This is a genomic window from Gordonia sp. i37 (assembly GCF_002043085.1).
In the GTDB taxonomy this organism is placed as follows: Bacteria; Actinomycetota; Actinomycetes; order Mycobacteriales; family Mycobacteriaceae; genus Gordonia; species Gordonia polyisoprenivorans.
Genome location: NZ_MVPX01000514.1, coordinates 1 through 43,711, shown reverse-complemented (window position 1 = coordinate 43,711; position 43,711 = coordinate 1). Strand labels below are relative to the sequence as shown.

36 protein-coding genes are annotated in these 43,711 nt (G+C 67.0%); 21 read left to right on the top strand and 15 right to left on the bottom strand.

Features of this window, described 5'->3' with window-relative positions; all coding sequences use genetic code 11:
* Positions 1-69: 69 nt before the first annotated feature.
* Positions 70-1,353 (bottom strand): phosphopyruvate hydratase, encoded by a 1,284-nt coding sequence (gene eno / locus B1964_RS25575; RefSeq protein WP_014359347.1) that lies wholly within the window; start codon positions 1,351-1,353, stop codon positions 70-72.
* A gap of 121 nt (positions 1,354-1,474) precedes the next feature.
* The gene (locus tag B1964_RS25570) at positions 1,475-2,236 is read right to left on the bottom strand and encodes a lytic murein transglycosylase (protein WP_079931814.1); all 762 of its coding nucleotides are present in this window, start codon (positions 2,234-2,236) and stop codon (positions 1,475-1,477) included.
* A gap of 411 nt (positions 2,237-2,647) precedes the next feature.
* On the opposite strand from B1964_RS25570, the gene efeU reads away from it, so the two are divergent.
* The 4 genes from efeU (at position 2,648) to B1964_RS25550 (ending at position 8,448) form a co-directional block, all read left to right on the top strand.
* A complete protein-coding gene (gene efeU / locus B1964_RS25565; RefSeq protein WP_079931807.1) occupies positions 2,648-4,393 on the top strand; it encodes an iron uptake transporter permease EfeU in 1,746 nt (581 codons plus the stop codon).
* Positions 4,390-5,580 carry an iron uptake system protein EfeO gene (efeO, locus tag B1964_RS25560; protein ID WP_172398968.1) on the top strand — a complete coding sequence of 397 codons (1,191 nt, stop codon included), beginning with the start codon at positions 4,390-4,392 and terminating at the stop codon, positions 5,578-5,580. The genes efeU and efeO overlap by 4 nt, the downstream gene beginning before the upstream one ends.
* Before the next feature lie 43 nt (positions 5,581-5,623).
* Positions 5,624-6,919, top strand: coding sequence for an iron uptake transporter deferrochelatase/peroxidase subunit (gene efeB / locus B1964_RS25555; RefSeq protein ID WP_079931805.1), 1,296 nt, complete (start codon positions 5,624-5,626; stop codon positions 6,917-6,919).
* A 104-nt stretch (positions 6,920-7,023) separates the two neighbouring features.
* Positions 7,024-8,448, top strand: coding sequence for a serine hydrolase (locus tag B1964_RS25550; RefSeq protein ID WP_079931804.1), 1,425 nt, complete (start codon positions 7,024-7,026; stop codon positions 8,446-8,448).
* 18 nt (positions 8,449-8,466) lie between these two features.
* Here the strand turns inward: B1964_RS25550 and cysC are convergent, their stop codons facing one another.
* From cysC to B1964_RS25505, 9 genes are all read right to left on the bottom strand, one after another.
* The gene (gene cysC, locus B1964_RS25545) at positions 8,467-10,356 is read right to left on the bottom strand and encodes an adenylyl-sulfate kinase (RefSeq protein ID WP_079931803.1); all 1,890 of its coding nucleotides are present in this window, start codon (positions 10,354-10,356) and stop codon (positions 8,467-8,469) included.
* Positions 10,356-11,321, bottom strand: a complete 966-nt coding sequence (gene cysD / locus B1964_RS25540; protein ID WP_006370926.1) for a sulfate adenylyltransferase subunit CysD — start codon at positions 11,319-11,321, stop codon at positions 10,356-10,358. The genes cysC and cysD overlap by 1 nt, the downstream gene beginning before the upstream one ends.
* Positions 11,318-12,118: a Stf0 family sulfotransferase gene (locus B1964_RS25535; RefSeq protein ID WP_079931802.1), complete on the bottom strand. Its 801-nt coding sequence runs from the start codon at positions 12,116-12,118 to the stop codon at positions 11,318-11,320. Before B1964_RS25535 ends, cysD begins: the two co-directional genes overlap by 4 nt.
* A gap of 95 nt (positions 12,119-12,213) precedes the next feature.
* A complete protein-coding gene (locus tag B1964_RS25530) occupies positions 12,214-13,725 on the bottom strand; it encodes a sulfatase (protein ID WP_172398967.1) in 1,512 nt (503 codons plus the stop codon).
* A gap of 42 nt (positions 13,726-13,767) precedes the next feature.
* Entirely contained in the window at positions 13,768-14,841 is a 1,074-nt protein-coding gene (locus B1964_RS25525; RefSeq protein ID WP_079931801.1) for a quercetin 2,3-dioxygenase, read from the bottom strand.
* Positions 14,838-15,839, bottom strand: a complete 1,002-nt coding sequence (locus tag B1964_RS25520; protein WP_253194194.1) for an alpha/beta hydrolase — start codon at positions 15,837-15,839, stop codon at positions 14,838-14,840. Before B1964_RS25520 ends, B1964_RS25525 begins: the two co-directional genes overlap by 4 nt.
* A gap of 69 nt (positions 15,840-15,908) precedes the next feature.
* Positions 15,909-16,796: a LysR substrate-binding domain-containing protein gene (locus B1964_RS25515; protein ID WP_079931799.1), complete on the bottom strand. Its 888-nt coding sequence runs from the start codon at positions 16,794-16,796 to the stop codon at positions 15,909-15,911.
* A gap of 25 nt (positions 16,797-16,821) precedes the next feature.
* Complete coding sequence (locus tag B1964_RS25510) at positions 16,822-18,078, bottom strand: MFS transporter (RefSeq protein WP_079931798.1); 1,257 nt, start codon at positions 18,076-18,078, stop codon at positions 16,822-16,824.
* Positions 18,075-18,713 carry a GntR family transcriptional regulator gene (locus B1964_RS25505; RefSeq protein ID WP_079931797.1) on the bottom strand — a complete coding sequence of 213 codons (639 nt, stop codon included), beginning with the start codon at positions 18,711-18,713 and terminating at the stop codon, positions 18,075-18,077. The genes B1964_RS25510 and B1964_RS25505 overlap by 4 nt, the downstream gene beginning before the upstream one ends.
* A gap of 118 nt (positions 18,714-18,831) precedes the next feature.
* On the opposite strand from B1964_RS25505, the gene B1964_RS25500 reads away from it, so the two are divergent.
* From B1964_RS25500 to B1964_RS25455, 10 genes are all read left to right on the top strand, one after another.
* The gene (locus B1964_RS25500) at positions 18,832-19,662 is read left to right on the top strand and encodes an FCD domain-containing protein (RefSeq protein WP_079931796.1); all 831 of its coding nucleotides are present in this window, start codon (positions 18,832-18,834) and stop codon (positions 19,660-19,662) included.
* Positions 19,663-19,883: 221 nt separating this feature from the next.
* Positions 19,884-20,402, top strand: coding sequence for a flavin reductase family protein (locus B1964_RS25495; protein WP_079931795.1), 519 nt, complete (start codon positions 19,884-19,886; stop codon positions 20,400-20,402).
* A gap of 67 nt (positions 20,403-20,469) precedes the next feature.
* Positions 20,470-21,723: an acyl-CoA dehydrogenase family protein gene (locus B1964_RS25490; RefSeq protein WP_253194193.1), complete on the top strand. Its 1,254-nt coding sequence runs from the start codon at positions 20,470-20,472 to the stop codon at positions 21,721-21,723.
* A 44-nt stretch (positions 21,724-21,767) separates the two neighbouring features.
* Positions 21,768-22,637: a fumarylacetoacetate hydrolase family protein gene (locus tag B1964_RS25485; protein WP_079931794.1), complete on the top strand. Its 870-nt coding sequence runs from the start codon at positions 21,768-21,770 to the stop codon at positions 22,635-22,637.
* A gap of 6 nt (positions 22,638-22,643) precedes the next feature.
* On the top strand, positions 22,644-23,567 hold the full coding sequence (locus B1964_RS25480) for a VOC family protein (protein ID WP_079931793.1): 924 nt from the start codon (positions 22,644-22,646) through the stop codon (positions 23,565-23,567).
* Positions 23,568-23,625: 58 nt separating this feature from the next.
* Positions 23,626-25,626: an acetoacetate--CoA ligase gene (locus tag B1964_RS25475; RefSeq protein WP_079931792.1), complete on the top strand. Its 2,001-nt coding sequence runs from the start codon at positions 23,626-23,628 to the stop codon at positions 25,624-25,626.
* Positions 25,619-26,620: an amidohydrolase family protein gene (locus B1964_RS25470; protein WP_079931811.1), complete on the top strand. Its 1,002-nt coding sequence runs from the start codon at positions 25,619-25,621 to the stop codon at positions 26,618-26,620. The genes B1964_RS25475 and B1964_RS25470 overlap by 8 nt, the downstream gene beginning before the upstream one ends.
* A 270-nt stretch (positions 26,621-26,890) precedes the next feature.
* Positions 26,891-28,036, top strand: a complete 1,146-nt coding sequence (locus tag B1964_RS25465) for a TIGR03364 family FAD-dependent oxidoreductase (RefSeq protein ID WP_079931791.1) — start codon at positions 26,891-26,893, stop codon at positions 28,034-28,036.
* 35 nt (positions 28,037-28,071) lie between these two features.
* Positions 28,072-28,755: a phosphonatase-like hydrolase gene (locus B1964_RS25460; RefSeq protein WP_079931810.1), complete on the top strand. Its 684-nt coding sequence runs from the start codon at positions 28,072-28,074 to the stop codon at positions 28,753-28,755.
* A 109-nt stretch (positions 28,756-28,864) separates the two neighbouring features.
* Positions 28,865-29,590, top strand: a complete 726-nt coding sequence (locus tag B1964_RS25455; RefSeq protein WP_253194192.1) for a GntR family transcriptional regulator — start codon at positions 28,865-28,867, stop codon at positions 29,588-29,590.
* A gap of 19 nt (positions 29,591-29,609) precedes the next feature.
* Here B1964_RS25455 and B1964_RS25450 read toward each other — a convergent pair whose 3' ends face one another.
* On the bottom strand, positions 29,610-30,845 hold the full coding sequence (locus B1964_RS25450) for a MazG family protein (RefSeq protein ID WP_253194191.1): 1,236 nt from the start codon (positions 30,843-30,845) through the stop codon (positions 29,610-29,612).
* A 226-nt stretch (positions 30,846-31,071) separates the two neighbouring features.
* Between B1964_RS25450 and B1964_RS25445 the strand changes: the two genes are divergently transcribed.
* Complete coding sequence (locus B1964_RS25445) at positions 31,072-32,199, top strand: M48 family metallopeptidase (RefSeq protein ID WP_079931789.1); 1,128 nt, start codon at positions 31,072-31,074, stop codon at positions 32,197-32,199.
* 12 nt (positions 32,200-32,211) lie between these two features.
* On the opposite strand, the gene mfd is transcribed toward B1964_RS25445, so the two are convergent.
* Positions 32,212-35,787, bottom strand: a complete 3,576-nt coding sequence (mfd, locus tag B1964_RS25440) for a transcription-repair coupling factor (protein WP_079931788.1) — start codon at positions 35,785-35,787, stop codon at positions 32,212-32,214.
* A 96-nt stretch (positions 35,788-35,883) separates the two neighbouring features.
* Between mfd and B1964_RS25435 the strand changes: the two genes are divergently transcribed.
* Positions 35,884-36,672, top strand: coding sequence for a class III extradiol ring-cleavage dioxygenase (locus tag B1964_RS25435; RefSeq protein ID WP_172398966.1), 789 nt, complete (start codon positions 35,884-35,886; stop codon positions 36,670-36,672).
* 13 nt (positions 36,673-36,685) lie between these two features.
* Here the strand turns inward: B1964_RS25435 and B1964_RS25430 are convergent, their stop codons facing one another.
* Entirely contained in the window at positions 36,686-37,381 is a 696-nt protein-coding gene (locus tag B1964_RS25430; protein ID WP_079931786.1) for a TetR/AcrR family transcriptional regulator, read from the bottom strand.
* Between the two features lie 282 nt (positions 37,382-37,663).
* Here B1964_RS25430 and B1964_RS25425 point away from each other — a divergent pair, with 282 nt between their 5' ends.
* Genes B1964_RS25425 through B1964_RS25410 form a run of 4 tightly spaced genes read left to right on the top strand, consistent with a single transcriptional unit; the run spans position 37,664 to position 41,416 of the window.
* Entirely contained in the window at positions 37,664-38,308 is a 645-nt protein-coding gene (locus tag B1964_RS25425) for an ABC transporter permease (RefSeq protein WP_026920281.1), read from the top strand.
* Positions 38,305-39,612 (top strand): ABC transporter ATP-binding protein, encoded by a 1,308-nt coding sequence (locus tag B1964_RS25420; RefSeq protein ID WP_079931785.1) that lies wholly within the window; start codon positions 38,305-38,307, stop codon positions 39,610-39,612. Before B1964_RS25425 ends, B1964_RS25420 begins: the two co-directional genes overlap by 4 nt.
* 53 nt (positions 39,613-39,665) lie before the next feature.
* A complete protein-coding gene (locus B1964_RS25415; RefSeq protein WP_253194195.1) occupies positions 39,666-40,412 on the top strand; it encodes an ABC transporter permease in 747 nt (248 codons plus the stop codon).
* Positions 40,412-41,416 (top strand): glycine betaine ABC transporter substrate-binding protein, encoded by a 1,005-nt coding sequence (locus tag B1964_RS25410; RefSeq protein WP_079931783.1) that lies wholly within the window; start codon positions 40,412-40,414, stop codon positions 41,414-41,416. Before B1964_RS25415 ends, B1964_RS25410 begins: the two co-directional genes overlap by 1 nt.
* A gap of 63 nt (positions 41,417-41,479) precedes the next feature.
* Here the strand turns inward: B1964_RS25410 and B1964_RS25405 are convergent, their stop codons facing one another.
* On the bottom strand, positions 41,480-42,157 hold the full coding sequence (locus B1964_RS25405) for a TetR/AcrR family transcriptional regulator (RefSeq protein ID WP_079931808.1): 678 nt from the start codon (positions 42,155-42,157) through the stop codon (positions 41,480-41,482).
* A 99-nt stretch (positions 42,158-42,256) separates the two neighbouring features.
* On the opposite strand from B1964_RS25405, the gene B1964_RS25400 reads away from it, so the two are divergent.
* The coding region (locus B1964_RS25400) for an MFS transporter (RefSeq protein ID WP_079931782.1) at positions 42,257-43,711 on the top strand (1,455 nt) is incomplete at its 3' end.

The window sequence follows — 43,711 nt, the reverse complement described above, 5'->3', positions numbered from 1 at the left end:
CCCCCCCGCCGACGCCCGTCGCGCTCGGAGTTGAAACGCCCATCGGCATCGGCCATGGGCCCTAGCTAATCACGAACCGAACGAGAACCGTGGGAAGGCAAGGTCTCCGGCGTAGCGTGCCGCGTCGCCGAGGCCCTCTTCGATACGCAGCAGCTGGTTGTACTTGGCGACACGCTCGCTACGGGCCGGTGCACCGGTCTTGATCTGGCCGCAGCCGCAGGCGACGGCGAGATCGGCGATGGTGGTGTCCTCGGTCTCACCGGACCGGTGGCTCATCATCGTCTTGTAGCTGTTGTTGTGCGCCAGCGTGACGGCATCGAGGGTTTCGGTGAGGCTGCCGATCTGGTTCACCTTGACCAACAGTGCGTTGGCGATGCCCTTGGAGATGCCCTCTTCGAGCCGCTCGGGGTTGGTGACGAACAGATCGTCGCCGACGAGCTGCACGCGGTCACCGATGGCCTCGGTGAGCTTGGCCCAACCGTCCCAGTCGTCCTCGGCCAGACCGTCCTCGATGGAGACGATCGGGAAGTCGGTGATGAGCTTCTCGTAGAACGGCACCATCTCGTCGGACGAGAAGTCCTTGCCCTCGAGCTTGTACACACCGTCCGAGAAGAACTCGGTCGACGCGGCGTCGAGCGCAATCACCACATCACGGCCGAAACCGTAGCCGGCCTTCTCGACGGCCTCGCCGATGACCGCGATCGCGGCCTCGGTGTTGGGCAGATCGGGAGCGAAACCACCCTCGTCGCCGAGCGCGGTGTTCAAACCCTGCTTGTGCAGGACCGACTTGAGCGCGTGGTACACCTCGGCGCCGCAGCGCAGCGCCTCCTTGAAGGTCGGGGCACCGACCGGCGCGATCATGAATTCCTGGAAATCGATGCCGTTGTCGGCGTGCTCACCGCCGTTGATGATGTTCATCATCGGCACGGGCAGGATGTGCGCGTTGGGACCGCCGACGTAGCGGAACAGCGGCAGCCCGGCCGATTCGGCAGCGCCCTTGGCCACCGCGAGCGAGACACCGAGGATGGCGTTGGCCCCGAGCCGGCCCTTGTCCGGAGTGCCGTCGCAGTCGAGGAGCGCCTGGTCGACGAGGCGCTGTTCCTCGGCGTCGATACCGATGACCGCGGGGGCCAACTCACCGAGAACGCTCTCGACGGCCTTGGTGACGCCCTTGCCGTTGTAGCGATCGCCACCGTCGCGCAGCTCCACCGCCTCGTGTTCGCCGGTCGATGCACCCGACGGAACCGCGGCCCGGGTGAAGGTGCCGTCGTCGAGCAGCACCTCGACCTCGACAGTGGGATTACCGCGCGAGTCGAGAATTTCACGAGCGCCCACCTGTTCGATGATTGCCACGCTGCGCCCCTTTCGATGGACGGGTCGGCGTCTTCTTGAGCGCCGACGGGTACGCGACAAAGCCTAGGGCATGGGAATGGAATCTTCCGCGAGAGTCACCCGGGCGGAACTGACCCCGGCGTCAGTAGCGGACGTTGACCGAGTAGGCGTTGGCGTGATTGCGGACGTCGATGACGTAGGCCATCGAGTTGTTGTAGACCTTGACCGCCTTCTCCCAGCCGGCCGCGGTGGTCAGGTCCCCGCCGGAGGAGACGCACAGGTAGCGGGCCGCCGAGAGCGCCGCATCGTCGATGTTGTCCGGGTCGGCCTTGCCGTCACCGTTGGCGTCGACGCCATAACGCTCCCAGGTCTGCGGGATGAATTGGAAGGGCCCCATCGCACGGTCGTGGGTGGGGTCACCGTCGAGCCGGCCGTGGTCGGTGTCGGGGATCTCCATGTTGCCGCGGGTGCCGTCGAGCGGCACTCCCCGAATCGGTGGCGACACATCACCATTGGCGGCGACATGCGCTCCCCGGTAGGTGCCGTGTTTGCTTTCCACACCGGCGATGCCGGCGAGGGTCGTCCACGCGAGCCCGCACTCGGGATGCTGTTGGCGTTGGATCTCGGCGGCGTTGCCGTACGCCTCGAGAGAGATCAACGGAATGCCGGTGCCCTCGGCGATGGGGCGAGCCCAGCCGGCCATGGCGTCGGCGGTCCGGCCCGGCTGGTCGATGTCGATGTAGGGCTGCTGAGCGCCGGGCGCGGGCGGAATGCCCTCGGGAATGTCGGGTCGGTTCAGTGAACCGATGTCGAGACAACTCGTCAGGGTCATCGATCCGACGACCGCAGCGATCGCGACAACGATCAGCGCGCGATACCGACGCACGCCCCTACCCGCTAGCACCCTGACTACCTCTCCTGCGTGTGGACCACGCGTGTTGCCCTTCGTCGTCGGCCCCTCGATGACCACACGAACAGCGATGACCGCACGAACGACACAGGGTTGCACATCATCGACGCCGGACTCCACTCGTCGACGCGTCGGAGCCCGACATTGTTCTCAACTCCACCCAAGCGCGTCCGGTTCCCGAGGAAAGGGCATACTATCGTCGGTTAGCCTCACCAACACTGCGTCGCACGGCGCGGAACCCGGTGTGCACTGGAGAAGAAAGCCGCATATGGAGCTGGTGGCGGGCACGGCGCCCTCGCAGTTCACGGTCGACGACCGTGATGTCGCCACCCGCCCAGAGGCCACGGAATCGGGCATTCCCGGCTTTGTGCCGGGTCGTCCGCATCGCCCGAAGCGGGGGCAACAATGCTCGCAACCCTGATCATCGGCCTGCGCGAAGGCCTCGAAGCGGCCCTGATCGTCGGCATCATCGCCGCATTCCTGCGCCGCCAGCAGCGCAGCGACGCCCTGCGCTGGATGTGGATCGGCGTGATCGTGGCGGTCCTCATCTGCGTCGGTGTGGCGATCGGGTTGGAGGTGCTTTCCCGCGATCTGCCCCAACAGCAGCAGGAAGCGTTGGAGACGGTGATCGGCGCCATCGCGGTCGCGATGGTCACCTACATGATCGTCTGGATGCGTGAGCATTCCCGAGACCTCAAGGGGGACTTGGAATCCGCCGCATCCGATGCGATGGCCAACGGGTCGGCGTTCGCCTTCGTGCTGATGGCGTTCCTGGCGGTGCTGCGCGAAGGGCTCGAGACCGCCGTCTTCCTCGTGGCGGCGTTCAATGCCAGCGGCAACGCGGTGCCCTCGGCGGCCGGCGCGATCCTCGGTATCGCCATCGCGGTGGCACTGGGATACGGCATCTACCGCGGTGGGGTCCACATCAACCTCGCCCGCTTCTTCAAGATCACCGGCTTGTTGTTGGTGCTCGTCGCCGCCGGACTGGTGATGACGGCCCTGCACACCGCCCACGAGGCCGGATGGCTCGACGTCGGACAACAGCAGGTCGTCGACCTGAGCTGGCTGGTGCGGCCCGGCTCGGTGCAGTCCTCGCTGCTGACCGGCGTGCTCGGGCTACAACCCAAACCTGTCCTCATCGAGATCCTCGGCTGGCTGATCTACGTGCTGGTGGTCGGCACGATCGTCCTGTGGCCGGCCGGGCGCGCATTCCCGCGGCGACTCGCCGCGATCGTCGCGGGCGCCTGCGCCGCGATGCTGGCGATCGCCGCGCTCGTGGTGTTGCTCACCGCACCGGCCACGCCCGCCCTGCCGTCGTCGACGCTGGCGACACGAGCCACCGGGGCCCCGACCACCAGCGGCATCCTGTCCGGCACGACGGTGCAGGTACCCGCGGACGTCTCGGTGTCGGTGTCGAAGGCCGGCGCCGACTCCGCGACCGGTGTGCTGTCCAGCGGCGCCGTCACGACCCCCCTCGAACGACTGTCCGGGGGTGAGACGACCACCTTCGGCAGCCTGTCCGCGCCGACCTTCGACCAGGTCGTCACCCCGAACCTGCCGATCACCGCCTTGGTACCGGGCGCTCCGACGCGGGTGAGCGTCGCCCAGATCGTTACCGGCAACGGCGGACGTCTGCCGGTGGGTCTGGACACCCGACGGTTCGGCGAGTCGGCACCGGTGGTCTACGTCGTCAGCGCCACGGTCACCGTCTCGGTCGATCCGTATTTCGACCGTCCGCTCGCCGCCGATGTGCGCTACGCGATCACCGCGACGGCCACCCCGGAACAGGGTTCTGCGGTCGTGCTCGGCAAGGTCGCCACGTTCGAGACCGGGCATCAGCCCACCGCCGCCGACCTCACCGCACTCGGGGCCGCGAATGATCAGCGCAATCGCCATCATTCGCGCGGTGTGACGGTTCCGCTGACCCTCGCCGTCATCGCCGCGGTACTGGTGGTGGTCGCAGCATTACTCGCGATGGCGTCGCGCCGTCGACCGACCCCATCGACCCGACCAACCCCATCGACACCGCCGGCCCCGGTGTCCGGTGGCGGTGACCCGGCCACATCGGAGCCCTCGGGACCCGACGTGACCCCGGATGTGGACCCGGCCGCCGTGGTGGCGCCGCCCGAGAAAAAGGAGAGAACCCGATGAGGGCTTCCAGACTGGTCGCCGTGTCGGCGACCGCCGTGGCCATCGTAGGTGTGGCCGCCTGCAGCAGCAGCGACGACGGCGATTCGTCGAGTGCGACGAAGACCGTCACCGTCGAGATGACCAACGACGGCTGCAAGGTCACCCCCGACAAGGTCGACGCCGGGCCGATCACCTTCGAGATCAAGAACACCAACGCGGCAGCGGTCAGCGAGGTCGAGCTGTTGCAGGACGGCAAGATCCTCGCCGAACGCGAGAACATCGCGCCGGGTATGGCGGCAACGTCGTTCTCGCACAAGCTCGATGGTGGCACCTATGAGCTGTACTGCCCGGGCGCGACCAACGAGAAGACCACCTTCACCGTCACCGGTACGGCCACCAAGGCCACCGGTAGCGTCGCCGACCAGCTCAACGCGGCCGCGGCCGAGTACAAGCAGTACGTCATCACCCAGGTGAACAGTCTGACCACCGCGACCCAAACCCTCGTAGACGCGGTCAACGTCGGTGATGTCGCCGCCGCCAAGGACGCCTACATCAAGGCCCGCCCGTACTACGAGCGCATCGAGCCGATCGCCGGATCCTTCTGTGCCAACGGCGCTTCGGACTGCTCAACCGACAACGCGGTGAACCTCGACGTCGCCATCGACGCCCGCCCGGACGCCCTGGGGCCCGGTGACACCTGGCAGGGCTTCCACGTCATCGAGAAGCAACTGTGGGAAGCCGGCAACCTCGACGGGATGAAGCCGGTGGCGGCCACCCTCCTGACGAACGTCAAGGATCTGCAGCGCCTGGTCAACGAGCCCTCGTTCACCGTCAAGCCCGCCGACATCATCAACGGTGCCGGTGACCTCCTCGACGAGGTGTCCACCAGCAAGCTGACCGGCGAGGAAGAGGCCTACTCGCATATCGACTTCGTCGACATGCAGGCCAACATCGAGGGCAGCCAGCAGGCGTTCGCCATCGTCAAGCCCGCCCTCAACGAGATCGATCCGCAGTTGACGACGACGATCCAGCAGGCCTTCGACCGAGTCGACTCGCTGATCGACAGCTTCCGGGATCCGAACGGGCCCGGCGGATTCAAGCCGTTCAACGACGTGACCGAACAGCAGAAGCGGGACATGGCCGCGGCCATCATCGCGGTCAAGGACCCGCTGTCGCAGGCCGGCGGAAAGATCGCCGCCGCCAGCTGACGGCACCGTCCTCGCACCGCATCACAGGAGAATTCGACACCCCATGAGCACCACCGCCACGCCAGAACCCACACCGCAGAAACGGGGCCGGGTGAACCGACGAGGGTTCCTCACCGGCGCCGGTATCGCCGGTGCCGGACTGGCTGTCGGTGGTGCCGCGGGCGCGGGGATCACCTACGCCGCCACCGGCGACGAGCGCAGCGATCCGGCCACCGAGACCGTCGAGTTCTACGGCGAGCACCAGGCCGGAATCACCACACGCCAACAGAATTCACTCGTGTTCGCCGCGTTCGATCTCAAGCCGACGACGGTCGCGCAGGTCGAGACGATGATGGCGCGCTGGGCTGCGGCGGCCAGCCTGCTCGCCGAGGGCAAACCGGTCGGTCCCGTGGAGTCCCGGCCGATGGCACCTCCCGCCGACACCGGAGAGGCGTTCGACCTCGGCCCCAACCGTCTCACCATCACCGTGGGATTCGGGCCGAGTTTCTTCGACGACCGGCTCGGCCTGGCCGCCAAGATGCCCGAGGCCCTCCGGCCGCTGGGCCAATTGGCCGTCGACACCACCATCGACCCGTCCATCAGCGGCGGCGACATCTGCGTGCAGGCCTGCTCCGAGGACCCACAGGTGGCCTTCCACGCCGTGCGCAACCTCGCCCGCATCGGGCGCAGCGTGGTCACCCTCCGGTGGCTGCAGGAAGGGTTCGGGCGCGCATCGGCGACCAGCACCGACCAGGTGACGCCACGAAACCTGTTGGGCTTCAAGGACGGAACGGCCAACATCAAGGCCGAGGAGCCGGCCGTCGCCGACAAGTGGGTGTGGGTCGGCGACGAGACCGACCAACCGTGGATGAAGGGCGGCAGTTACCTCGTCACCCGCAAGATCCGCATGCACATCGAGGCCTGGGATTCCGACGACATCTCCGATCAGGAGCGGATCTTCGGGCGCACCAAGGATTCCGGCGCACCACTGTCGGGCGGCGATGAGTTCACCGATCTGAACTTCACGGTCAAGGGAACCAACGGCCGCACCAAGATCGACCGTTTCTCCCACGTGCGCCTGGCCCACCCCGACAACAACGGCGGCGCCCAACTCCTGCGCCGCGGATACAACTTCACCGACGGAATCGACATCCGCACCGGCACCCTGTCGGCCGGTCTGTTCTTCATCGCCTACCAGAAGAACGCCCACGAGCAGTTCGCCCGCATCCAGAACAACCTGGCCCAGGACGCCCTCAACGAGTACATCTCCCCGATCTCCAGTTCGCTGTTCGCGATCCCGCCGGGACTCACCGAGATCGGTGACTGGTACGGCAAGAAGATGTTCGGGTATCAGGGCTGAGCCCGCGCCTTCTTCCCCTACCACCTCGGCTTGCCTGTTCGGCCACGGTCGGCGCATACCCTGTGCCAGACTGCGGTATCGGTGCAGTCGGGTTCAGGGGTGAGATGGTGTCCGAAACGCGGGTCTCGGGACAGTTCTTCGTGAGTGCGCTTGTCGTGGTGCTCACGGTGGTGGCCTCGGTGACCGCAGCGGTGGGCATCGGTTCTCCGGCAGCGGCAGAACCACCACCATTGGCCTCGTGTGCGCAGCCCGCCGGAGCACAACCGACCGTGATGGCACCCGAGCGTCTCGGAGTGGACAAGGCCGGTCTCGACGACGCCATCGCCTTCGCCACGTCCCGGATGCGCACGCACATCCAGGTCTTCCGCAACGACTGTCTCATCGGTGCTGGACCGTTGAATGCGACCACCGGCGATGTGCCGTGGAATCTGTTCAGTTCCACCAAGAGTGTGATCTCGATGCTCGCCGGGATCGCCTACACACAGCACAGACTTGACCTGAATGCATCGATCGCGCGGTATCTCCCGCCGGGCGAGGCCGATGCCGCGCATGCACGGATCACCGTCGCCGATCTCCTCACCCAGACTTCCGGCCTGTCGCAGTCGATCCTCAGTGAGGCGGTCACCGCAGGCCTCGACGTGGATCCGAACATCGCGAAACAGGCTCTTGCGCTGCCAGTCACCCACCGCCCGGGGACCTTCTTCGAGTACACCCAGCACGGTCCGGATCTTCTCGCCTACGTCGTGCAACGAGCCGTCGGCGAAGACCTTCAGCAATTCGCTCAGCGAAATCTGTTCGATCCGTTGGGGATCGATGCCCACGACTATTACTGGGCACGTGACCGGTCCGGGAACACCTACGGTTACGCGTTTCTGTTCATGCCACCGGCCGACTATGCCAGGCTCGGACTGTTGATGGCCGGTGACGGGGTATGGCGATCCCGGCGCATCATCGATTCCGACTACATCACGCGGTTGCGGACGCCCTCGCCGACGAATCACTGTTACGGGTATCTGTTCTGGGTCAACAGTTCTCCGTGTACCGGGCCTTCCTTCCCGTCCCGTCAGACGGTCGATCAGGCCCCATTGGCCGGGTTGCCTTCCGATGCCTACGCGATGGTCGGGTTCCTGCAGCAGAACAATTTCATCGTCGCCAGTCTGGGACTGATGGTGAGCTGGAACGGCTTCCTCGGCGACGTATCCCCCGATCCGGCCACCGACCTCAGCGCCAGCCCGATCAGCGAGCTCTATCACACCTTCTTCCGGAAGCTGGTCGCCGCCTTCCGCTCTCCGCGCCTGCCCGACCCCGGTCCCTACCGACCCGCGATGAACCTGAATCTCGACCCGATGCAGTTCGCCGACCCCGACATCACCCTCGGCGCACTCGGTGTCGGCCCGGACGCCCCGCGCGACTGCACCGTACTGTCGTGCGGCAACACCCCGCTGCGTGCGCCGCTGTCGGGCAATCCGGGTTGCTTCGCAATCACCTGCCTGCCGCTCACCGCACAGGCACCGCACCGGGTGGGCTGAGCGCGATCTCGGTCGACGTCACTCGTCGATGATGCCGCGTTCGACCAGCAGTGCGAGCACCCGACCGGCGAGTTCCTCGATGTCGGCACCGGTGGTGTCGAAACGCAGGTCCGGCGATCGCGGCTTCTCATAGGGAGCGTCGATCCCGGTGAGACCCTTGAGTTCACCGCGCCGCGCCCGGGCGTAGAGACCCTTGGGGTCGCGTCGTTCGCACTCGGTGACCGGCGTCGACACGTGTACCTCGATGAAGTCGAGCTCGGCGGCGCGATGCAATTCGCGGGCGATCTCCCGATCGGAGTGCAGCGGCGAGACCATCGACGCGATCGCGATGACCCCGGCGTCGGCGAACAGACGCGCGAGATGCCCGACACGCCTGATGTTCTCGGCACGGTCGCCGGGTGAGAAACCGAGGTCGTCGGAGATGCCGTGCCGGATGTTGTCGCCGTCGACGAGATAGGCCACCCGCGCCCGGTTCACCAGTTCGCGTTCGAGCGCCACCGCCACCGTCGACTTGCCCGACGCGGGTAATCCGGTCAGCCACACCGTCGCCCCACGTTGTCCGGTCTTGGCCCACCGTTCGGATCGCTGCAGCGAACTCGGATGCCACTTGATGTCATTGCGCGTCGCCTTGCCCGGAATGACCTCCCGTGCCTCGAGGATCGTGCCGGCCGCCACGGTGTCGTTGGAGGCCTCGTCGATGAGGATGAACGCGCCGGTGTCGCGGTTCTGGGCGTAGGTGTCGGCCACGACGACCGATGAGGTCCGTAGCGTCACGGTACCGATGTCGTTGAGCCCCAACTCCGTTGGTCCGACGACCTCGAGCAGCGACTCGGGGTCGAGGCGTCGTTCCAGTGACTGCACGGTGGCGCGCACCGTGGTGGCTCCCTGTTTGAGAGCGACGCGATCCCCGGCGTGCAGTGGCGCCGACGACAGCCAGCACAGTGTCGCCGACAGTTCCCGGGCCGAGACCGGTAGGTGCGCGTCGGGCGCGCCGCTGATGATGACATCGCCACGGCCGACATCGATCTCGTCGGCCAGCTGCACCGACACCGACAGGCCCGCGACCGCGACGGGCCGCTGGGGGTCGAGGGTGTCCACCGACGTCACGGTGCTGACCGACCCGGACGGCAGCACGGTGATGGGATCACCGGGCGCAAGGGTGCCCGCAGCCACGCGGCCGGTGTAGGTGCGCTTTCCGTCGGGCCCGGGGCGCGACACCCACTGCACCGGCAACCGGAGTTCCCGCGGCTGCGGCGACGGTGCCGCCAGCTCCACCGCCTCGAGATACTCCAGCAGCGTGGGTCCGGCGTACCACGGCGTGTTGGCCGACCGGTGCACGACATTGTCGCCGAGGGTGGCGGCCACCGGGATCGCCGTGATCTCGCCGATCCCCAATTGCACTGCGAGTTCGGTCAATTCGTCCTGCAGCTCGCCGAAGCGATGCTGTGAGTACTCGACCAGGTCGATCTTGTTCACCGCGGCGATCACATGCGGTACCCCGACCAGGGTCGCAATCCGGGCGTGGCGGCGGGTCTGGCGTTGGACGCCGTGACGAGCGTCGACGAGCAGCACGGCCACATGGGCATTGGACGCCCCGGTGAAGGTGTTGCGGGTGTAGCGCTCGTGGCCGGGGGTGTCGGCGAGAACGTAACTGCGTGTGTCGCTGGCGAAGAACCGGTAGGCGACGTCGATGGTGATGCCCTGTTCCCGTTCGGCGCGCAGACCGTCGGACAATGCGGCCAGGTCGACGTCGCCGTCGGAGGAGGTGACCCCCGCCAGATGATCGGTGGGCAGGCTGCCGGTGTCGTGCAGCAACCGTCCGATCAATGTGGACTTGCCGTCGTCGACGCTGCCCGCGGTCGCCAGCCGCAGGATCTGGCGGCGCGCAGCGGAGATCGCGGTGCTCATCAGAAGTATCCCTCTCGCTTGCGGTCCTCCATCGCCGCCGACGACGTCCGGTCGTCGGCACGGGTCTCACCCCGCTCGGAGACGGTCGCCTCGCTGATCTCGGCGATGATCTCGGGAATGGTGGTGGCCCTCGACCGCACCGCACCGGTGATGGTGAGGTCACCGACGGTGCGGTATCGCACCCATTCGGTCCGCACGTCGTCGGCTGTGGGCGGCTGCGAAAACGGCGACACCGCAAGCAGAATGCCGTCCCGGTCGAAGACCTCGCGCTGCGCTGCGTAGTAGATCGACGGCAGGTCGAGCCCCTCGAGTTCGATGTAGCGCCAGATGTCGGTCTCGGTCCAGTTCGACAACGGGAACACCCGGACCGATTCGCCCCGCCGGATGCGACCGTTGTACAGCGACCAGGGTTCGGGACGCTGGGCCCGCGGATCCCATTGTCCGAACTCGTCGCGGAAGCTGAACACCCGTTCCTTGGCACGGGCGCGGTCCTCGTCGCGGCGGGCACCGCCGAACGCCGCGTCGAATCCCCCTTCTTCCAAGGCGTCCAGCAGGACCCGGGTCTGCAGCCGGTTGCGTGATCCCGACGGGTCGGTCGATTCGGCGATGCGCCCGGCGGCGATCGCGTCGGGTACCGACGCCACGATGAGTTTGATGCCTGCGGGGTTGTCGGCGCTCGCGGCCACGCGCCGATCCCGGAACTCGATGACCTCGTCGAAGTTGTGGCCGGTGTCGACGTGCAGGATCGGGAACGGCAAAGGGTGCGGCCGAAAAGCCTTCTCGGCCAGCCGAAGGAGTACGATCGAATCCTTGCCGCCGGAGAACAGCAGTACCGGCCGCTCGAGTTCGGCGACCACCTCGCGGATGATGTGCACCGCCTCGGACTCCAGGATGCGCAGTGCGGCAACATGATCGAATTCGGCGGTGGCCACGTTCTCGGGGGTAGCGTTATCGGGAGAAGTCATAGCGGATATCCGTTCCTTTCCGCATCACGGCGGTAGCGCTGCGCCCATTCCTTGGACCTCGCGTTGGACTGCGGTGCGATCGGAGGGGGCGGAGCCAGATCGGGATCGAGACCCAGCGCAGCGAGCACGGCGGCGGTCGTGCCCTGGGGATCCTTGACCAGCTCGCCGAATTCGATGTCGATCGGCGTGATGCCCTCGTCGGCGAACCAGCGGCGCCACTGCCGCTCCTGATCGGCGAGGATCGTCGCGAGATGCGCGATCCCCTCGGCGTTGTACTGTGCGCGTTCATCACGCGCGGGGTCGAAGTGCGGACCGTGCCCGTCGCGCCAGACGCGCGTCTGTACCGCCCGCCACATCGACACCGCTTGCGGCACAACGTCATCGCGGAACACGTGGACGAACAGCGGATCGGCCCCGAGGAGTTCGCGCAGAGCGGTCCGCAACGATCCCGAGCCGACCCGGGTCCGCGCGATGAGCAGCGGTGTCTGATTCCACATCAGTTTGCCGCCCCAGACCCCGTTGGCGCTGCGACCGGCGGCCAGGACATCGGCCTGCCACCGGGTGAAGTCGCGGGTGTCCACGGCACCGACGTCGATCTCGTCGAGCAGGTCGAGTATCGCCGAATCCCGCACTCCGGCAAACCATTCACGGGGCTGCGGCGATTCCGAGGACGAGGCGAAGTACTGGAAGAACTCCTCGGGCGTTCCGGCCACCCCGGTGGCCGCGAGTGACTCGACGAGCAAGGTACTACCGCTACGCTGGCTCGCACACACCAGGTAGCTCTGCGGGTGGGGCATCGGCTCAGTCTAACCACGCCGAAACCGAGCGCAACCTGGGCTTTTAGCCTCAATACGCGGGTAATTGTTGACTTTTCGCGATCGGGGTGAAGCGCTCAGCGGGGTGTGCGATCGGCGGTGGACGCGCGCACCGCATCGCCCTCACCGGAGGTGATGTCGCCGTCGAGCTCACGGCGCGCACCGAGCGGACGCCGCGAGGGCAAGGCCTCTTCCTCCGGTGCGGTGTCGAGGGCTTTCGCGTGGAAGGCCGCCATGAATCGCTCGGCGATGGCGGTGCCCTCGGGTTCGGTGGGGAGCTCGTCACCGGTACTCGTGCGCCACCGGGCAAGACGGTCGGCGAGATCGGCGCGGATCTGCGCGTAGGCGGGATCCTCGGCGACGTTGTTGCGCTCATCCGGATCGGAATCGAGGTCGTAGAGCTCGACACGGGGCCGGTCGCGTTCGGTCACCGCCGGATCGATCGAGCGCGCCGAGGCGCTGTCGGCGATGTCGAGGGGCAACAGCAGCTCGGGTCGGTGCGCGTAGTTCTCGATGTAGCTGTGGTGCTTGGTGCGGACGGCGCGGATCGGATCGAACGCGTCGTGATAGGTCTTTTCGGTGTAGACCTCGTCGCGGCAGACCTCGTCGCGGACCGACCGACCCGCTCGGACGAGTTGCGCGGCGTGCGAGTCACCGTCGACATCGGCGGGCACGCCGAGTCCGAGCAGATCGAGGATCGTCGGGGTGAGGTCGACCCCGGAGAACAGGCCGTCGTAGACCTGCGGTGACATCACACGCGCCGCCGGCGGCCGGATGATCAGCGCGATCCCGGTGCCCTGGGCGTAGAGCGTCGACTTCGCGCGGGGAAACGCCAGGCCGTGGTCTGTGACGAAGACGATCCACGTGTTCTCGGTGAGCCCGAGATCGGCGACCGTCTCGAGCAACCGGCCGACCGCGGCGTCGGCCTTGGTGATGCTGCCGTGCAGTCCTGCCAGGTCCTCACGCACATCGGTGGTGTCGGGAAGGAATCCGGGGACGTCGATGCCGGAGGTGTCGGCGGGCGGATACTCGTCCTCGGGGTAGGGGCGATGGGTCTCGAAGAACCCCGCGGTCAGCAGGAACGGCTGCTGCGGTGCGGTACGGACGTGGTGGCCCAACCACCACTGCGACTCGGCGACGACGTAATCGCAACGCGAGTCGGACACGTCGACCGAGTCGAAGCCGATGCTCGTCGGGTCGGTGCTCTCGTGTTGCATGCCGAACAGGACCGTCCGGTAGCCCGCCTCACCCAGGATCTGCGGCAGCGTGCGCACCCCCTCGCGGTAGGCGAACCCGTGATGGGCCAACCCGACGAGCCCGTTGCGGTGCGGATATTGCCCGGTGAACAGCGATCCGCGTGCCGGTGAGCACAGCGGCGCGGTCGCGTGCGCATCGGCGAAGCGAATACCCGAGGCCGCCAGCCGGTCCAGATGCGGGCTCTCGACGCCGTCGGCGCCGTAGCAACTCAGGTGACGGCCGAGATCGTGCCAATGCACCAGGATCACGTTCTCGCGGGCCGGTTCTCCTGCCGTCCGATCCGGCGCGCTCCGATCCGGCTCCGCGCTGTCGTGCACATCGTCAATGGGCATCGTCCCATGATGCACGCAGCACTGTTCTGCCGTCGCAAACGGTCAGAGATCGAGTCCACGTGTCCGCGTCGGTGGCGGACCGACGAACTCGAGGTCGAGGTCGGCCATGGCCGCGTCGAGCTTGCCCATCATGTGCTCCGGGTTGATCAGTCCCTCGGTGTGGACGAGGTCGTCGGTGGCCTCGCCGGTGACGTCGAAGAAGTTCTCGAACACGTCGGAGGTCAGGATGCCCAGCATCCGGGTGGTGTGCGCGTCGAAGGCGAAGCTGTGGATGGTGCCTGCCGGTGCGTGCAGGTAATCCCCGGCGGTGAGCAGGGTTTCGACGCCGTTGACGTACAGCCATACCCGGCCGGAGAGGACGAAGAAGTTCTCCGTGTGGTGGCGATGGAAGTGCTGCGGGATGTACGGCGACCGGCCACCGAGGGTGAGCACGGAGAAGTACCGGCCTCCGGTGTTGGCACCGCGCGCCTGATAGGAGTTGAGGGAGTCCGGCCAGGCGCGCCGATCCCCGGTGAGTGCCCGTAGGAAATATGCTTGCGCCCCCGACGGCAGCGCGTCGTCCCACTCGTCGGACACCGCCGCGAGCGCCTCGTTGTGAGCGCGTGCACCGACCGACGAGAAGAGTTCTGTCAGCGGCGTTTTGACACCTGAATGCGCATCGGCGGAGTAGATGTGGGAGTCCAACCCCGCGCCACTGCCGGCGAGGGCGTCCAACGCACCACCCGGAGCGGAAAAGAACAGGATGCGCGAGCAGTGACCGAGCATGCGGTAGGCGACCGGTGTTCCCGGCGGTACGTGGATGGAGTCACCGGGCGCGAGAACACGGCTCCGCCCCGGGAGCCAGAACTGCACCGAGCCCTCGAAGACGTGATACGAGCGTTGATGGTTCGGCAGGACGTGGAATGCGGCGCCGGCGCCTCGCGGGCCGAGAATGAATGCGGCGTCGAACAATCCGCCGGTGTCGGCCGTTCGCGCGATGACCGTCCAGAGCTGGTTGTCGATCTCGTAGCGCAGCCCCTCCCCACTCGCGAGGCGATACGGGACGGCTTCACCGGGGAGGGCATCGATGATCGGGGCGCGATCATGCATGGCATCCGGGTCGATGGTGGTGGTCATGACTTCTCTCCTGAGGTGTGGGCGGGTCGGGACAGGGCCGACGACGGCGAGACCGACGCGTCGGGGTGCAGATGACGAACGAAGAAGCCGGCGATGTCGTCGAAGCCGAAGTCTGTGCGGCACTGGGTCTCCCGTCCGTCACGGGCGGAGTGCAGCAGAGCGGGAGCGGTACCCTCCGCAGCGAGCCTGCCCTCGTCCATCGCCGGCGGACCCGGCACGTCGGATCGTCGGGGCGGGTTCAGGAAGCCGTGCCGGTAGCCGTCGACGAGGTAGAGGTCCGCCTCCGCCCCGGCGTCGGCGAGCGCGCGGAACAACAGGCGGCTGTGGTCGTCGCCGACGAGGACATCGGCGGTACCGTGCGAGATCTGGAAGGGTGGGGCGTCGCGGCGGACGTGATACAGCGGACTCGCCGCGCGGGCGGCCTCGGGGAGGTCGGCGGGGTCGCCACCGAGGAGCCGTCCTTCGGGAGTCAGAGCCGGTGTGGAGCCGCCGGGCAGTGGCTGTCCGGGTGCCACGTCACCGGCGACCAGCGTTGCCGGACCATAGGATTCGGCAACAGCGGACACCCGGGCATCGACGTCGGCGTCCTCGCCGGGCAGTCGCGCGCGATGCGCGTGGAGTCCCACGAGCGCAGCGAGGTGGCCGCCGGCCGAGGCACCCCACACCCCGATGCGTTCGGGGTCGATGCCGTATTCGTCTGCGCGAGTGCGCAGATGGTCGATCGCAGCACGGACGTCGTGGAGTTGCGCCGGGAATCGGGCGTCACCGCTGAGTCGATAGTCGATGCTTGCCATCACGAATCCGGCTGCGGCGAAATGACGGTGCAGGTCCGGACACAGTGTGCGGTCGCCGGTGAACCATCCGCCACCGTGCACGAAGACGATGGCCGGATGGGGCCCGGGGTCTGACGGGCCGACGAGATCGAGGAGCAGGTCACCCGACGGCCGGGTGCGGTAGACGACGTCGCGCTGCACGGCGTCGGACGGGGAGGAACTCACCGTGCCAGTGTCACCGCGGGAATGTGATCTGGTCCACATGGAATCGCCTCACGATCATGAGGCCAGGCCTCATGATCGAGTGTCGGCGACGATCTGCTCGGCGATGGCGGCGAAAGCATCGACGAGGGCACTCTGCTTGGCACGCAGGTGACACAGGTAAGTCGTGACCGGCGCCAGGTCGATGATCGGGACGTACCGCAGACCCGGTCGCGCATGGGTCACCGTGGCCGACGACCCGCAGATGTTGACTCCCACCCCGGCGCTGCACAGCTGCAGGACCTCGTCGAAATGCGTTGCCAGCGGCAGTATCTCGAGATGTCGACCGCTCGGACGCGGATCGACGAACCAACTCTGCGGTTCGCCGCCACCACGCATCCCGATGAAGGTCTCGCCGTCGGTCACGGCCAGCGTCACCGCATCCCGCCCGGCGAGACGATGCCCCTTGTTGACGACGAGCACTCGATCCTCGGACCACAGTGATCGCACCACGACCCCTGCCGGCTCGACGGGCGGCTGATCGGCGATCATCAACGAGACGTCGACCTCTCCCGAACGCAGCGCGGTGAGTGCATCGGTGAGCGGCAGGCCGTGGATCTGCCAGGTCGTGTCCGGGTGGCGCTCGACGGCCGTCGCGAGCAGGCGGTTGCTCATCTCGCTCGACGCCGCGATCCCGATGCGCAGCACCGACGCGGTGCCCGAACTGTCGGCCCAGGCGATCACGGTGTCCATCGCGGCGACGGCGTCACGGGCGAGCGGGACGAGGGCGGCGCCGTCGGCGGTGAGCTCGACCTGGCGCGAGGTGCGGCGGAACAGTGTGACGCCGGTCCGGCGTTCGAGTTGCTGGATCTGCTGGCTCAGCGAGGGTGCCGAGATGTGCAGGCGCTGCGCGGCGCGCGTGAAATGCAGTTCCTCGGCCACCGCGAGGAAGTAGCGCAGGTGCACGATGGTAAGATCCACTTCCCGAAGTCCTCCTCGCCGCGGCTCACCCCAGTGTGGCAGGCAGATGCTTGCGTGATCCGCCGATCACCACCAGCAGCGACACGAGGAGCAGTGCGGCCAGGATGAGCAGCAACTCGACGGTGGTGAACGGCGGCGTCAGCGCGGCCAACAGGGTCGGGACCGCGAAACCGGTATAGGCCACCGCATAGAAGACGCCGGTGAGTTTGGCGAGTTCGTGTGCGGGCGCGATCCGTTGGACCTCCAACAACCCCGACACCAGCCCGATGCCGAAGCCGCAGCCGAGCACCACACTTGCGGCCACCCCGACGAGCAGATCGTCGGTGGTCACCGCGACCAGCATGACCGCCATCCCGACGACGAGGATCACCAGTGCGACGATGAGTCCGCGAGCACTCGACTGCGAGTCGATGCGGCGCGCCAGCGGTTGGATGGCGGCACCGGCACCGAGCGCGATGACGCTGAGCAGCGTGGCGTACGCCAGCCCGAAGCCACCCGCGGCGTCGGCCAGCAGCACCGGCTGGTAGCCGTAGGAGAGCCCGCAGGCGACGAAAAGCCAGGGGCCACAGATCATCACGACACGCACGAAGCGCCGGTGACGCGCGGAGGTGACCCGCAGCCGGGCCGATATCGGTGCCGGCGCCTGGGGTCGCACCGTCTCCGGTGCGCGGCCGATCAGCACCAGGAACGGCGCCGACACCGCGATGTGCAGGATGAACGGCAGGATCTGCGGAATCGGTCCCCATTGGGCGATACACCCGGCGATCAACGCACCCGATGCCGAGCCCAGGGTGAACGCCAGTGACGCCCGAGGAGCGCCGGCGCCGCGGTCGGCGGCCGGATCGAACGGCGGCGTCGACAATTCCTTGAGCCAGCTCGTGCCCACCGACATCGCCGTCCCGACCGACATGCCGGCCAACAGCCGACCCGCGATGATCGGGAACTGGCCGAGCTCGTCGAACGCCAACAGCGCGCTGCCCGCCACACCGAAGGCGACGCCCGCGATCATCGGCAACCGGCGGCCCAGGTGATCCGACACCGCTCCGGCGATGATCAGTGCGGGAGCCAATCCCGCGACGTAGACCCCGAGGAACAGGGTCACCGTCGCCGACGAGTAGTGCTCGACGTCGCGATACATCAGCAGCAGCGGACTGAACTGGTTGCCCGACCAGGCGCAGACGAACAACGCGCCGAACACCAGGACCCATGGCCGACGATCCGGACCACGCTGGTCACGCGGCGACACACCGGCGCCGTCGCGGAGGGGAATCGACGAACTCATATCGCCCCCTGATAGCGCGCGAGGTGCGCTTCGAGGAGGCGCTCGTACTCCTCGTGCTCCCCGGCGAACAGGCAGGCCGCCAGCCGTTGGTGATCGTCGTGCGAGGCCGGGAAGGTGCCCGGATCGATCCGCAGCAGCACGTTGCGCAGACGCTGTTGCCGCCCGCGCAGGAGCTCGTAGAAGCGCGCGGCGATCGGGTTGTTCGACGCGCGTACCGCCAGGAGATGGAACTCGTCGTCGGCCTCGACGAAGCCGTCGACGTCGGCGTCCGCGGCGAGACCGGCCTGCCGGGCGAGGTTGCGCTCGATCAGCTCACGAAACTCCGCCGACGGACCGCCCGCTGCGAAAACCTGGCGCGCAGAGGCACTTTCGATGGCCTGGCGCATGGCGAGCACGTCGGCGGCCTCGGTCGCGGTGACCGGACTGACCACCGCTCCGCGGCGCGGGATGAGAGTGAGGAACTGCTCGGCGGCCAGCCGCAGGAACGCCTCGTGCACCGGCGTTCTGCTCAGGCCGAGGTCGGCGCCGACCTCGACCTCGCTGAGCAGCGTGCCACCGGCGAGCGCGCCGGAGATGATGCGCTCGCGAGTAGCGGCGTACGCCTCGTCGGCGGCGTTGGACAACTGTGCGGGCATGCGGCGACCCTACACCTTGCATGCAAGGATGCATACAAGTCGTGATCCGGGCGGGCATCCCCGACGACCTAAACTGGACACGCTCTCCTCGACCTGCACACAGAACGGACCGCCGACCATGGCCGATGACACCACCACCGGTGGCTCCGTCGTCGAGCCGCCGGACATCCCCGCCTACTCCCACGAGGTATGGCAAGCCCCCACGTCACCGGCGGATCTGCCGGGCAGTGCCCCCGGGAATCTGTCCCGCGCCGAGGCCGCCGCCAACCGGATCGCCCTGATCGCCGCCGGAGCCGGTGCCGGGGAGCGCATCGGGAGTAAGGACGACATCCGCAAGCTGTGTTCGGTGTCGGTGGGCACGGTCAACGAGGCCATCAAACTCGCGCTCGCCCGCGGGGTCATCTCGTCACGACCGGGGCCGGGTGGCGGTATCTTCGCCAAGAATCCGCCGCCACTGTCGCGGATGAACGGCTGGTTCCGCGCGGCCACCGAGGATCGCTCCGCGCTACTCGAGTCGATTCAGATCCGCGACGCACTGGCACCCCTGCTCGTCGACGAGGTGCTCTCCACGATCACCGACGACGATCAGCGCGAATTCGCGTCGCTGGCCGAGGTGGTGCGGGAGTCGTTGCGCGGCACCGACGTCATCGACTTCGTCTGGGCCGTGTGGAATGTCCACGAGTACTTCGCCAACATCGGCGGCAACCAACTTCTCAACAGCCTGTACCTCTCGATCATGGAGGTCGGCACCTCCCACCTGCGCGCCCGGCTCAGCGCCGACGCAGGAGCGACCGACGCTCCGACGCTACATCTGGCCGGCTTGGCGACGGTCTGCCTCGATCTCGTCGACGCCCTTGCCGCCGATGACGCATCGGGCGCGATCGACGCGTTGCGACGCACCGATCCGACGATGATCCTGCGGCCGCCGGCAGACGATCCGACTGCCTGAGCCCCGCTCCTCACCCGAGATCTCCGGCATCTACCAACGCCGACGGCTTCGCCCCCAGCGCCGCTACCTGGATGAATGTCGCATTCCGTAAATAATCATGATTTTTTCTGCCGAACACTTGACAGGTCGGTCACAGCTGACGCACTCTGTGATCCACACAATTAATCATGTTTATTTCGACCCGAGCGTAGAGGCCCGGTGTCGGGACGGAGGAGCCCGCGATGCTCGATCAACATTTCCGAGATCTCATGGCCGGCGTCTGCGCGCCGGTCACGGTCGTGACCACCGCCGACGTGGACGGGCCACAGGGCGCCACGGTCAGCTCACTGGCCTCGCTGTCGCTGCGGCCGGCGTTGCTCTCGATCGCCCTCGACCGCCACTCGCGGCTGCTCTCCGGCATCCAGGCCACCGGCCGGTTCGGCGTCAACGTCCTCGGCGCCGGACAGGACGACACGGCGATCTCCTTCGCCAGCCGCACTGTGGACCGCTTCGGCACCACCGAATGGTCGATGAGCGACGGCCTGCCACGCCTCGACGAGATCGCCGGGTGGGCTGCCTGTGATCTCTGGCGCACCGTCGAAGCCGGTGATCACCTGCTGCTCATCGGCGCCGTACGCCATGTCGCCTCCACCCACCGAGCCCCACTCGTCTACGGCCACCGCACCTTTGGCACCCACTCCAGATTCGCCGAACGGTCGCGCCCGGCCATCGTCGACCTGATCACCGCCTGTGCGAGCTGAACATCCGCGCCACCCCAGTAACCCGACCTCATCGACACCGCCCCGTACTCACAGCACAGGAGAAACCATGACCACCACCACTGCCCCGTCCGCCGCCCAGGACCTGGCCACCACCGGGACCCACGGCACCGGGACCACTTCTGCCGAAATTCCCTCTGCCACTGAACTCGTCGCCCGTGCTCGGGAACTGCGTCCACTCCTGTCGGCCAACGCCGCCCAGGGCGAGAAGGACCGCCGCGTCGTCGAGGAGAGCATCACCGCACTCACCGACGCCGGGCTGTTCAAGATCTCGGTGCCCCGGCGTTACGGCGGCTACGAAACCTCCATGCGCACCATGCTCGACGTCTCCGCAGCGGTCGCCGAGGCCGACGGCGGTACCGCGTGGGTGTTGACCCTGACCAATGTGTGCAACTGGCTGATCGGCCTGATGTCCGAGCGGGCGCAGGACGACGTCTTCGGCGCCGACCCCGATGCCAAGGTGTCCGGCGTGCTGGCCCCGACCGCGGAGACCCGCAAGGTCGAGGGCGGCTATCGCGTCAGCGGCAAGTGGTACTACAACTCCGGGTCCTATCACTGCACCTGGGCGGTGATGGGTATCCCGATCACCGATGCCGACGGCAACGTCGTCGACCAGGGCTGTGCCCTGATCCCCCGCTCCGACATGGGATTCGAGGACACCTGGTTCGTCGCCGGGATGCGGTCCTCCGGCAGCAACTGCCTGATCGCCGATGACGTGTTCGTCCCCGACCATCGGGTGCTGTCGGTTCCGCCGGCGATCGGCGGTCAGTACGCGACGCCGTTCACCGACGAGGTCCTCTACCGCAGTGCGCTGATCCCGGTGCTGGCCCTTGTCCTGGTCGGCCCGCAGCTCGGAATGGGGCGCGCAGCACTCGATTTCGTCATCGAGAAGGCCCCGAAGAAGCCCATCTCCTACACCTTCTTCACCTCCCAGAAGGAGTCCACCGCCTTCCAGTTGCAGATCGCCGAGGCCGCCCGGCTCATCGACACCGCGCACCTGCACGCCTATCGGGCCGCCGCCGACATCGACGAGGCCGCCGCGCGCGGCGACTACCCCGATTACCTCACCCGGGCCCGGGTCCGCTCGGACACCGGCTATGTCGCCGAATGCATCACCCGTGCCATCGACATCCTGCTCTCGGCACACGGGGCCGGGTCATTCGCCGAGATGAGCCCGCTGCAACGGATCTGGCGGGACTCGGCCACCGCCGCACGCCACGCCATCGTCTCACCCGCGGTCAGCTACGAGATCTACGGCAAGGCCCTGCTCGGTGTCGACGAGCCGATCACCCCGATGGTCTGAGCGCCCCACACTCGACACACCGCCACACCCCAGAAGGACACAACATGCGTATCGCCAATCTCGACGGCCGGGCCGTCCTCGTCACCGGTGAGGCCGGGGCCGAGACAGGCACCGACATCGCCGCGGCCTCCGATGGCCGATTCGGTCCCGACCTCGATTCCGTGTACCGCGAGTGGGATTCGTTCACCTCGTGGGCAACGGGCGTCGACGTTTCCGCCGACCGTTCCCCGATCGACCGGACCCGACTCGGCGCGCCCTCGCCGACACCCCGGCAGGTGTTTGCGATCGGACTCAACTACGACGAGCACGCCGCCGAATCGGGATTCGACTCACCGGAGAATCTGCCGCCGGTGTTCACCAAGTACGTGTCGAGTTTCTCCGGGCCCGATTCCAGCGTCGTACTGCCCGAGGGTGGCGCGGTGGATTGGGAGGTCGAACTCGTCGTCGTCATCGGTCGTGAGGCCGAAGCGGTCGCCGAGGACGTCGCGTGGAACCACGTCGCGGGCCTCACCGTCGGCCAGGACATCAGCGAGCGGATCACCCAGACACGCGGCCCGGCACCACAGTTCGGTCTGGGGAAGTCGTTCGCAGGGTTCTCCCCGCAGGGACCGTGGCTGGTCACCCCGGACGAACTCGCCGACCGCGACGACCTCGAACTCGGTTGCGGCATCGACGGCGAAGAAATGCAGAAGGGCCGCACCAGCGATCTCATCTTCGGAGTGGCCGCACTGATCGCCGGCCTGTCGCAGACGGTCACCCTCTACCCCGGCGACGTCATCTTCACCGGCACCCCCGCCGGAATCGGCGCAGGCCGCGACCCCAAGCGGTTCCTCGAGCCCGGGGAGCACCTCGACAGCTGGATCACCGGTATCGGTGAACTGCACCAGACCTTCGTCTCGGCCACCGGAAAGTAGACGACCATGCCTTTGCATCGCCTCGCATCCATCACCATCGGCGTACCAAATGTCACCGAAACCGCCTCCTATTACACCGAATTCGGTCTCACCCCCGAGACCGACGGCTGGTTTTCCACCACCGACGGCGGCAACCAGCTGCGCATCGTCTCGACCCCGACCCGACGCCTGGTGTCATTGGTGGTCGGAGCCGACCATCCCGACGACATCGATCGCATCGCGCACAACCTCGGCGGCCTCGGAATCGCCTTCGAGCGCACCGCGACATCAATCGCGGCGATCGAGGACGCCACCGGGCTGCATGCCACCGTTGAAGTCTCGCAGCGGATCTCGGCACCGCGGGTGGAACCGACCCGGTACAACGGGCCCGGACGCATCGAACGCGACGGACTGCGCGCACCCGGTGTCCTGCGCGACGGGCCCGTCCGACCGCACAAACTCGGCCACGCCGTCATCGGTAGCACCGACCATGCAGTGACACAACAATTCTTCACTCACGGGCTGGGATTCAAGATCAGCGACGAGGTACCCGGTCTCGCAGCCTTCATGCGATGCTCCACCGATCACCACAACATCCTCGTCCAACAGGCGCCGATCAACTTCTTGCATCACACGTCCTGGCAGGTCGACGATGTCGACGAGGTGGGCCGCGGCGCGATGCGCATGCTCGAGGCCGATCCGGACCGTCACGTGTGGGGCCTCGGCCGCCATTACGCGGGCTCGAACTTCTTCTGGTACCTCAAGGACCCGGCGGGGAACTTCAGCGAGTACTACTCGGACATGGATTCGATCATCGACGATCAGCTGTGGACCCCGGAGACCGTCGAGGGAGCAAAGGGGCTGTTCAGTTGGGGACCGCCGCCACCGCCGTCGTTCCTCATGCCCGAAGATCTCGCAGGTCTGATGACCGGAGCACACAGCGCCGGGTGAGGCCACCGGCCCACGCCACCGATCACGCATCCCTCCGACAGCCAGGAGCACCACCCCGATGGCCCTCGAGTCCACCGCCACCGATACCCCGATCTGGGAACCCGATCCCGCGCGGGCCGCCGCCTCGCAGCTCGCGGGGTTCACGGCATTCGTCGAAGAGCGCACGGGGCAACGATTCCCGGCATATCGCGACCTGTGGCGCCATTCCGTGGACGATCCCGCGGGTTTCTGGTGGGCCGTCACGAGGTACTTCGACGTCATCGCCGACGATCTGCCCGATGACAACTCGCCGGCTTCGGTACTGCCCGACGCGACGATGCCGGGCGCACGCTGGTTCCCCGGGACCCACCTCAACTACGCCGAGCACGCCCTCCGCCGGAGCGGGCCACAGCCGGCGATCATCAGCGTCGACGAGGCGGGCACCGAGTCGTCGGTGAGCTGGGACGAACTGCGCGGCATGGTCGGTGCCGTGCAGGCGTGGCTGCGCGGGCTGGGCGTTCGGCGCGGTGACCGCGTGGTCGGATATCTGCCGAACTCGGTGCACGCGATCGTCGGCATGCTCGCGACGACCGCGATGGGCGCGGTGTGGTCGGCGTGTGGTCAGGACTACGGTGCCGCCGGCGCGCACGCACGTCTCGGCCAGCTCGAACCGGTGGCACTGATCGCCGCCGACGGCTATCGGTGGAACGGCACCGCCCATGACCGTCGCGCCGTGGTCGCGACGCTGCGTGCGTCGACACCCTCGGTGCGCGCGGTGCTGCAGATCCCGATACTCGGCACCTGGGACGGCGCCGATCCCGCAGCCGGGGAACATGATTGGGAATCAATCATCGCCACACCACGATCGCCGGAGTTCACCAGGGTGGAATTCAGTGATCCCCTGTGGGTGCTGTACTCCTCGGGCACCACGGGCGTGCCCAAGGGAATCGTGCACGGCCACGGCGGCGTGATCCTCGATCACCTGAAACTACTGGGCCTGCACAACGATCTGCGGGTCGGTGAACGGTTCTTCTGGTACACCACCACCAATTGGATGATGTGGAACATGGTGGCCTCGGGGCTGCTGGTCGGGGCGACCATCGTGACCTACGACGGCAGCCCCGGATTTCCGGGTCCGGATCGGTTGTGGGACATCACCGCCCGCCACCGGGTCACCGTTCTCGGGGTCAGCCCCGGCCATCTCGCGGCGTCGGCGAAGGCCGGTCTGCATCCGGGCAGCGAACACGACTTGTCGGCACTGCGGGCGATCGGCTGCACCGGGGCACCGCTGCCCGCGCACAGTGTCGAGTGGGTGCGCGAGGAGGTCGGTGCCTCCGTGGCGGTGAACTCCACCAGTGGCGGCACCGACGTGGTGAGCGGATTCGCCGGTGGCGCACCGACGGTGTGCGTGTATGCCGGTGAGATCTCCGCGCCGCTACTCGGGGTGGATCTGCAGGCGTGGGATGCCGACGGGAACGCCGTTGTCGGCGAGGTCGGCGAACTGGTGATCGCCACACCCATGCCGTCGATGCCGATTCGATTCTGGAACGATCCGGACGGAACCCGCTATCGCGACGCCTATTTCGACGTGTATCCGGGGGTGTGGCGACACGGCGACTGGGTCACCATCACCGAGCGCGGAGGTGCGATCATCTCCGGACGCTCCGACGCCACGCTCAACCGGCAGGGTGTCCGCCTGGGCAGTGCCGACATCTACGACGTCGTCGACGCCCTCCCCGAGATCCGCGAATCCCTGGTCGTCGGCGCCGAACTCGACGACGGCTACTGGATGCCGTTGTTCGTGGTGCCGGCCGACGGGGTGACACTCGACGACGATCCGCGCGCGCGGATCGCCGAGGCCATCCGCACCCAGGCTTCACCGCGCCACGTCCCCGACGACATCATCGCCGTCGCCGCCATCCCCCACACCCGGACCGGTAAGAAGCTGGAGGTTCCCGTCAAACGCCTGAGCCAGGGTCGGCCACTCGCGCAGGTCATCGGCACCGACACCGTCGACAACCCCGATGCGCTCGCCGCCTTCGCCCGTTTCGCGCACCACACCGAAGTTCTCGATGCCTGAGCGCTCCGTGTCCGGGGTCCCGGCACCCGGGATCATCGATGTTCACGCGCACGCACTGCCCGACTGGTATGTCCAGACCGCCATCGCCGCGGGACACCGTGTCCCCGACGCGATGCCGGATTGGCCGGGCTGGTCACCGCGTGCGCATCTGGACATGATGGAGTCGGTCGGCATCGGCCGGTCGGTGCTGTCGATCTCGTCACCCGGTGTGCATTTCGGCGACGACGCGCAGGCCCGTGACCTGGCCCGGCAGGTCAACGACTTCCTGGCGTCGCTGCATACCGAACACCCCGACCGATTCGACTTCTTCGCGTCCTTACCGTTGCCCGATGTGGGTACGGCGATCGCCGAGAGCCGCCGCACCGCCGACCTCGACGGCTGTGCGGGCGTGTGCATCGAAACCAATGCGCACGGAACCTATCTGGGTGATCCGGGCCTGTCACCGCTGTGGGACGAGCTCAACCGTCGCCGGAGTGTGGTGTTCATTCACCCCACCTCGCCTGCGGGTTTCGATCCGACGCAGATGGGGATGCCCGCGCCGCTACTGGAGTTCCTGTTCGATTCGACCCGTACCGTCGTCGCGCTGGCCGGCGCCGGAATCCTGCGCAGCCATCCCGGCATCCGGTTCATCGTCCCGCATTGCGGCGCCGTGCTCCCGGCGGTGATCAGCCGGGTCGAGTTGTTCCGGGAAGCCGGTCTGATGGACTGTGTCGGCGATGACCTCGGGGCCGACGGTGATCTCGGGTGGGAGCAACTGTGGTTCGATCTGGCCGGTGCGCCGATTCCCGATCAGCTCGCGGCTTTCGCGCGCCGGTTCGACGCCCGGCATCTGCTGTACGGCAGTGACTTCTGCTTCACGCCCGCATCCGCGGTCGGTTTGCTCGCCGGACTCCTGGACGACCAGTGGCCCGTTGCCGATCTCGGTCCGTGGCGAAACCTGGTCGCCGACAACGCCGCCGCCCTGCTCGACAGCCGCCGGGTGGGGAACCGCTGAGCGGCTCCGACATCCGATAGCACCGTGACGACCGTCCGGCGCCGATGGCCTGCCTCCACGCCGACCTCGACGCTGGGCCGGCCGTCAACACCGCTGTCCACCTTCCCGCAACACCCCCGCCCTCTCGAAAGACGGGCAGCGCTCGACGGCGGGTGTTCCAGATCTCGTAACCCCACAGCCCACCCGGCGTAGCGTTGTCGCAACACTACTTGTATACCTTTCTTATCAGAAAGTATTGACATCACGCCGACGCGACGGGAAGCTACGACCATGACCACACCTGGCACCTCGTACGACGTCGTCGTCGTCGGGGCCGGCATCGTCGGCCTCGCCCACGCCTATCACGCACGACGCCGCGGGCTCTCCGTCGCTGTTGTCGAGCACAACGACCAGGTCGCGGGCGCGTCGGTCCGCAACTTCGGGCACGCCTGCATGACCGCCCAGTCCGGGCAAGCCCTGGACTATGCGCGTGCCGGACGCCGTCATTGGCTCGATCTCGCCGAGAAGGCGGGATTCTGGGCGGCGCCGACCGGTACCACGGTCCTGGCCCGGCACGCCGACGAACTGGCCGTGATGAGCGAGTTCTCCCAGGCTCACGGATCGGCGGCGGCGGTACTCCTCGACCGCGACACCGTCCTCGAGCGGGTTCCGGCCGCCGCCGACGGCGTGGTCGGCGGCATGTACCTACCGGCCGACCTCCAGGTCGACCCACGCGCCGCCGCCCCACGGATCGCCGCGTGGCTCGAGACGCAGGGCGTCACCTTCTTCTGGCGCACCGCAGCAACGTCTTTCGACACCGGAGTGGTCCGTACTTCACGGGGTGAGCTGCGTGCCGGCACCACCTTCATCACGGTGAATCACGACATCGATCGGCTCTTCCCCGAGGTCGCCGAGGACATCGGCCTGCAGCGGTGCCGCCTGCACATGATCAAAGCCGCTGTACCGACCCGTTTCCCGCTGACCACACCCCTGTTCACCGGGTGGTCACTGTTGCGCTACAGCGCCTTCGAGACGATGCCGTCGGTGCACCGGGTCGCCCAACGGCTGCACACCGCCCACCCCGGATACACCGCACTCGATCTTCACCAGATGTACACACCACAACCCGACGGCACCCTGTTGATCGGCGACACCCACCTGCGCGAGGCCACCGAATCGCCGTTCCAGGGCGAGGACGGATTCGCCTGCCTCCTCGAGGTCACCCGAGAGTTGTTCGGGGTCAACAGCATCGACGTCATCGAGCGCTGGCAGGGTGTGTATGCGACGGCACCCGGCCGTGAATTCCTGCTGCGCGAGCCACTTCCCGGCACCCACATCGTCACCGTCACCACCGGCATCGGCATGACCACCGGCATGGGTCTCGCCGAGTCCAGCGTCACCGCCGCATTCGATCCGTCCACCAGTTTCGCCCTCTGATGTCCACCACCGACCACCACAGGAGTACCCCCCACATGTCCACTCTCCCCACCGAACTCATCGTCTTCGACATGGCGGGCACAACCGTCTCCGACGAGGGACTCGTGATCGCGAGCTTCCGCGCCGCCGACGAGCACGCCGGGCTGTCACGCACCGACGCGGACCGCGCGGCGATGCTCGACTACGTCTCCGAGACCATGGGGCAGTCGAAGATCACCGTGTTCCGCCACCTCGCCAAGGGCAACGAGGAACAGGCGCAGTCGGCGAACAAGGAGTTCGAACGGACCTATGCCCACCTCGTCGGCGAGGGCCGGTGCTCCCCGATGCCCGGCGCCGAGGAACTGTTCTCCCACTGCCGGGAGATCGGCGTGAAGATCGCCCTCACCACCGGTTTCGCACAGCAGACCCAGGAAGCCATCCTCAAGGCGCTCGGCTGGAGCGACATCGCCGACGTCGTCCTCTGCCCCGGCGAGGAACTCCGCGGCCGCCCCCACCCCGACATGCCGCTGGCCGCCCTGATCACGACCCGCACCAGCGCTGTCGAGGCCATGATGGTGGTCGGCGACACCGCGTCCGACGTCACCACGGGATTGCGCGCGGGCGCCGGACTCGTCGTCGGAGTGCTCTCCGGGGCCCACGACGCCGAGGCGCTGCGCGCCGCGGGCGCGCACGAAGTCGTCGACAGCGTTGCCGATCTGAGGGGGCTCATCCGTCGCTGATCGCCTGCGGGATTCAGAACTGCTCATCGCCGCTCCGACCTAGGTATACAAGTACAGAAGTAGTACAGTATGCGAGCGGACTGCAGTGTGGTCACAAACGGAGGTGTCGGTGTCGCCGAGATATCAGGAGATCTACGAGGCGCTGCGCCACCAGATCGTCGACGGCACGTATCAACCCGGCGACGAGTTACCGCCGGAGACCGTTCTGATGGATCAATGGCAGGTCTCGCGCGGCCCGATTCGGCAGGCGCTCTACAAGTTACGGACCGAGGGCTTCATCTACACGACCCGCGGACGACCCGCCCGCGTCCGACGGCCGCACTCCCCGACGCAGACGTTGTCGTCGTTCACCCCGTTCTCGCAATGGGCGCTGACGACCGGTCGGGAACCGGGTAACCACACGATCAGTGTGTCCCGCACCCGGGTGACCACCGAGATCGCCGAGGCGTTGCAGATCGGGGTGGACGACTTCTTGGTCGAGGTGGTCCGACTGCGCACCCTCGACGGCATTCCGGCGCTGCTGGAGCGCAGCCGCTTCACCACCGATGTCGGGGCGAGTCTGTTCGACTTCGACCCCGACAAGGGGTCGATCACCGATCATCTCGTGGACGAGGGGGTGCAGTTCGCCTCGATGCGCCACGAACTCGACGCCGTCGCCGCCGATGCCACCGACGCCGAAGCACTCCGGATCGATTCCGGTGCACCGCTCCTGCGGGAGCGGCGCACCAGCTATGACCCCCAGGGGCGACCGTTCGAGTACTCCGACGACCGCTATCGTCCCGACCAGGTGACGTTCTCGATCATGAACACGATGACTGGCGACGAACGCGGGTGAGGCCGGCGGCAGGCGCCGGTCAGTGCGTGGGCGGTTCGGTCGTGTCGACGACCTCGACGTCGATGATCTCCTCCTCGGAGACCTCGACGGCGACACCCGCACCCGACGAGCCCGATTCACCCGGCGCCACCGAATCGCCTACCTCCTCGGCGGCAGACTCGGTCACCACCGGAATCTCGTCGGTGATCTCCGTCCGAGCCTCGGCGGGGACTTCGCGGCGCGACTCCCCCTCGGCCACATCCGCATCGACCGATTCCGGTACGGCCGTCCCGTCGAGCCCTGCCGTCGCATCGAGGACGGCCGCCCAGGAGTCCGGGCCGTCGAGGGTCACACCGTCGCGAGCCGCTCGCTCCTCGGCAGCGCGGACCTGCGCCATCAGCGCCAGGGTGCGGCGACGCGCCTGATCCTCGACGCTGTCGTCCCCGGCCGTCACGGTCACCGAGAGCACGGCCGGGTCGATGCGCTGCACCGGATATCCCGCGGCGGTGAGCCTTTCGAGGACCTTCTGGGTGAGCGCCAGCGCCGGCGCCGTGGTGGCGATCCCGTCGAGTACCGATCCGCGGTTCTTCTCGGCGGCTTTACGTTCCTCCCACTCGCGGATCTGCGTCTCGAGGTCGGCATGGGCACCGGACAGCACACCGGGCGTGCGGCCGCTGACCTTCTCGGTGAAGCTGCGGGCCACCGCGTCGATGTCGAAGGGATCGGTGGGATCATCGGCGGCGATCCGGGCATGAAAGAGCACCTGCAGCAACAGGTCTCCCAGCTCTTCCCGCAGGCTTGCCTGATCCCCGGCGTCGATGGCGTCGAGGAGTTCGTAGGCCTCCTCGAGGAGATAGCGTCGCAATGAGGCATGGGTCTGCCGGCTCTCCCACGGACCATTGCGGCGCAACGTGTCCATCAACGCGACCGCGGGCAGCAGGTCGCTGCCACTCGGGATCGTCGCGGCGATCACCCGGTCTCCCTGCGCGATTCGTGCCGCCACGAGCGGATGGCGTCGATCGGTCGACAGCAGCGTCCCGGCGATCCCGTCCTCGGCGAAGACCGGCTCGAAGTGCTCGAGGTCCCACAGCACGGTGGTCGGGACGTCCTCGGTGACGTAGACGGTGCCGGACAGGTGGGCGCGGGCGCGTACGGGGATCATGTCCGGGCGGAGCGGATCGAGCAGGACCACCGTCATCTCCAGGTGCCTTTCGTCTGCGGGCTGCGACAACAGCACACGGTAGGGAACAACATCGCGGTAGCTCACCGACAACATCACAACGGTAATCGCTGCACAAGCGACATCGTGGGACGTCACCGAGCGGGTCTCGCAGGACGACGACAGTCGTTTGCGCCCACCGAGGTAACCGCTCTATCAGCTCCATCCCCGCAGTCGTCCGACCACATGAATGTCACATGCTATTGCCGATGATCAACAACCGATTCGCTACCCTATACCCTGTCCGAATCGTCGGAGATTCGTGTCGTGGGAGGGAAGCCATATGTCGAGTTCCACCGAGGTCGTCGCGTCGCGAGCGCAGTTCCCCGGGATCAGTTCGCGCACCTGGGAACATCCGTCCGACCGCACCGCGCTGACCGCTCTGCGCAAGCTCAAGGGATTCGACCAGGTCCTCAAGACGCTGTCGGGGCTGCTACGAGAGCGTCAGCATCGGCTGATGTACCTGGCCACGTCGGCGCGCGCAAGCGACAAGCAGTTCGCCGACCTCGATACGCTGCTCGGTGAGTGCGTCGCCACCCTCGATGCCCCGACGACACCCGAACTGTTCGTCACACAGTCACCGATCGTGAACGCCTACTGCATCGGCATGGACACCCCGTTCATCGTGGTGACCTCGGCGATGTACGAGTTGATGGATCACGACGAGATGCGCTTTGTGATCGGACACGAACTTGGACACGCACTTTCCGGCCATGCGGTGTACCGCACGATGCTCATGCACCTCACCCGGCTCGCCGCGTCCATCGGTTTCATCCCGATCGGTGGATGGGCCCTGCGCGCGGTGGTCGCCGCGCTGATGGAGTGGCAGCGCAAATCCGAGCTCTCCGGAGATCGCGCCGGCCTGCTGTGCTGCCAGGACCTCGACGTCGCGCTACGGGTCGAGCTCAAGCTCGCGGGCGGCAAACACCTCGAGCAGATGGACACCCAAGCCTTCGTGGCGCAGGCCCGGGAGTACGAGCGCACCGGGGACCTGCGCGACGGCGTGCTCAAACTGTTGAATCTCGAGTTGGCGACCCATCCCTTCTCGGTGCTGCGCGCAGCCGAACTCACCCGCTGGGTCGACCGCGGCGAGTACGGCCGAATCCTCTCCGGCACATACCCGTTGCACACCGACGACGACACCGCGAAGTTCTCCGACGACGTCGGCGAGGCCGCCCGCACCTATCGCGACAACTTCGATGAGTCGCAGGACCCACTGGTCAAGGGGCTGCGCGACGGACTCTCCGGTGTGGTCGACGGCGTCGGGCAGGCCGCGGCCGACGTCGCGGTCACCGTCAACCGCAAGTTCTCCCAGTGGCGGACGAACGCCCAGCAGAAGTACGACGAGACCAACCAACCCCCGCCGGCCCCCGACTCTGAAGCCCCCGGCTCCGAGCCCACCGAATCCTGAGCCCACCGACTCCTAGTCGGCCGGAGTGGGCTTGAGCTGAGTCAGGAACGTCGTCAGGTAGTCGATGAGTTCGTTGTCGCGCAGACGCGCGGATCCGACCCCACCGGTGCGCGGGATCGGCAGCGTCACGACCGACGTAGTGGCGCGGTAGGACGCCGCCGAATACAGCCGCTTGAGTCGGACCTGTTCACTGTCGAGCAGATGCAGCGGCGAGATCTTGACGTTGGTGCCGACCGCACCGATCTCGGCGACACCCCGTTCTCGGCACCGCAGACGGAGTTTCGCGATCGCGGCGAGTCGCCGGGTTTCCTCCGGCGGTTCGCCGTACCGGTCGAGCAACTCCGCGAGCACCGCAGACACCTCGTCGTCGTCGGTGGCCGAGGCGAGTTTGCGATACGCCTCGAGACGCAGACGATCGGAGTCGACGTATTCGACCGGGATGTGGGCGTCGACCGGGAGATCGATGCGCACCTCCGTCGATTCCTCGGTGGTGACCGGTGTGCCGTCGGCCGCGGCCCGGTAGGCCTCCACCGCCTCGCCGACCAGACGGACGTACAGATCGAAACCGACGCCCGCGACGTGTCCGGATTGCTCTGCGCCGAGGACGTTTCCGGCCCCGCGCAGCTCGAGGTCCTTGAGCGCCACCGCCATTCCGGCGCCGAGCTCATTGTTCTGCGCGATGGTCGCCAGGCGGTCGTAGGCCGTCTCGGTGAGCGGTTTCTCGGGACTGTAGAGCAGATAGGCGTATCCGCGTTCACGACTGCGGCCGACGCGTCCACGCAACTGATGCAGCTGCGACAGGCCGAGATTCTCGGCGCGGTCGACGATCAGGGTGTTCGCGTTGGAGATGTCGAGTCCGGTCTCGATGATGGTGGTACACACCAGCACGTCGTATTCGCGGTTCCAGAATCCGGACACGGTGCGCTCGAGCTGATCCTCGTTCATCTGTCCGTGTGCGACCACCACCCGCGCCTCGGGCACCATGTCGGCGATGTCCTTGGCGGTCTTGTCGATGGTCGAGACCCGATTGTGGACGTAGAAGATCTGCCCGTCACGCAACAGTTCTCGGCGAATCGCCGCGGCAACCTGCTTGCGCGCGTAGGCGCCGACATAGGTCAGCACCGGGTGACGTTCCTCGGGCGGGGTGAGGATCGTCGACATCTCGCGGATGCCCGCCATCGACATCTCCAGGGTGCGCGGGATCGGCGTCGCCGACATCGTCAGCACGTCGACATGGGTGCGCAGCGATTTGATGTGTTCCTTGTGCTCGACCCCGAAGCGCTGCTCCTCGTCGACGATCACCAGACCGAGGTCCTTCCAGACGATCCCGGTCTGCAGCAGGCGATGGGTGCCGATGACGACGTCGACCGAACCCTGTGCCATCTGCTCGATGATCTCCTTGGACTCCTTGGCGTCGGTGAAGCGCGACAGGCCACGCACCCGCACCGGGAACCCGGCCATCCGTTCGGTGAAGGTCTGCAGATGTTGTTGCGCCAGAATGGTTGTCGGGACCAGCACGGCAACCTGCTTGCCGTCCTGGACGGCCTTGAACGCCGCGCGCACTGCGATCTCGGTCTTGCCATAGCCGACGTCACCGACGATGACGCGGTCCATCGGGACCGCCTTTTCCATGTCGTCCTTGACCTCGCCGATCACCGTCATCTGGTCGACGGTCTCGGTGAAGTCGAAGGCGTCCTCCATCTCACGCTGCCACGGCGTGTCGGGACTGAAGGCGTAGCCCGGGGCGGCGTGGCGGGCGGCGTACAGTTGCACGAGCTCACCGGCGATCTCGCGAACCGCCTTGCGCGCCTTGCGTTTGGTGTTCTGCCAATCCGACCCGCCGAGTTTCGACAGGGACGGTTGCTCACCGCCGACGTAGCGGGAGAGCTGGTCGAGGGCATCCATCGGCACGTAGAGCCGGTCGCCGGGTTGCCCGCGTTTGCCCGCCGCGTATTCGAGCACGAGGTACTCCCGCCGCGCACCCGAGACGGTGCGTTCGATCATCTCGACGAACTTGCCGATGCCATGCTGGTCGTGCACCACGAGATCACCGGCGGTCAGCGCGAGCGGATCAACCTGGTTGCGCCGCTTGGCCGGGAGCCGTCGCCCGTCACGCACGGCCGCGACCCGCGCTCCGGTCAGGTCGCTCTCGGTGACGATCACCAGTCCGGCCGACGGCGCGATCACGCCGCGCCGCAGGGTGCCGCAGTACACGCTCACCTCCCCGGCGACCGGTGGCGCACCGGCGTCGGCGAGCTTGTGCGGAACCTCGGCGTCCGACAGCCGTTCGGCGATGCGGGTTGCGGTTCCCTTACCCGCCACCACGATTGCCGCGGGTTTGCCGGTGGCGACGTGCGCGCGGAGCATCGCGAACGTCTGTGCGATCTCGTCGTCGTTGCCGTGTGGAGTCGGCCCCGGAGTCAGGTCGAGGTCGAATTCGGCGTCGAAACCCGACGACAGCGGGCTCATCGTCCACCAGGACCGCCCGGCATCGACCGTGGTGCCGAGAACCTCGTCGAGCGGCCGATACGCACTGGCCTGCAAGTCGATTCCGATGGAACCGCCGCGGGTGTCGACCGGCGCCGAGGCACCGAGTGCGGCGGCGTTCCAGGACGCCTCGAGGAACTCCGCACCGGTCGCGGCGAGGTCGGCGGCGCGGGTCCGAACCTTCTCCGGATCGAGGATCAACACCCGTGACCGGTCGGGCAGTACCTCGGTGAGCAACTGCATCCGTCCGTCGACCAGCGCCGGGATGAGGGCCTCCATCCCCTCCACCGGAATGCCCTCGGAGAGTTTGGTCAGCATCTCCGACAACGTCTGATCTGCGGAATGTTCGGCGGCGAGATCGGCTGCCCGGTTGCGCACCTGATCGGTCAGCACGAGTTCACGGCATGGGTGGATCTGTACCACCGAGGCGTCGACCTCGGGCTGGCTGCGCTGATCGGCCACCGAGAACGCGCGCATCTCGGTGATCTCGTCGCCCCAGAACTCCACTCGGACCGGATAATCCGCAGTGGTCGGGAACACGTCGAGGATGCCTCCGCGGACCGCGAACTCACCCCGACGGCCGACCATGTCGACGCGCTCGTAGGCCATCTCGACGAGGTCGGCGAGCAGCTTGTCGAAATCGATCTCGATGTTCTCTCGCAGCGTGATGGTGCGGACCTCACCGAGACCCGGCGCCATCGGCTGGACCAGCGAGCGCACCGTCGTCACGATCACCCGTAGCGGCGTCTTTCCCGGCTCGGCGAGTCGATGCAGCACCGCGAGACGGCGACCGACGGTGTCGGCGCTCGGCGACAGACGTTCGTGGGGCAGGGTCTCCCACGACGGGAACTGGGTGACCGCGTCGGGATCGTCGAGCAGTTCGGCCAGTTCGGCGGTCAGGTCGTCGGCTTCGCGACCGTTGGCCGAGACCACCAGCAGCGGCGCGGTGCCGTGTGCGAGCGCGGCCACCACGAAGGGGCGCGCGGCGTCGGGTCCGGTGATGTCGAGACGGGGGGTGTCGCCCTTCTCGCGCAGGGCGGACAGCGATGCGTCCGAGCACGTGACCGCGGCGAGCCCGGCGAGGGCAGGTGAAGAGGACACTCGTGTGATTGTAGGTCGTGTGCCGGAGGCCACAATCGCGCGGGCGGATCGCCGCGAAATGAAACGGACCGCGGTTCTGTTTCGTATCGTATGACCATGTCAGAGCTACCGTCGCGCGCGCCCGTCCTGTTCTTGAGCCACGGCGCCCCGCCACTCGTCGACAGCACACTGTGGGTGGATCAGTTGCGTGCGCTGGCCGGCCGACTCCCCCGACCGCGCGCGATCCTCGTCGTGTCGGCGCATTGGGAGGCCGCGCCGCTGACGATCGGCTCCACCGACTCGCGCACACCGCTGACCTACGACTTCTGGGGATTCGACGAGCGCTTCTACCGCACCACCTACGACTCGCCGGGCGCTCCAGACCTCGCCGCCCGGATCGAGGCACTGATGCCCGACGGCACCCCGGTCGCCCACGATGCCCGCCGACGCCTCGATCACGGCGCCTACGTTCCGTTGACCGTGATGTACCCCGACGCGCAGATCCCCGTCCTCCAGGTGTCACTGCCGACGCTCGAACCCGAGGCGCTGCTGGCGCTCGGCAGGCGACTGGCCCCGCTACGTGACGAGGGCGTGCTCGTCATCGGCTCCGGCTTCACCACACATGGGCTGCCGTACCTGACCGATCGGCGTCCCGACGCGGCGGCACCGACGTGGTCGGCCGAGTTCGACGCATGGGCGCATGAGTGTTTCGCCGCCGGGGATGTGGAGTCGCTGATCGACTTTCGGCGCCGGGCCCCGGGAATGCCCTACGCGCACCCCACCATCGAGCATTTCGCGCCGCTGTTCGTCGCACTCGGCGCGGGCGACGATCCCGAACAGCGGCCCGACGAGGCGATCGACGGCTTCTGGATGGGACTGGCCAAACGCAGCGTCGTGCTGACCTAGCGAACCTGGGTTCTCAGTCCGCCTCGGGGGCGCGGTGATCGGGTTCGACGTAGTCGGGTCCGACGAGTTCGGGATGCGGGTCGAGGCGGGTCAACCCGTTCCAGCACAGATTCACCAGATGGGCGGCGACCACCTCTTTCGACGGCTCGCGCACGTCGAGCCACCACTGCGCGGTCACCGAGACCATGCCGACGAGCGCCTGCGCATAGAGGGGCGCGAGCGTCGGCTCGAAGCCGCGCCGTTCGAAGTCGCCGGCCAGGATGTGTTCGACCTGGCTGATGGCGTCGTTGAGCAGGCTGGAGTAGGTCGCCGTCTCGCTGCTGTTGGTGGAGTCGCCGCGCACCAGGATCCGAAATCCGTCGGTGCGCTCCTCCATGTAGGTCAACAGCGCCAGCGCCACCTGCTGGATGCGATACAGCGAGCGGTTCTTGCTCAGTGACGAGGTGACCATCTCCAGGAGTGTCTCCATCTCCCGGTCCACCACGACGGCATACAGCCCCTCCTTGCCGCCGAAATGCTCGTAGACGATCGGTTTGGACACCCCGGCGCGCTGCGCGATCTCCTCGATGGAGGTCGCCTCGAAACCACGCTCGGCGAACAATCCTCGCGCCACCTCGATGAGTTGCAGGCGCCGCTGCGCACCGGTCATCCGGGCCCGCGGAGCGCGCTGGACCTCATCGGATTTGTCGGTGGGACGACTGACTGCCATGCCGACCAGCTTACGACCTCGATGAAACCCAGGGCATCCGCCGAACGGACCCCGGGTTGATCAGCCGCCCCCACCTGCGACACCGTCGATCCGATCATCGGGAATCTTTGTGACCTCATCGATATCTACGCAGGTCAGCGGCGGCGTACCAAGACCGATTCGACGACCCGGGGAGACCTTTGCGCGCGAATTGCGCCACCGCGCCGCGCATTCCGCCGTAAGGTGATCCAAGGTCGATTGCGTCTACCGCGCAAGTGCCCCATGCGTGAAGGGATGTCGGACGTGCACCTTTGGGACTACATCTCGCAGCACGCAAGCACTCTGACGTTCCTGACGTACCAACATGCCTCCCTGGCATTTCAAACCGTCCTCGTGGGAACGGTGATCGCCATCGTCGTCGCCGTTCTGGTGTACCGGCTGCCGCTGGCCTCGGCCCTGACCCTGACGTCGAGCCGCGTGGCCCTGACGATTCCGTCACTGGCCCTGTTGGCGCTGCTGATCGTGCCCTTCGGACTCGGTGTGGTGCCGTCGTTCCTCATGCTCGCGTTCTTCGCGACGATGCCGGTGATCGGGAACGCCGTCGTCGGACTGCGCTCGGTACCGGGCACCGTCGTCGAAGCCGCTCGCGGAATCGGGTTGTCGCGGTGGCGAATACTGCTCACCGTCGAGCTGCCGATCGCATGGCCGGTGATTCTCACCGGTATCCGGGTCTCGACCCAGATGATCGTCGGTGTCGCCGCGATCGTCGCCTACGTACTCGGTCCCGGTCTGGGATCGCTCATCTTCAGCGGACTTTCGCGCCTCGGCGGCGCGAACGCATTGGAAATGGCCCTCACCGGAACGATTCTCATCGTCATCGTCGCCCTGGTCTTCGATGCCCTGCTCGTTCTGCTCGGCCGACTCACCATCTCGAGGGGACTGAAATGACCCAGCCAGCCGACGCCACCGTCTCGGCGGCCGCCACCGACCGCACCGTCACCGGCGCGTCGATCACCCTCGAGGGGGTCGTCAAAAGGTATCGGGGACAGGACAAACCCGCTGTGGAGAGCCTCGACCTCGACATCGATGCCGGGCATATCGTGGCGTTCGTCGGGCCGTCCGGATGCGGCAAGACGACGACCCTGAAGATGATCAACCGGCTGATTGAGCCGACCGAGGGTCGGATCTACATCGGTGGCCGCGATGTCACCAAGGAGAACCCCGACAAGCTGCGGCAGTCGATCGGATACGTCATCCAGTCCGGCGGGCTGTTCCCGCACTGGGACGTCGCCAAGAACATCGGCGCGATCCCGCGGGTCCTCGGCTGGAACAAGAAACGCATCGCCGAGCGCACCGAATACCTACTCGATCTCGTCGGCCTCGACGCCGACGCATTCGCCCACCGGCTCCCCAAGGACATGTCCGGCGGTCAGCAGCAGCGCGTCGGTGTGGCCCGCGCGCTCGCCGCCGACCCGCCCGTCCTGCTCATGGACGAGCCCTTCGGCGCGGTCGATCCGATCACCCGGGTCCGCTTGCAGGACAGCCTGATCGGCATCCAGAAGGAACTCGGCAAGACGATCGTGATCGTCACCCACGACTTCGAGGAGGCCACCAAACTCGGCGACAAGGTGCTCATCCTGTCGCAGGGCGGCCACATCGAGCAGTACGCCACCCCCGAGGAGATCCTCGCCAACCCGGCGACGCCGTTCGTCGAGGAATTCATCGGATCCGGTGCGACACTGGCTCATCTGACACTGTCACGGGTCCGCGACGTCGCCCACGACGAGGTGACGACCGTCCACGTGGGCGAACCGGCCGCCGACGCCCTCACCCGAGCCCGCGCAGCCGGCCACAAATGGGTGGTCGTCGTCGACCAGGCGGGTCACCCGCGTGCGTGGCCGTCGCTGGAGGAACTCGCGAGCAAGAAAACCGTGTCGGACTATGTCGACCAACGACTTCCGGTGGTGGCGTCCTCGTCGACCCTCAACGACGCACTCGACACGATGCTCGCCGCGAGTCAGGGCGGAACACTGGTGACCGATCGACGGGGCGCGGTGATCGGCTCCCTGGGCATCAAATCGGTCATGGACATCATCCAGGCCCAGCTCGCCGAGGCGAGAGAGGAAGAGTCGCACACCTCCTACACCGAACACGCCGACGGTACCGGCCCCATCGAGACACCGATCGTGGCCGCCACCGACGACGGTGAGGACGATGTGGACGCCGGCGAGCGAACGGCGTCGGGCGCATGACGAGCGTCGAGGCGGCCGGCGCCACCGGGATCGCGGCCGAGCGGCCCGGCGCGATGAGTTCGGCGCTGCAACGGTTTCGGCGGTTCCCGATGGATGTGTGGTTGGAGCCGCTGCTCATCGTCGTCATCGGCGTCGGCTACATCATCTGGTACCAGTTCACGACCTTCACCGAGACCGAGAGCGCCGCGCTGTCGTGGTCGACCCTGCAGACCACGATCCTCGATCACATCAAACTGACCCTGGTGGCGACGGTGATCGTGGTGGTCATCGCCATCCCCCTGGGCATCCTCCTGACCCGCCCGTCGATGCGCTGGCTCAACCCGATCGCGGTGAACATCGCCAATATCGGCCAGGCCGCCCCCGCGGTGGGTCTACTCGTGCTGTTCACCTTCTGGCTCGGGACCGGATTCCGTACTGCGGTGGTCGGTTTGGTGGTGTACGCGATCCTGCCGATCCTGCAGAACACCATCGTCGGTCTCCAGCAGGTGGACCGCCGCACGATCGAGGCCTCGCGCGGCATCGGCATGTCCGCGGTCCGCACGCTCGTGCTCGTCGAACTGCCGCTGGCCGTGCCGGTGATCCTCAACGGCGTCCGCACGGCGCTGGTCATCCTGGTCGGTACCGCGACCCTGAGTACCTTCATCGGCGCCACCAGCCTGGGCACACTCATCACCACTGGCATCACGTTGTTCTTGCCGAAACTGCTGATCTCCGGGGCCATCCTGGTGGGTCTGCTGGCCCTGACCATCGATTGGCTCGGCCGGCTCGTCGAGCTGGTGGCCACACCGCGAGGGATCTGATGTCGACCCTGAATCGTTCGAACCGCCCCGGACGCCGCCCGCTCTCGGCGCTGCTGATCCTCGCCGTGAGCGTCCTGGTGATCGCCGGGTGCGGGTTGGTCAGTTCGTCGGGCACCTTCCACAAATCCTCGCTGCCTGACGGCAAGAAGCCACTCGCCGGGGCCGAGATCACGGTCACGTCCAAGAACTTCACCGAGAGCATCCTGCTGGGCAAGATCGCCGCCACCTATCTCGCGGCGGCCGGCGCCGATGTCACCGACCTCACCAACGCACCCGGGTCGGCCTCGAGCCGCCAGGCGATGCTCAACGGCGCCGCGGATCTGGCGTGGGAGTACACGGGTACCGCGTGGGTGACCTACCTGCACGAGACCAAGGTCATCCCCGACCCCCAACAGTTGTGGCAGCAGGTCCACGACGTCGAACTCGCCCAGAATCATCTGGTGTGGTTGCCGCCCGCGAATTTCAACGACACCTACGCGTTCGCGGCGTCGTCGTCGACGGCCAAGCGGCTCAACGTCACCACGATGTCGGACATCGCCCGCCTGCCCGTCGATCAGCGCACCTTCTGTGTCAACGACGAGTTCTTCTCGCGCCCAGACGGATTCCTGCCCATGCTCAAGACCTACGACATGCCCTACAACGCGCCCAACGGGGTTCCTTCGGGCAACGTCACGCAGATGGATTCCGGCGTGGTCTACACCTCCACCGCCAAGAGTTCGCCGTGCAATTTCGGCATGGTGTACACCACCGACGGCCGCATCAAGAACCTCGACCTCAAGGTGCTCGTCGACGACAAGAAGTACTTCCTGCCCTACAGCGGGACCGTCGTGGTCCGTGAATCCGTCCTGAAGGCGTATCCGGAGATCGCGCCGCTGATGGCCACGATCTCGGAGCGTCTGACCGACGAACTCATGCAGGAGCTCAACGGCCGCGTCGACATCGACGGTCAGGATCCGTCCGACGTCGCCTACGACTGGCTCAAGAGCGAGAAACTCATCGCTTAGCCGCGCTTAGCCGAGCAGTTCCTCATCGGCAGCACTCTCACGACGCGCCAACCGAGTCAGTCCTCATCGGCCAGGCTTGTGTGCCTTCTGCGTGGCGTGCATTTGCTGCTCGGTCATCGGCGGCGCACCCAACGGCTTATGACTCCGCTCGGCGCTGACAGCATCGAGGATTAGGTCGAGGTACCGACGCCAGGTGCCCGGCGCACACTGCTCGGTGACCTCGGAGACCGCCTTGAGCATGGTGAACAACACATAGAAATCCGTGGCGGCCAGGTCTGGCCGGAGCACACCCGCATCCATCGCCCGGTCGAAGACCTTCTCGATCCGTTCGGACAGGCTCACCTTGAGGGCTTCGATCTCGGGATTGCTGTGGTCGATTGTCATGATGATCGCAGCCAGACCCCGATCCTCCGACATCAACTCACACATCCAGGTCATCAAACTCACCAATGCATTCCAAGGGTCCTCGTCGTCGATCGCCTCACCCGTCCGGGCGACCACCGATTTCAGGTGTTCCAGGAAAACGCCGAACACCAGGTCGTCGCGATTGGCGAAGCGCCGGTACACAGTGCCCACCCCGACGCCGGCGGCCTCGGCGACGTCGTCGAGCGACACGTCGAGTCCACGCTCGGCGAAGAGCCCCCGTGCCGCGGCGATGATCCGTAGCCGGTTGCGCTCGGCGTCCGCGCGCAGCGGTTTTCCCGACGAAGCGGACGTATCCGACACAGATGCAGTGGTCATGGTCACAGATTAGCAAACGGAGGAATCATCTCCAGTTGAGTACTATTGGCACACAGGTAACCGGAGGGATGTCCTCCACCTAGTCCACAGGGAGTCCCCATGACAACAACTCTCGAAAAGTCCGGAGATGGCGAACGCGCAATTCCCGCCGAATCGGCGACCGACCGGCACCATCGCCTGCGCTGGGTCGTTCTCGGCGTGCTCGGCCTCGCCCAGCTGATGGTCGTGCTCGACGCCACCATCGTCAACATCGCACTGCCGCACGCACAGACCGCGCTGCAGTTCGGCGACGCCGACCGCCAATGGATCGTCACCGCCTATGCACTCGCCTTCGGCAGCCTGCTGCTACTCGGCGGCCGCCTCTCCGACCTACTGGGCAGGCGTACCACCTTCATCATCGGCCTCGTCGGGTTCGCGGTGATGTCGGCGGTCGGCGGGGCCGCGGTCAACTTCGACATGCTGGTCGCCGCCCGCGCCGGTCAGGGTGTGTTCGGCGCGCTGCTGGCTCCGGCCGCTCTGTCGCTGCTCACCACGACGTTCACCGATCCGTCCGAACGCGGCAAGGCCTTCGGCATCTTCGGAGCGATCGCCGGTGGCGGTGGCGCCCTCGGCCTGCTGCTCGGTGGCATGCTCACCGAGTGGGCCGACTGGCGCTGGTGCCTCTACGTCAACCTGGTGATCGCCGCGATCGCCCTGGTCGGTGCCGTCCTGTTCATCGGTCCGCATCGCGCCGAGGCCCGGCCCAAGCTGGATCTCCCCGGCGTCGTCACGGTGTCGACCGCCCTGTTCTCCATCGTCTACGGCTTCTCCAACGCCGAGACCAACGGATGGAACGACTGGGCGACCATCACCTGGCTGGTGGCCGGTGCCGTCCTGCTGGCCCTGTTCGTGTGGCTGCAGTCGCGTACCCCGCACGCCCTGCTCCCCCTACGCGTGATCCTCGATCGCACTCGCGGTGGCTCCTACTTCGCGGTGTTCATCGTCGGTATCGGGATGTTCGGGATCTTCCTGTTCCTCACCTACTACCTTCAGCAGAACCTGCAGTTCAGCCCGGTCCGCACCGGTCTGGCGTTCCTGCCGATGATCGGCGCCCTGATCGTCACCGCGACGACCTCGACCGCGGTGCTGCTGCCCCGCTTCGGCCCACGCTGGTTGATGACCATCGGTTTGTCGATCGCGGCGGTCGGCATGGTGTTCCTCACCCTGCTCGACGACTCGAGCACCTATGCGGCCAACATCCTGCCCGGCCTGCTGATCATGGGCGTCGGCCTCGGCGCCTCGATGGCGCCGGCCATGCAGGGCGCGATCTCGGGTGTCTCACCCGAGGACGCGGGCGTGGCCTCGGCCACGGTCAACACCATGCAGCAGATCGGCGGTTCGGTGGGTACAGCCCTGCTGAGCACCATCGCCTCGAGTGCCGCAGCGTCCTATGCGACGTCGAATGCCGCTCACGCAACGAGCCTCGAGCAGCTCAAGATGATGGCCGCCGTGCACTCCTACACCGTGGCCTTCTGGGTGGCGGCCGGCGTGTTCGCGCTCGGCGCGCTGATCGCA

Coding starts and splice junctions, on each gene's coding strand:
- efeU (WP_079931807.1), top strand. CDS start 2,648: ATGCTCGCAACCCTGATCATCGGCCTGCGCGAAGGCCTCGAAGCGGCC.
- efeO (WP_172398968.1), top strand. CDS start 4,390: ATGAGGGCTTCCAGACTGGTCGCCGTGTCGGCGACCGCCGTGGCCATC.
- efeB (WP_079931805.1), top strand. CDS start 5,624: ATGAGCACCACCGCCACGCCAGAACCCACACCGCAGAAACGGGGCCGG.
- B1964_RS25550 (WP_079931804.1), top strand. CDS start 7,024: ATGGTGTCCGAAACGCGGGTCTCGGGACAGTTCTTCGTGAGTGCGCTT.
- cysC (WP_079931803.1), bottom strand. CDS start 10,356: ATGAGCACCGCGATCTCCGCTGCGCGCCGCCAGATCCTGCGGCTGGCG.
- cysD (WP_006370926.1), bottom strand. CDS start 11,321: ATGACTTCTCCCGATAACGCTACCCCCGAGAACGTGGCCACCGCCGAA.
- B1964_RS25535 (WP_079931802.1), bottom strand. CDS start 12,118: ATGCCCCACCCGCAGAGCTACCTGGTGTGTGCGAGCCAGCGTAGCGGT.
- B1964_RS25530 (WP_172398967.1), bottom strand. CDS start 13,725: ATGCCCATTGACGATGTGCACGACAGCGCGGAGCCGGATCGGAGCGCG.
- B1964_RS25525 (WP_079931801.1), bottom strand. CDS start 14,841: ATGACCACCACCATCGACCCGGATGCCATGCATGATCGCGCCCCGATC.
- B1964_RS25510 (WP_079931798.1), bottom strand. CDS start 18,078: ATGAGTTCGTCGATTCCCCTCCGCGACGGCGCCGGTGTGTCGCCGCGT.
- B1964_RS25505 (WP_079931797.1), bottom strand. CDS start 18,713: ATGCCCGCACAGTTGTCCAACGCCGCCGACGAGGCGTACGCCGCTACT.
- B1964_RS25500 (WP_079931796.1), top strand. CDS start 18,832: ATGGCCGATGACACCACCACCGGTGGCTCCGTCGTCGAGCCGCCGGAC.
- B1964_RS25495 (WP_079931795.1), top strand. CDS start 19,884: ATGCTCGATCAACATTTCCGAGATCTCATGGCCGGCGTCTGCGCGCCG.
- B1964_RS25490 (WP_253194193.1), top strand. CDS start 20,470: ATGACCACCACCACTGCCCCGTCCGCCGCCCAGGACCTGGCCACCACC.
- B1964_RS25485 (WP_079931794.1), top strand. CDS start 21,768: ATGCGTATCGCCAATCTCGACGGCCGGGCCGTCCTCGTCACCGGTGAG.
- B1964_RS25480 (WP_079931793.1), top strand. CDS start 22,644: ATGCCTTTGCATCGCCTCGCATCCATCACCATCGGCGTACCAAATGTC.
- B1964_RS25475 (WP_079931792.1), top strand. CDS start 23,626: ATGGCCCTCGAGTCCACCGCCACCGATACCCCGATCTGGGAACCCGAT.
- B1964_RS25470 (WP_079931811.1), top strand. CDS start 25,619: ATGCCTGAGCGCTCCGTGTCCGGGGTCCCGGCACCCGGGATCATCGAT.
- B1964_RS25465 (WP_079931791.1), top strand. CDS start 26,891: ATGACCACACCTGGCACCTCGTACGACGTCGTCGTCGTCGGGGCCGGC.
- B1964_RS25460 (WP_079931810.1), top strand. CDS start 28,072: ATGTCCACTCTCCCCACCGAACTCATCGTCTTCGACATGGCGGGCACA.
- B1964_RS25450 (WP_253194191.1), bottom strand. CDS start 30,845: ATGTTGTCGGTGAGCTACCGCGATGTTGTTCCCTACCGTGTGCTGTTG.
- B1964_RS25445 (WP_079931789.1), top strand. CDS start 31,072: ATGTCGAGTTCCACCGAGGTCGTCGCGTCGCGAGCGCAGTTCCCCGGG.
- B1964_RS25435 (WP_172398966.1), top strand. CDS start 35,884: ATGTCAGAGCTACCGTCGCGCGCGCCCGTCCTGTTCTTGAGCCACGGC.
- B1964_RS25430 (WP_079931786.1), bottom strand. CDS start 37,381: ATGGCAGTCAGTCGTCCCACCGACAAATCCGATGAGGTCCAGCGCGCT.
- B1964_RS25420 (WP_079931785.1), top strand. CDS start 38,305: ATGACCCAGCCAGCCGACGCCACCGTCTCGGCGGCCGCCACCGACCGC.
- B1964_RS25415 (WP_253194195.1), top strand. CDS start 39,666: ATGAGTTCGGCGCTGCAACGGTTTCGGCGGTTCCCGATGGATGTGTGG.
- B1964_RS25410 (WP_079931783.1), top strand. CDS start 40,412: ATGTCGACCCTGAATCGTTCGAACCGCCCCGGACGCCGCCCGCTCTCG.
- B1964_RS25405 (WP_079931808.1), bottom strand. CDS start 42,157: ATGACCACTGCATCTGTGTCGGATACGTCCGCTTCGTCGGGAAAACCG.